Origin of the sequence: Roseovarius sp. MBR-6 (assembly GCF_040547525.1) — a bacterium.
Lineage (GTDB): Bacteria > Pseudomonadota > Alphaproteobacteria > Rhodobacterales > Rhodobacteraceae > Roseovarius.
In genome coordinates this window covers 112,048-167,368 of the sequence record NZ_JBEPPW010000003.1, presented here as the reverse complement: position 1 = coordinate 167,368, position 55,321 = coordinate 112,048, and the positions used below count along the sequence as shown (strand labels likewise).

The following is a 55,321-nucleotide window of genomic DNA, read 5'->3' as shown; positions in this document are numbered from 1 at the left end:
CGCACCGCCGGGTCATTGTCGTTCTGCACCGATTCGAGCACAAGGCGGACGGCATCGACGCGCAGGATATGGGCCACCTCGCCGTCGAGATCGCGCAGGAAAGTCTCGAACTCCACCGGGTCGAGCATCCGCAGGAGGGCGCGATGCACCTGATTGGTGCCGGCAAGGTTCTCATAGGCCGCCGCGATCACAGAGCGGTGCGTATCCTCGAGCCGGTCAAGCCGCGCCTCCAGCCGGTCCATGGCGATGCCGCGCAGATCGATGATATTGCCGCCCATGGCGCGCTCGTTCGCCGCGATGAGGGCGCGCATGAGATCGGTATCGTCGAGGATCACATCCGGCTCGGTGATGATACGCTCGCGCAGGGCGTCGTCGATGCGGGGCTTGGCGGTCATTGCGGCCTCAATATCCGTGTTTTGACGCAGGTTAGCAGATGCCGGCACGGAATGCCGCAAGAAAATGCGGGGCCTGTGTGAAACCGTTGGGGTGCTGCTGTCATCCCCGGCGCGGGGGGCTTGCGGCCGTCATCCTCTGGCTTGACCAGAGGATCGCTTGCGGCACACACCTGTCATCCTCTGGCTTGACCAGAGGATCTCTTGCCGCAAGAGACCCTCGGATCAAGTCCGAGGGTGACGGCGGCGGGGGCCTCAGAGGTCGAGCGCGCCTCGGGCGCGGGTATCGGCCTCACGCGCGGTGCACTTGTAGGGGCTGCCATGGCGCAGGGGCGTGTTGACGGCGCGGGGGCCGCTGGCCATCGCCTCTTCCACGGTGATGGTCTGAAGGCGTGGCTCATCGAAACGCACCGAGTAGACCCAGAATGAACAACAAAATTGGTCCGATCCCAATAGCCCATGCCAACCAGTTGTGTCCGGCGTCAGCAGCCTTTATTCCTGCCCAGAACCAAGCAGAAAAAAGTGCCAACCCAATTATCGCTCGGCCAAGCGAGAGAGCTTCCCTATCCAGAAAGCCCATTTCTTGAGCATACGCAGCATTTCCTGTCAGTCCCGCCAAAGCCACCAACCCGAGCTTCCATATCGTATAAAATTCTACGTTTTTCCATACGTCGGAGAGACGCCAGTTTTTCATCCTGTCTAAACCGATTTTCATCGCCTCTGCCTGTCCGTTTTGCCCCGCCATGATGGGCCGGGGCTGGTTAAGGCGGAGTATGGGCGCGCAGGCGGGCGGCTGTCCATCGGGTGTGGGTGGGGTGCGCCCCGTCATCCTCTGGCCTGACCAGAGGATCTCTTTCGGCAAGAGACCCTCGGATCAGGTCCGAGGGTGACGGAGAGAGACCCTCGGATCGAGTCCGAGGGTGACGGCGGGGGGGGAGACCCCCGGATCAGGTCCGAGGGTGACGGGGTATGCGCCCGAGGGTGACGGGGATCAGATGATCTTCTGCCCGGTCTTTTCCCAATCGGCCATGAAGGCGGCGAGGCCCTTGTCGGTGAGCGGGTGGGCGGCCATGGCCTTGATGACGGCGGGGGGCGCGGTCATCACGTCTGCGCCGATCATCGCCGATTGGTAGGCGTGGTTGACGGTGCGGATCGAGGCCGCGAGAATCTGCGTCTCGAAGCCGTAATTGTCGTAGATCTGGCGGATGTCGGAGATCACCTCCATCCCGTCGAGGTTGATGTCGTCGAGCCGTCCGATGAAGGGCGAGATGAAGGTCGCGCCCGCCTTGGCCGCGAGAAGCGCCTGATTGGCCGAGAAGCAGAGCGTGACATTGACCATGTTGCCCTCGCCCGAGAGCACCTTGCACGCCTTGAGCCCGTCCCATGTCAGCGGCACCTTGACGGCGATATTCTCGGCGATGGCGGCAAGCTTGCGGCCCTCGGCGATCATGTCCTCGGCGGTGAGCGCCACCACTTCGGCGCTCACGGGGCCTGCGACCATCGCGGCGATTTCGCGCGTGACCTCAACGATGTCACGCCCGGATTTCAGGATCAGCGACGGGTTGGTGGTGACGCCATCGACCATGCCGAGGTCATTCAACTCGGCGATCTGGTCAATCTCGGCGGTGTCGACGAAGAATTTCATGGCGTGGCCCTCTCTGGCGGGTTGGGTTGTCTCGGCACAGCCTTTACCGCATAGATCGGGGGTCTGAAACCCCGCAAAGGAGCGACAAGCGTGAGCCTGCCCGAGCATTTCGACGAGGGCGCGCTGGTGGCGGTGCTGACGGCGCAGCCGCTTGGCGGGACGCTCGATTATCTGGCACCCGAGGGCGGCGTGGGTCTGGGCGATTTCGTCGAGGTGCCGCTGGGGCCGCGCCGCATCATGGGGGTGGTCTGGGGGCCGGGCGCGGGTGGTTTTGATCTCAAGAAGGCGCGCAAGGTGGGCCAGGTGCTCGATCTGTCGCCTATGGATGCGGCGATGCGCGATTTTCTGGCGCGCGCGGCGGCGTATACGCTGACGCCGCTGCCCGCGATGCTGCGGTTGGCCACGCGCGCGCCGGGGCTGGCTGACCCGCCCGGCGCGCACAAGGTCTACCGGCTGGGCGAGAGCCTGCCCGCGCGACAGACCGAGGCGCGCGCGCGGGTGCTGGCGGTCTTGCGCGATCACGGCGGGCTGGGGTTTGGCCTGACGGATCTGTGCGATCTGGCGGGGGTCTCTGCCTCGGTGGTCAAGGGGCTGGTGGCGCAAGGCGCGCTGATCGAGGAGGCCGCGCCGCGCGACGCACCCTATCCAACGCTGGACCCCGATCTGCCCGCCAAGCGGCTTACCGAGGATCAGGCGGCAGCGGCGGCCACGCTCTGCGGTGCTGTGCGCGGTGGCGGCTATGGCACGACGCTGTTGCGCGGTGTCACCGGCTCGGGCAAGACCGAGGTCTATCTGGAGGCGGTGGCCGAATGTCTGCGCCAAGGGCGGCAGGCGCTGGTGCTTCTGCCCGAGATCGCGCTCACGGCGGAGTTTCTGACGAGGGTCGAGGCGCGCTTTGGTGCGCGGCCCGCCGAATGGCATTCGGGTGCCACCATGGCCGAGCGCCGCCGGGTCTGGAAGATGGCGGGCGAAGGCGACGTGCAGATGGTGGTGGGCGCGCGCTCGGCTCTGTTCCTGCCGTTCCGCGATCTGGGGTTGATCGTGGTGGATGAAGAGCATGACGGCTCCTACAAACAGGAGGATGGCGTGCTATATCATGCGCGGGATATGGCGGTGCTCCGGGCCTCGCTATGCGGCGCGCGGGTGGTGCTGGCCTCGGCCACGCCGAGCCTTGAGAGCTGGGCCAATGCGCAAGCGGGCAAATACGACCGGCTGGATCTGGCGGCGCGGTTTGGCGTGGCGGTGATGCCGGAACTGGCGGCGATAGACCTGCGTGCCGAGGCGGTGCCGGCGGGGCGGTGGGTGTCGCCGACGCTGCGGCAGGCGGTCAAGGCGCGGCTGGCCTTGGGCGAGCAGGCGATGCTGTTTCTCAACCGGCGCGGTTATGCGCCGGTGACGGTGTGCCGCGCCTGCGGTCATCAGATCGGTTGCGAGCACTGCGACGCGCGCATGGTCGAGCACCGCTTTCAGAATCGCCTTGTCTGCCACCAATGCGGCGCGAGCGCAGCGGTGCCGCTGGCCTGCCCCTCCTGCGGGGTCGAAGGGCGGATGGCCCCCGTCGGGCCGGGTGTGGAGCGGCTGGCCGAGGAGGCGGCGGCGCTCTTTCCCGAGGCGCGGATCGCGGTGCTGTCCTCGGACCTCTTCGCCTCGGCGCGCGCGTTGAAGGAGCAGATTGCCGAGATCGCGGCGGGCGGGGCCGATATCATCATCGGCACGCAACTTGTGGCCAAGGGGCATAATTTCCCGCTGCTCACGCTGGTGGGGGTGATCGACGCCGATCTGGGGCTTCAGGGGTCCGACCTGCGCGCCGCCGAGCGCACGTTTCAGCTCATGCGGCAGGTGGCGGGGCGGGCGGGGCGCGCCGAGCGGCCGGGACGCGCGCTCTTGCAGACCCATCAGCCCGAGCATCCGGTGATCCGCGCGATCCTTGGCGGCGACGAAGAGGGATTCTGGCGCGCCGAGGCGGCTGCGCGGCAGGCGGCGGGCGTGCCGCCCTATGGGCGCATGGCGGGGATCATCCTGTCGTCGCCCGACATGAAGGCCGTGTTCGATCTGGGCGGGTGGCTGGCGCGGCATTCGGGCCCCCTTGGCGCGGTGGGGGCCGAGGTCTTTGGCCCCGCGCCCGCGCCGATTGCCCGCATAAGGGGGAGGCACCGTGTGCGGCTTCTGGTCAAGGCACCCAAGGGGGCAGCCCTTCAGGCGGCGCTGGCGCAATGGCTCGGGCCGGTGAAACTGCCCGCGCAGATGCGGCTGGCGGTGGATATCGACCCGCAGAGTTTCTATTGAGCGACGCGGGCGGGGCGACGCGCCGCTTTCTTGGAAAGAAAGCGGTCCGAAATCTTTTGAAGATTTCGGCGGCGGGTCAGCGGGGCCTCTCGCCAATCCCGCGCCTCGGGCGTATGAGAATGGGCATGAGCCGTCAGTTTCCCCTTGCCGATGCCAAATCGCTGCCTTTCTGGCGGCGTCCGGTCACGCTTTTGTTCCTGATGGCCGCCGCGATGCCGGTGGCCTTTGCCACCTGGTCGGCGCTTCTGAACAATTTCGTGATCGAGGTGGCGGGGTTTGACGGCTCCGATATCGGCTGGCTGCACACGGTGCGGGAAATCCCCGGATTCCTTGCCATTGGGGTGATCGCGCTGATTATTCTGATGCATGAGCAGGTGCTGGCTCTGATCTCCCTGTTGTTGCTTGGCGTGGCGACGGCGCTCACGGCGCATTTCCCGACACTGGGCGGGATTTTGACGATCACCATGCTCAGTTCCATCGGCTTTCACTATTTCGAGACGGTAAATCAGTCGCTGCAACTGCAATGGCTCGACAAGCTGCGCGCGCCGCAGATGCTGGGCTGGCTTCTGGCCGCCGGGTCCGGCGCAACGCTTGTGGCCTATGCGCTCATCGTGGTGACATGGCGGGCCTTCGATCTGAGCTACAACCTTGTCTACATGGTGTCGGGCGGGTTTACCGCGCTGGTGGCGGTGTTCTGTTTCTTCGCCTATCCGCGGTTCGAGGCCCCCAATCCGCAGGTCAAGAAGATGGTGCTGCGGCGGCGCTACTGGCTTTATTACGCGCTGCAATTCATGTCCGGTGCGCGGCGGCAGATCTTCATCGTGTTCGCCGGCTTCATGATGGTCGAGAAATTCGGCTTTGACGTGCATGAGGTGACGGCGCTATTCATGATCAACCTCGTGATCAACATCGTGGCGGCCCCGCTGATGGGGCGCGCCGTGTTCCGTTTTGGCGAGCGCAACACCCTGACGGTCGAATATGTCGGGCTTATGCTGGTGTTTCTGGCCTATGGCGGGATTTACCTGTTTGGCTGGGGCGTGCTGATGGCGGCGACGCTTTATGTGGTGGATCACATCCTGTTCTCGCTGGCGCTGGCGCTGAAGACATATTTCCAGAAGATCGCCGATCCCGGTGACATCGCCCCCACCGCCGCCGTGGCCTTTACCATCAACCATATCGCGGCGGTGTTCCTGCCTGCGGCGCTGGGCTATGTCTGGCTTGTTGCGCCTGCGGGCGTGTTCCTGCTGGCGGCGGGCATGGCTTGCGTGTCGCTGGTTCTGGCGCTGATGATCCCGCGTCACCCGGAGCCGGGCAATGAGACGGTGTTCTCGCGCTTCGTTCCTGCCCCTGCCGAGTAATTCGAAGGACTGCACATGCCGACATGGACCGCGCTGACCACGCTTGACGACAAGACCCGTGCCGAGGCGCTGGCGCTGGCGCTGGAGGACATGGTGCCCGAGCCCACGGGCGTGGGCTGTTTCGAGATGGAGGACGGATCGGGCCTGTGGGAGATAGGGGGCTATTTCGAGGCCACACCCGATGCGGTCGCGCTCGACCTTCTGGCGGCGGCGCATGACGCGCGGCCCTTTACCGTATCGGAACTGCCGGAGGTGGACTGGGTGGCCAAGGTGCGGCGCGATCTCAGCCCGGTCGTGGCAGGGCGGTTCTTTGTCTATGGCAGTCACGATGCGGACCGTGTGCCGGAAGGGGTGGAGCCGCTCTTGATCGAGGCGTCGATGGCCTTTGGCACCGGGCATCACGGCACGACGCTGGGCTGTCTTCAGGCGCTCGACCGGCTGGCGAGCGCGGGCTTTGTCGGGCGCTCGGTGCTCGATCTGGGCTGTGGCACGGCCGTTCTGGCGATCGCTGCGGCGAAGATTTGGCCCGGTGAGATGCTGGCATCGGATATCGACGCGGTGGCGGTCGAGGTGGCGGAAGTGAATGTGGCGGCGAACGGGCTTGGCACCCGGGTGCGCGTGTTCGAGGCCGAGGGGCTGGCGCATCCCGCGTTGCGTGCCGGTGCGCCGTATGATCTGATCTTCGCCAATATCCTCAAGGGGCCCCTGATGGCGCTGGCACCGGGCATCACCGAGAGCCTGAGACTGGGTGGGAAGGTGATTCTGTCGGGCCTGCTGAACGAGCAGGCCGAAGAGGTGATCGGCGTTTATTCAGGGCTTGGAAACAGTCTTGACCATCACGCAAGAATTGGTGACTGGTCGACGCTGACTATGTCTAAAAACCATTGAAAATAAGTCGAAAACTGGCCTCAATCGCGCCGCTTGCCTTGATCATGCCACAATTCGACCTTATGACTGACGCATCACGGTGGGGGCTGCGATACAGGATTGTTGCCATGGCTGACATTCACCACGGTTTCGCCAAGCGGGTCCGCCGGATCGACCTCAAACGTGCCCGCCTCGCGCGTGGCTACATGGGCAAGGTGCGTGACGACGGGTTGATCGAGTTCAGGCCCAAGCGCCGCCTGCCCGCGATCCCCCTGCGTGGCCTTCTCTATCTCGTCCTCGGGTTTGCCTTCTTCAAGGCGGTGGTGCTGGCGCATCTGGGCGGGGCGACCTACGAAGAACGCATTGGCCTGCTGGCCGAGGGCAATGCGATGGAGCAGGTCGGTGCCTATGTCATGCGCCCCGACCCCTTGACCGGAATGATCGCCGGCTACCTTTCGCCTCTTTTGCGGTAACGTCGGCACGAGACAGGAAAAAGCCCTGCGCGGCCTTGGCCGGGCAGGGCTTTTGCGTGCCATGGAGCGCGGTTCAGAACCGGCGCGCGATGGCGTCGATATCGCCCCGGCAGAGGCCGATATCGTCAAGCTCGCGGTCGCTCAGACGGGCGAGCGCCTTGCGCGTGGCGCGGCGGTCGTTCCACGACAGAAACGTGCCGAGAAGGCGCGCGAAAAGGCCGGGGGTGGCAAGGCTGTGCGCAGGCGCGCGGGTGGTGTCAAGCAGGGCCATGGGTTTCGTTCCTTGGAATAACAGTATCGGAGATTTCCGTTGCTGCACGGGACCTAATGGGAGGATACCCGTTCCGCAAGCGGGCGTTCCTGCATAGTCCTTATGCGATTTTCGCAAGGCTCGAGGGCGGGTCCGCGCGCATTCCGCTTGGCGTTTGTTCCTGTTTCGTGCTAGTTGGGGAAAAACAGGGCAGGGCATGCGGTATGAGGGTATTGGGCATCGACCCCGGATTGCGCAATCTCGGCTGGGGCATGATCGAGGTGACGGGCAGCCGTCTGAGCCATATTGCCAATGGCGTGTGCCATTCCTCGGGCGACGATCTGGGCGCGCGGCTCCTGTCTCTCTATGAACAGTTGACGGATATCGTGCAGCGGTTTGCGCCAGAGGCGGCGGCGATCGAGCAGACGTTCGTCAACAAGGACGGGGCGGGCACGCTCAAGCTGGGGCAGGCGCGGGGCGTGGCGCTTCTGGTGCCCGCGCAATACGGGCTGACGGTGGGGGAATATTCGCCCAACCGGGTGAAAAAGACCGTGGTGGGCGTGGGTCACGCCGCCAAGGAGCAGGTGGCGCATATGGTCAAGGTGCAGCTTCCCGGCGTGGTGCTGGCAGGCCCCGACGCGGCGGATGCGCTGGCGGTGGCGATCTGCCATGCGCATTACGGGCGTCACACCGGGCGGGCGGTGGCATGATCGGGCGTATTGCCGGGCGGATCGACTGGCGCGGGGCGGATCATGTGCTGATCGACGTGCGCGGCGTGGGCTATATCGTGCATTGCTCGGAGCGCACGCTGGCAGCCCTTCCGGGCGTGGGCGGCATGGCGGCCCTTTATACCGATCTGCTGGTGCGCGAGGACCTGTTGCAGCTCTTCGGCTTTCCGACGCTGGTGGAAAAGGAATGGCACCGCCTGCTGATGAGCGTGCAAGGGGTGGGGGCCAAGGCCTCTCTCGCCATTCTGGGCGCGCTCGGCCCCGACGGTGTGAGCCGCGCGATCACGCTGGGGGACTGGCATTCGGTGACGGCGGCCAAGGGCATCGGTGCCAAGACCGCGCAGCGGGTGGTCAACGAGTTGAAGGACAAGGCCCCCGCGGTGATGGCGATGGGGGAGATGGCCCCCACGGCAGCGCCAGAGGCAGGCGTAGAGGATGCGGTGATCGAGACGGCCCCCGCGCCCACTATGGTGGCCCCGCCCAGCCCCGGCGCGCAGGCCGAGGCGCTCTCGGCCCTCACAAATCTGGGCTACGCCCCCGGCGAGGCGGCGGGTGCCGTGGCGCAAGCCGCGGGCGCGGACGGGCAGGCCGACACGACGGCGCTGATCCGCGCCGCGCTGCGGCTTCTGGCACCGAAAGGGTAGGACATGACCGAACCCGACCCGACCTTGCGCCCCGATCCCCTGCCCGAAGACCTTGACCGCAGCTTGCGGCCTCAGGCCCTGTCCGAATTCATCGGGCAGCGCGAGGCGCGGGCCAATCTGGCGGTCTTCATCCAATCGGCGCGGCAGCGCGGCGAGGCGATGGATCACACGCTCTTTCACGGCCCTCCCGGTCTGGGCAAGACGACGCTGGCGCAGATCATGGCGCGCGAACTGGGGGTGGGGTTTCGCATGACCTCGGGGCCGGTGCTGGCCAAGGCCGGCGATCTGGCGGCGATCCTCACCAATCTGGAGCGCAACGATGTGCTCTTCATTGATGAAATCCACCGCCTCAACCCGGCGGTGGAGGAGGTGCTTTACCCGGCGATGGAGGATTTCGAGCTTGATCTTGTGATCGGCTCCGGCCCCGCCGCGCGCACCGTGCGGATCGAGTTGCAGCCCTTCACGCTGGTGGGGGCGACGACGCGGCTGGGACTGCTCACGACGCCCTTGCGCGACCGGTTCGGCATCCCGACGCGGCTGCAATTCTACGAGATCGACGAGTTGCACGAGATCGTCACCCGCAACGCGCGGCTTCTGAACATTCCCACCGAGGATGACGGCGCGCGCGAGATTGCGCGCCGCGCGCGCGGCACGCCGCGCATCGCGGGCCGCCTCTTGCGCCGGGTGGTGGATTTCGCGGTGGTCGAGGGCGGCGGGCGGATCAGTCGCGCGCTGGCCGATAGCTCACTGACCCGGCTGGGGGTGGATCACCTGGGGCTGGATGGGGCCGACCGGCGCTATCTGCGCCTCATTGCCGAGGCTTATGGCGGCGGGCCGGTGGGGATCGAGACGCTGTCGGCGGCTTTGTCCGAAAGCCGCGACGCGCTGGAAGAGGTGATCGAGCCGTTCCTCTTGCAGCAGGGTCTCATCCAGCGCACCCCGCGCGGCCGGATGCTGACGCAGGCGACGTGGCGGCATCTGGGGCTGGAAGCGCCGGGGCCCAAGGGGCAGAGCGATCTTTTCGAGGCCTGAGCGACGGACACCCGGACAGAGGGCGGGTATGGATACCGGAAACAGAGGCAAAGAGAATACGCGCCGCTACCCCTTCCCCCGCCGCTTCACATTCCCGCCCCTTTGCCCCGGCCGTCCTGCCGTTGACCACCCGCGCGACCCTACGGCGGCGTCGCTCGCCTTCTCCACTGCCTGTTGCCGCGCCGCCGAATGATGGCACACAAAAGAAGAACAGGCTCTATTCATGAGTGGCCCTGAGAAAAGGGGCAGGTCACTCACCCTCGCCTCGCGTGCAAGACCTCGACGATTTCCACCCGCTTCCCGCGCACCCTGTAAATCACGCGGTAGCGGTAGCGCCCGGTCACATGGTAGCGCAGGCCGGTGCCGTCGATGCGGCGCCCCATTTGCGGGAACTCAACGATCAGGTGCGCAACCTCCTCGATCTCGGAGAGCACCGCGTCAGCGGCGACCGGGTTGAGGGGGCGCAGATAGTCGTCCTGCGCGGTCAGGCTGGCCAGCGCACGGGCTGACCAGAGCGGATCACCCACGCCGACCGAAAAGAGAGGTCAGCGCCTGCGGGTCGGCGGGCACGAAGGGCTCCGTGCCTATCTTTCGCACATGGGCAAGCTCTTGCGGGGTAAAATCCTGAGGGCCGGCGTGGGTAGCAATGAACCCGTCCACGATTTCGGCCAACGTCGCGCGCGAAGGCGCGTCGAGACAGGTCTCTGCCCGTTCCATCAGATTTTGAAGCCTTTCATCCATGCGCTGAATATAAGAAGCGCAGGGAAGTGGCGCTACCCTTTTTTCCGCCGCTTCACATTCCCACCGCGCTGTCCCGGTCGTCCTGCCGTGGAGCGTCCACGCGACCCAACGGCGGCGTCGCTCGCCTTTTCCACCGCCTGCTGGCGCGCCAACGGGTCGTCGGCCACGGCCAGTTCCACCGCCTCCAGCCGCTTGACCTCGTCGCGCAAACGCGCCGCCTCTTCGAATTCGAGGTTCTCGGCCGCCTTGCGCATATCGGTGCGCAGCCCATCCAGCACCGCTTGCAGGTTGGCCCCCACAAGCGGTTTGTCGACCTTTGCCGTCACGCGGTTCATGTCCACGTCGCCCTTGTAGAGCCCTTGCAGGATGTCATCGACATTCTTGCGGATGGTGGCGGGGGTGATGCCATGCGCCTCGTTATAGGCGATCTGCTTGGCGCGGCGGCGGTCGGTCTCGGCCAGGGCGCGCTCCATCGAGCCGGTGATGCGGTCGGCATACATGATCACGCGCCCCTCGGCGTTGCGCGCCGCCCGCCCGATGGTCTGGATCAGCGAGGTTTCGGAGCGCAGGAACCCCTCCTTGTCGGCGTCGAGAATGGCAACGAGGCCACATTCGGGGATATCCAGCCCCTCGCGCAAAAGGTTGATGCCGATCAGCACGTCGAAGGCACCAAGGCGCAGGTCGCGCAGGATCTCGATCCGCTCGATGGTGTCGATGTCACTATGCATGTAGCGCACGCGGATGCCCTGTTCATGCAGGTATTCGGTCAGGTCCTCGGCCATGCGCTTGGTCAGCGTGGTGACAAGAACCCGGTAGCCATCGGCCGCCACGCGGCGCACCTCGTCCAGAAGATCATCCACCTGCGTCTCCACGGGCCGGATCTCGACCTGCGGATCGAGAAGGCCGGTGGGGCGGATCACCTGTTCGGTAAAGACGCCCCCCGTTTGCTCGATCTCCCATTTGGCGGGGGTGGCGGAGACGAACACGCTTTGCGGGCGCATGGCGTCCCATTCCTCGAACTTGAGAGGGCGGTTGTCCATGCAGGAGGGCAGGCGAAAGCCGTGCTCGGCAAGGGTGAACTTGCGCCGGTAGTCGCCTTTGTACATGCCGCCGATCTGGGGCACCGAGACGTGGGATTCGTCCGCAAAGACGATGGCATTGTCGGGGATGAACTCAAAGAGGGTGGGGGGCGGCTCTCCGGGGGCGCGGCCCGTCAGATAACGCGAATAGTTCTCGATCCCGTTGCAGACACCGGTTGCCTCCAGCATCTCCAGATCGAAATTGGTGCGCTGTTCCAGCCGCTGCGCCTCCAGAAGCTTGCCCTCGTTCACCAACTGGTCAAGCCGCTGGCGAAGCTCGCGCTTGATGCCCTGAATGGCCTGCTGCATCGTGGGTTTGGGCGTCACGTAATGCGAATTGGCATAGACGCGGATTTTCTCGAAGCTGTCGGTCTTCTCGCCGGTCAGCGGATCAAACTCGGTGATGCTTTCCAACTCCTCGCCGAAGAAGCTGAGCCGCCAGGCGCGATCCTCGAGGTGGGCGGGGAAAATCTCGACGCTGTCACCGCGCACCCGGAAAGAGCCGCGCTGGAAAGCCTGATCGTTGCGGCGATATTGCTGCGCCACCAGATCGGCCATGATCTGGCGCTGGTCATAGCTGTCGCCAACCTTCAGATCCTGCGTCATCGCGCCGTAGGTCTCGACCGAGCCGATGCCGTAGATGCACGACACCGAGGCCACGATGATCACGTCATCGCGTTCCAGAAGCGCGCGCGTGGCCGAGTGGCGCATCCGGTCGATCTGTTCGTTGATCTGGGATTCCTTCTCGATATAGGTGTCGCTGCGGGCGACATAGGCCTCGGGCTGGTAATAGTCGTAATAGCTCACGAAATACTCGACCGCGTTTTCGGGAAAGAACCCCTTGAACTCGCCGTAAAGCTGCGCTGCCAGTGTCTTGTTGGGGGCAAGGATGATGGCGGGGCGCTGCGTCTCTTCGATCACCTTGGCCATGGTGAAGGTCTTGCCGGTGCCGGTGGCACCCAGAAGCACCTGATCGCGCTCGCCGTCCCGGATGCCCGTGCTCAGTTCCGCAATGGCGGTTGGCTGGTCGCCGGCGGGCTGAAATTCGGTATGCAGGACAAACCGCCGGCCACCTTCAAGCTTTTCGCGCGCGCGCAGATCGGGCGCGGGATTGTTCAGCACGGCCTCGGTCTTGTCGGAATGGGCGTAGGGCATCGGGCCTCCTTCTTGGCGAAAGGATGGGGCTTTTGCCGCTGCGTGCAAGGTCAATCTGCGCGTCTTCTTGCGGTGATCTCAGGCCCGAGTGGCGCAGAGGCGCCGCCGGTTGTCGCGCGCGATCCCCGTGAGCAGGGTGATGGCAGCAAGCAGGATCTCGTCAAGACGCTGCCCGCCAAGCGCGGCGGTCCCGGCTTCGGCTGCCGCATTCATCAGCGCCGGGCCTTTCTCGGCGATCATGCGGTGGGTTTCGTCGGTCCCGACGGGCCAGAGCCCCGCCAGGCCGGCCAGACGCATGGTGACGACCATCTGCGCCTCGGCGAAAAGCTCGAGGCTGGGGGCGATGATGTTGGTCAGGTGAAGGTGGGCCAGCGGATGCACGATGTGAGTCCTTTCAGGGGTCGCCCGCTCTATAGCACGGTTCATGCTGCGGTGCAGCATTTCTTTTCGGGGCATGGCCCGCGCCTGCCAGAGGTAGCGGCTGCGGTCGAAATGTTCTCCGGTGGGGGTCCGAATGAAGTGGCTTGCGTTCTGGAGAAATAGCAATGTAATATCATTACATAAAATCCCGCAAGCCGAGGCCGCCATGCAACCCACTGAGTCCCGCCTGCCCGTGACCGTGCTTTCGGGGTTTCTCGGGGCGGGAAAGACGACGCTGCTCAACCATGTGCTCAACAACCGCGAAGGCCGCCGCGTGGCGGTGATCGTGAATGACATGTCCGAGGTGAACATCGACGCCGATCTTGTGCGCGCCGGTGGTGCCGGTCTCAGCCACACCGACGAGACGCTGGTCGAGATGTCGAATGGCTGCATCTGCTGCACCCTGCGTGACGATCTGCTCAAGGAGGTGCGCCGCCTCGCGGGCGAGGGGCGGTTTGACTACCTGCTGATCGAATCCACCGGCGTGTCCGAGCCGATGCCCGTGGCCACCACATTCGAGTTCCGCGACGAGGCGGGCGAGAGCCTGTCCGATATCGCGCGGCTCGACACGATGGTGACGGTGGTCGATGCGGTCAACCTGCTCGAGAATTATTCCAGCCATGATTTCCTGTCGGATCGTGACGCGGTGGCGGAGGAGGGCGACACCCGCACGCTGGTCGATCTGCTGGTCGATCAGATCGAATTTGCCGATGTGATCGTGCTCAACAAGGTCAGCGATGCAGGCCCCGCCCGCCGCGATGTGGCGCGCGCGATCATCGCCGCGCTCAATCCCGACGCCCGCGTGATCGAGACCGATTTCGCCCGCGTCGATCAGGCCGCGATATTTGACACTGGCCTTTTCGATTTCGAGACCGCCCACGATCACCCGCTCTGGGCCAAGGAACTTTACGGTTTTGCCGACCACGTGCCCGAGACAGAGGAATATGGCATCACCTCGTTCGTCTATCGCGCGCGGCGGCCGTTCGATCCGGCGCGGGTTCATGCGGTGCTCAATGGCCCGCTGCCCGGCGTGATCCGCGCCAAGGGGCATTTCTGGCTGGCCACGCGCCCCGATTGGGTGGCCGAATTCAGCATGGCGGGCGTGCTGAGCAAGGTGGCCCCCATGGGCACCTGGTGGGCGGCGGTGCCCGAGGCGCGCTGGCCCGAACATCCGCAGGCGCGCGCCTATGTCAAACGCCACTGGGCCGAGCCCTTCGGCGACCGGCGGCAGGAACTGGTGTTCATCGGCTCGAACATGGACCGCGCGGCGATCACGGCGGCGCTTGATGCGGCGCTCACGGGATCCGATAGCCGGTTCGACCCCAAGGCCCTGCGCGGCCTGCCCGACCCGTTCCCGCGCTGGCAGCGGGCGGCAGCCTGAGCCCGTGGCGGGGCTGGCAGAGCCGCGCGCGACGGGCGTCGCCCTTGGCCGCACGGCAGAGGTTCTCGGGCACATTGCGGAGCCGGGACAGGCGGCGGCGATCTGGACGCGCGGACGCGATCCGGGCCTTGCGCGCTGGCTCGACGATCTGCCCGAGGCACAGCTTCCGGCAATCCGGCAGGCCTGCACGGTGCGGTGCGCGGGCATGGTTGCGGCAGCGGCCTGCGCGGCGGCGGGGCTGGCCAATGGCGCGGGGCGGCAGCTTCTGTGCGAGGATGTGGCGACGCTTGCGCGTCTTCTCGGTCGGATCGTGGCGGTCGAGGCGCTGCATCTGCGGCTTGAGGTGGTGCGCGACGACGCCTGCCGCAAATTCCATCTCGACCGGGTGACGGCGCGGCTTTTGTGCAGCTATCGCGGGGCGGGCACTGAATACGGGCGCGCCCCGGCGGGTGGGATGCCGACAGGGATCCGGCACATGGCGACCGGTGATGTGGGGATATTTCGAGGCTCGCTCTGGCCGGGGGATGCGCCTGCGGACCTTGTCCACCGCTCGCCGCCGCTCTCGGGCGGCGGCGGGGTGCGGCTCTTGCTTGTGCTCTATCCGCTGGCGGCGGGGCATGGCTAACCTGCGCAGTCCGTTGGCGCGGCGCGGTCCGGCGCGGGGGCTGGCAGAGTTCGACCGGCTGCCACCGCCCCTGCGGCGCTGGCTGGCGCAGGCCGCGCTGCCTTGGTCGGCGCGCTCGGCGCGGCGGCTCTGGGGGCGGGTGCTGCGCGAATCAGGCGGAGACGAGGCGCGCGCGCTGGCCCGGCTTGACGCCATCGAGGCGGGGCGGCTCAAGCGCGAAGCGGCGCTGGTCAGCGCCGGTGTCCGGCGCACGGGCCGAGTCGTGCCACGGATGCTGTTGTAAATATATTTACAATATACTCCACTTGTCCGTTTCAAATTTTCACAGGAATTACGCCAGCTAGCAGCAAGCTGTTAATTTTTCGTCCCGTTTGAAATAAAGTTGCTCTTGGGAGATGTTCGGAGATGCGGCTATGGTCGCACTCACACAAGGGATGGAGGATTTTCGGATATGGCCGATACTGTTGCTGCTGCGGGCACAAAAGGGTTTCACATCGACGCCGAGACCTATGCGCGCATGTATGCCGAATCGATTCGTGACCCCGAGGGGTTCTGGCGCGAGCAGGGAAAGCGGATCGATTGGATCAAGCCCTACACCAAGGTGAAAAACACCTCTTACGACTATGACAGCGTCTCGATCAAATGGTTCGAGGATGGCACGCTGAACGTGTCTGCCAACTGTATTGATCGGCATCTGGCCACGCGCGGCGATCAGACCGCGATCATCTGGGAACCTGACAGCCCCGAGGATGAGGCGCTGCACATCACCTATCGCGAGTTGCACGCCCAGACCTGCCGCATGGCCAATGTGCTCAAATCCATGGGCGTGGCCAAGGGCGACCGCGTCGTGATCTACATGCCGATGATCCCCGAGGCCGCCTATGCGATGCTGGCCTGCGCGCGGATCGGCGCGATCCATTCCATCGTTTTCGCGGGTTTCTCGCCCGACGCGCTTGGCGCGCGGATCAACGGCTGCGATGCCAAGGTGGTCATCACCGCCGATCACGCCCCGCGCGGGGGCCGCGCAACCAAGCTCAAGGACAATGTCAACCAGGCGCTGCTTCACGATACGCGGGATGTGAAATGCCTGGTGGTCAAGCGCACCGGCGGTCAGGTGGCGTGGCGGCGTGATCTGGATTTCTGGTGGCATGAAGAGGCCGAAAAGGTCAGCGCCGATTGCCCGCCCGAGGAAATGGGCGCCGAGGATCCGCTCTTCATCCTCTACACCTCCGGCTCCACCGGCATGCCCAAGGGCGTGGTGCACACCACCGGCGGGTATCTCGTCTATGCGTCGATGACGCATGAATACATCTTTGATTATCACGAGGGCGATATCTACTGGTGCACCGCCGATGTGGGCTGGGTCACGGGCCACAGCTATATCGTCTACGGCCCGCTGGCCAATGGCGCGACCACGCTGATGTTTGAAGGCGTGCCGACCTGGCCTGACGCGGGCCGTTTCTGGCAGGTCTGCGAGAAACACAAGGTGACGCAGTTCTACACCGCCCCCACCGCCATTCGCGCGCTGATGGGCAAGGGCACCGCGCCGGTCGAAGGGTCGGACCTGTCGAGCCTGCGCCTGCTCGGCTCGGTTGGCGAGCCGATCAACCCCGAGGCCTGGAACTGGTATAACGAAAACGTCGGCAAGGGCCGCTGCCCCATCGTTGATACATGGTGGCAGACCGAGACGGGCGGCATCCTGATCACCCCGTTGCCGGGTGTGGTGGACACGCCCAAGCCGGGTTCCGCCACCAAGCCGTTCTTCGGCGTGCAGCCCGTTGTGCTCGACGACAAGGGCAACGAGCTGGAGGGCGCGGTCGAGGGCGTTCTGGCGCTCAAGGATAGCTGGCCGGGGCAGATGCGCACCATCTGGGGCGATCACGACCGCTTCAAGCAGACCTATTTCGAGATGTTCAAGGGCTACTATTTCTCGGGCGATGGGTGCCGCCGCGACGCGGATGGCGATTACTGGATCACTGGCCGCGTCGATGACGTGATCAACGTCTCCGGGCACCGGATGGGCACGGCAGAAGTTGAATCGGCGCTTGTTGCCCATGCCACCGTGTCCGAGGCCGCCGTTGTCGGCTATCCGCATGACATCAAGGGGCAGGGCATCTATTGCTATGTCACGCTCATGGACGGGGTCGAGGCCACCGATGCGCTGCGCACCGAATTGCAGAACTGGGTGCGCCAGGAAATCGGCCCCATCGCCAAGCCGGACGTGATCCAATGGGCGCCGGGCCTGCCGAAAACCCGCTCGGGCAAGATCATGCGCCGCATCCTGCGCAAGATCGCCGAGAACGATTACGGCGCTCTGGGCGATACCTCGACGCTGGCTGATCCGTCGGTTGTCGATGACCTCATCGCCAATCGCGCGAACGCCTGAGGGGGATCGTGGATATGGACGGAACCGACACCGCACAGGGCACCGTGAACCTTGTCCTGCTCGGGCCTCCGGGCGCGGGCAAGGGCACGCAGGCGCGGATGCTGGAAGACGGCTTCGGCCTTGTGCAGCTTTCGACCGGTGACCTGCTGCGCGCCGCTGTGGCGGCGGGCACCGAGGCCGGCAATGAGGCCAAAGCGGTGATGGAGGCGGGCGATCTGGTCTCCGACGAGATCGTCATCGCCATCCTGCGCGACCGCCTGGCCGAACCCGATTGCGCCAGGGGCGTCATCCTTGACGGCTTTCCGCGCACCACGGTGCAGGCGGCGGCGCTTGATACGCTGATGGCCGAGACCGGGCAGAGCATCGGCGCGGCGATCAGCCTCGAGGTGGATGACGCGGCAATGGTGGCACGCATTGCGGGCCGCTACACCTGCGCCGGGTGTGGTGAGGGGTATCACGACACGTTCAAGACGCCTGCCGTTGCGGGGGTCTGCGACAAATGCGGGGCGACCGAGATGACACGGCGCGCCGATGACAATGCCGAGACAGTGGAGCAACGCCTGCGCGCCTATCACGCGCAGACAGCACCCCTGATCGACTATTACGACGCGAAGGGTGTGCTTGCCCGCGTCGATGCGATGGCCGAGATCGAGGCCGTTTCGCAAGCGCTGAACGTGATCGTCCGCAAGACGGTCGCGTAAGGGAAAGCCCGTTCCGGCATGTGCCGGTGCGGGCCAGGAGGAAACCATGACAAAGGGAGGACATGCCTTGTCCGATCAAGACTCTGCTAATGCATATTGGAAAGCCAATCTGCGTCTCATCACATGGAGCCTGGTGGTCTGGGCCCTCGCATCATTCGGGTTCGGCATCCTGCTGCGCCCGCTGGTCTCGGGGATCGCTGTTGGCGGCACCGATCTGGGCTTCTGGTTCGCCCAGCAAGGTTCGATCATCGTATTTCTGATACTGATCTTCAACTACGCGTGGCGCATGAACAAGCTTGATGCCGAACACGGCGTTGAAGAGTAAGGGGGGCAAGACATGGATCAAACGACACTCAACATCATCGTCGTGGGCCTGAGCTTCGCGCTCTATTTCGGCATCGCGATCTGGGCCCGCGCGGGATCGACCGCCGAATTCTACGCTGCGGGTCGCGGCGTGAATCCGGTGATCAACGGCATGGCCACGGCGGCCGACTGGATGTCGGCGGCCTCGTTCATCTCGATGGCGGGTCTCATCGCCTTCGTGGGCTACAACAACTCCACCTTCCTGATGGGCTGGACGGGCGGCTATGTTCTCATGGCCATGCTGCTTGCGCCCTACCTGCGCAAGTTCGGCAAATACACCGTGCCGGAATTCGTGGGTGATCGCTTCTACAGCAACACCGCCCGCGTGGTGGCCGTTGTCGCGCTCATCACCATGTCGGTCACCTATGTGATCGGTCAGATGGCCGGTGCCGGTGTGGCGTTCTCGCGCTTTCTGGAGGTGGACAACACCACGGGCCTCTTGATCGCGTCGGCGGTGGTTTTCGTCTACGCCGTGCTTGGCGGGATGAAGGGCATCACCTACACGCAGGTGGCGCAATACTGCGTGCTGATCGTCGCCTATACCATCCCGGCGATCTTCATCTCGCTGCAACTGACCGGCGTGTTCCTGCCGCAGATTGGCATGTTCTCCGAGCATACCGCTTCCGGGCAGCACCTTCTGGTGACGCTTGACGGGCTGCTCAACGATCTGGGCTTCAACGAGTACACCTCCGGTTCCAGCCCCTGGCTGATGGCGCTCTTCACCCTGTCGCTGATGATCGGCACCGCGGGCCTTCCGCACGTGATCATCCGCTTCTTCACCGTGCCGCGCGTGGCTGATGCGCGCTGGTCGGCGGGTTGGGCGCTGGTGTTCATCGCGCTTCTGTATCTCACCGCTCCGGCAGTGGGTGCGATGGCGCGCCTGAACATCATGACCACCATGTGGCCGCAGGGCGTGCAGGGCGAGGCCGTTGCGGTCGAAGACCTGCCCGACTGGTTCGAGACCTGGAGCGTGACCGGTCTGCTGGGTGTCGAGGACAAGAACGGCGACGGCAAGATCCAGTACTACAACGAAAAGTCCGAAGCCATGGTGGCGCTTGCCGCCGAGCGTGGCTGGGAGGGCAACGAGCTTGTCACCTTCAACCGTGACATCCTCGTGCTGGCCAACCCCGAAATTGCCGGGCTTCCGGGCTGGGTGATCGCGCTGATCGCCGCCGGTGGTATTGCCGCGGCGCTTTCGACGGCTGCCGGTCTTCTGCTGGCCATCTCCTCGGCCATCAGCCACGACCTGATCAAATCGACGATCAATCCCGGTATTTCGGAAAAAGGCGAGCTTCTGGCCGCCCGTATCTCGATGTCGGTGGCGATCGTGGTGGCGACCTATCTGGGTCTGAACCCGCCGGGCTTTGCCGCCCAGGTGGTGGCGCTGGCCTTCGGTCTGGCGGCGGCCTCGCTCTTCCCGACGCTGATGATGGGCATCTTCTCCAAGCGCATCAACTCGGCGGGCGCGACGGCCGGTATGCTGGCCGGTCTGATCTCGACGACGCTTTACCTGTTCCTCTTCCTGGGCTGGTTCTTCGTCCCCGGAACGAACATGCTGACGCCGGATCAATACCTCTTCGGTATCCCGCCGACGCATTTCGGCCCGATCGGTGCGCTCTTGAACTTTGGCGTGGCCTATCTGGTGTCGAGCATGACGGCAGAACCGCCGAAGGAAATCCAGGACCTTGTCGAAAGCGTGCGTATCCCGCGCGGTGCCGGTGCGGCCACGGGTCACTGAACCAAATGGCGGGGGCGGCATCTGTCGCCCCTGCTTTTCTCAGCCCGCCGATATTTCCGGTAAGACCGGGCGCTTTTAGGTCCTTTTCCAAAACCCGCAGGAGGGAGCCACCCGCGATGGCCAAACCCGAGCCGACGCCCATTACCGCGCTGTGCCGCAACGTGCCGTTCGATGCGCTCTCCGAAGGACTGCGCGCCGGGTTGGCCCCGGAGCTGACCCGTGTCCGGCTTGCGGCGGGCGAGGTGCTGTTTGCTACCGGCGACGTGCTGAAGGGGTTCTATCTGGTCGAGAGCGGCGCGCTTGATATCGTCACCAGCGGCAGCGAGCCGGTTTCCCGGCGCGGACCCGGCGACATGATGGGGGAGCGCGGATTGCTGCGCGACGGCAGGGCGCAACTCACCGCGCGCGCGGTCGAGGCGACGCAGGTCATCATGGTGCCCGCGGACTGGTTCCTGCGGCTGATCGATGAGGTGCCGGCGCTCGAGCAATGGTTCGCCCGCGCGCGCCCGCTCCGCCATACCGATGACGGGCCTTATGCCACCGGGCTGACGGCGCTTCAGGTCTCGGACCTGATGGCCAAGACGCCCATTACCTGCGCGCCCGAGGCCACCATCACCGATGTGGCGCGCCTGATGCGCGCGCATGTCATCTCCTCCGTGGTGGTGATGGAGGGGACGCGACTGGCGGGCATCATCACCAGCCACGATCTCACCAACAAGGTGCTGGCCGAGGGGCTGTCGGGCGAGATCCCCGTGGCGCAGGTGATGACGCCGGACCCGGTGACCATCGCGCCGACGCAACTGGGTCTCGATGCGCTGATGAAACTTGCCGAACTGGGCGTCAATCACCTGCCGGTGGCGCAGGGCGGGCGTGTGGTGGGGATGATCGGCAAGACCGATCTCTTCCGTCAGCAGGCCGCGACCGCAAGCCATATGGTTGCCGATATCGCCGGGGCCGGATCGGCCGAGGACATGGCGCATGTCATGGACCGCGTGCCCGGCCTTCTGGCGCAACTCGTGCGGGCGGGGGTGAAGCCCGCCTCGATCACCCGCCGCATCACCGATATCACCGATGCGATCACACGGCGGCTTTTGCGGTTGGCCGAGACCGAACTGGGCCCCGCGCCGGTGCCCTGGCTCTGGGCCGCGTGTGGCTCTCAGGGGCGGCGCGAGCAGACCGGCATCAGCGATCAGGACAATTGCCTGATCCTTGACGACGCCTTTGACGCGGACAGGCATGACGGCTATTTCGCCGCGCTGGCGAAATATGTCAGCGACGGGCTGGATACCTGCGGCTTTTTCTACTGCCCCGGCGACATGATGGCCACCAACCCGCGCTGGCGACAGCCGCGCCGGGTGTGGCGCAAATATTTCGCGGGCTGGATTGCGCAGCCCGACAATCAGGCGCAGATGCTGGCGTCGGTCATGTTCGACCTGCGTCCCATCTCGGGCGAGACGGCGCTGTTCGAGAACCTCCAGACCGAGGTGCTCACGGCGGCGCGCAGGAATTCGATCTTCGTCGCCCACATGATCGCCAATTCGCTCAAGCATACGGTGCCTCTGGGCCTCTTCCGGGGCTTTGCGCTGATCCGCTCGGGTGAGCACAAGAACACCATCGACCTCAAGCATTCCGGCGTCGTGCCGGTGGTCGATCTGGGGCGCATCTACGCGCTTCTGGGTGCGATCGAGGCGGCGGGCACGCGCGACCGGATCGAGGCGGGGCGCGCGGCGGGGGTCGTCTCGGAAAGCGGCGCGCATGATCTGCTTGACGCCTACGACCTCATTGCCGAAACCCGGCTACGCCATCAGGCGGCGCAGATCCTGCGCGGCGACGCGCCTGACAATTTCATGAACCCCGCCGACATGTCGGATCTGGAGCGCAATCACCTGCGCGACGCCTTCATGGTCATCAAGACGATGCAATCGGCCGTGGGACAATCCCGAGGGGTGCTGAGCTGACATGTTTTTCGAACTGATCGCGACCTTTGCCGCGGGCATCGGGGCTGCCGCTGCGATTGTTGCCCTGGCGCATCTGACCGGGGGCAGGCTGCCGCGCTATACCGCGCCGGCGGCGGCCGGTCTGGCCATGCTCGCCTATGCGATCTGGTCGGAATACAGCTGGGCCGCGCGGACCGCAGGCGCCTTGCCCGAGGGGGTGGAGGTGCTGGTGGAAATCCCCGAGACCCGCCCGTGGAAGCCCTGGACCCTTGTCGTGCCGCAGGTCACGCGCTTCATGGCGCTTGACCGCGCGGGGGTGCAGAGCAACCCGGAGGCACCCGGCGTGCTTCTGGCCGATGTCTATCTGTTCGCGCGCTGGAACCCGCCCGCGCGACTGCCGCAACTTGTCGATTGCCCCAACCGGGCGCGCGCCGAGGTCTCCGAGGCCGCGCTTGCCGATCTGTCTCAGGCCGCTTGGAGGAGCGCGCCGGAGGATGATCCGCTTTTGGAGGCACTGTGCACATCCTGACCGGGAGAGGAGGCCCGCGATGCCGCAAAAGACCGTTCTGCTCGTCGAGGACGAGGACAATATCGCCCTTGCGCTCACCCATCTGATCGGGCGCGCGGGCTATGCCCTGCGCCGCGTGGCCAGCGGCACCGACGCGATGACAGCACTGGCCGAGGAACGCCCGGATCTGGTTGTGCTGGACGTGATGCTGCCCGGCAAATCGGGTTACGAGGTCTGCCAGCTCATCCGCCGCGATGCGGGATTGCAAGGCGTCAAGGTTCTGATGATCACGGCCGGCGGCGGCGAGATGGAGCGGCGCAAGGGCATGGCCGTGGGGGCCGACGCGTTCATGACCAAGCCGTTCTCGACCGCTGATCTCACGCAAAAGGTCTGTGCGCTTCTGGATGACGGTGCATGATCGAGCGGTTGACAAAGCGCCTCGGCCTACGGCTGCGCTTCGCGCTTTTCTTCGCGGCGCTTGGTCTGGGCGGGGCGGTGCTGATCGGTGCGGCGCTCTGGTTCGGGCATCAGCGCGGTGGCGGGCCTGTCGACGGTTTCGTGATTGGCGGTATGATCGCCGGTCTGGGCGTGCTGGGTCTGTCGGCCTGGATCGGGCTTCTTTTTGATGAGAACGTGGCCAAGCCCATTCTGGCGCTGGCCTCGGATCTGACCACCCGCGCGCGCGCCGATGTGGATTTGCAGATCGACGAAAGCCAGGCCAGGCATCTCAGCACGCTGGCCCCCGCCGCCAATGCGATCAACGCCGCACTTGCGGAGGCGCGCGCCGCGCGGCAACGCGCGGTCGAGCGCGAGACCGCCCGCATCGCCCGCGAGAAGGCGCTGTTCGAGGCGCTCTTCCGCGATCTGGGCGAAGGTGCCGTGGTGGCCACGCCCGACAACCGGGTGATGCTCTACAACCGCATGGCGCAGGAGCTTTTGCCGCAGATCGGGCTTGACCGGCCGCTTGACGCGGTGCTGCGTCCCGAGCCGGTGACCGACGCGCTGCGCCGGCTGGAAGAGGCGCGCATTGCGGGCCGCGCCAGTGCCGAGACGTTTCTCGCCGCCTCCACCGATGGCAAGCGGTTCCTTCAGGGCCGTGTCACCCCGATCCTGTCGGATGAGGAACTGTCGGGCCATGTGCTGATCTTCCGGGACGCCACCGACGATCTGCGCGCCCATGCCGAGCAGGCGCATCTTTTCAACACCCTGCTCGAAGGTGTGCGGCGCCCCTCGGGCACCATCGCGGCACTGCTCGATGTGCTGGAAACCGGCGCGGACCTGCCCCCCGAGGCGCGTGCGGGCTTTCGCAAGGGCATCTCCGAGGAGGTCACACGGCTCTTCAAGGTCATCGACAGCATGGCGAACGAACAGGCCGCCGCCACCTCGCGTCGCTGGCCGGTCTCTGCCGTGGCGGCCAGCCATATCTTTGACGCGGTGCGCGCGCGCGAGGCGCTGAGCGTCTCCGCCATGGCCACCGATGCCATGGTGGCCTGCGACGGCTTTGCCATGGCGACGCTGTTCGCGCGGTTGATCGAACGGCTGGGCGAAAGCGGCACGCGCGCGGGCTTCACCCTCGCCGCCGAAACGGACGGCACCGAAACGCGGCTCATCCTTGGCTGGCAGGGCGAGGTTGCCACCGATGGCGAGATCATGGGCTGGCTGTCTGCGCCGCTCTCGCCCGCCTACGGGCATTACTCGGGCCGCGACGCGCTCGACGCGCATCAGACCACGATCTGGGCCGAGGGACAGGGCACCGCGCACCGGATCGTGCTGCCGCTGCCCACGGCCAGCGCGCCGCTTGCCCCCGGTGACGCGCGGCCCGAATTCTACGATTTCAACCTGCCCGCCGCCCCGAGCGCCGAGATGGCCGCGCGCGCCCTGTCCGACCTGAGCTTTGTCGTCTTTGACACCGAGACCACGGGCCTGTCGCCGCGCGGCGGCGACGAGATCGTGCAGATCGCCGGACTGCGCATCGTCAACGGGCGCATCCTGCGCGGCGAAACCTTCGATGCGCTGGTCAATCCGGGCCGCCCGATCCCGCCCGCCTCGACCCGCGTGCACCACATTACCGATGCCATGGTCGAGGGCGCGCCCGATATCCGCGACGTGGGCCAGCGGTTCCACGATTTCTGTCAGGGCGCGGTTCTGGTCGCGCATAACGCGCCCTTCGATCTGGCCTTTCTGCGCCTAAAGGAGCCGGTAATCGGGCGTCGCTTCGACAATCCGGTGCTCTGCACCGTTCTGATGTCGGCGGGGCTGTTTGACCACACCGGACAACACACGCTCGATGCGCTGTGCGCGCGCTTCGGCATCACCATTCCGCCGGAGGCGCGCCATACCGCCATGGGCGACACGGTGGCCACGGCAGAGGTATTCGTGCGGATGCTGGGGCTTCTGCGCGACAAGGGGGTGACAACCCTCGGCGGTGCCATTGCCGAAGAGGGGCGGATGACCAGGATCCGCAAGACGCAGGCCTATTGATCCGGTCGGATTGCCGCGTATCGCCATCGGTCCCGGTTTGGGAATACGCGTCCGGGCTGTTGCGCCGACGCCTCTTTGCCTCGCCGCCTTGCGGCATGGATGGGGGCCGAGCAGGAAGGGGCTTGACCGAATCTCTCTCGCACCGTTTTAGTGACCGCATTATCTGGGGGTATGTACGATGCGAAGCTCTATTTGTGGGGGTCTTTTGGCCCTCTCTGTCTTTTTTTGGCGGGGCTGTTTTCGGCGGGGCGGTGCAGGCGCAGACCTGCGGGGGCGAGTATACCGTGCAACGTGGCGACAGCCTGTCGCTGATCGCGGACAGCCAATACAAGGATGCGGGCAAGTGGACCGCGATCCATTCGGCCAATATCGACGCCATCGGTCCGAACCCGAACAATATCCGCGTGGGGATGCGGCTTCGGTTGCGTTGCATCGACGGGCTGCCCTCGGGCCTTGCGGGGGGCGCACCGCTGCCTGCGGCGGCGACACAGGCACAGGTCCCCGCGCCGCTGGTCGTGGCGGCCGGGAATGCCGCCACCCGGCGCAAGATCAACATTTTGACAGGTGGTGATTTCTGGCCCTTCACCGACAAGGCCATGCCCAATGGCGGCATTCTGGCCGAGGTGGTTCAGGCCGCGATGGAGGCCGCCAACCCGCCGCAGGGTTTTGCGATCCACTGGGTCGATGACTGGGCCGCGCATCACGAGCCGCTCTTGTCCAATGCGCTGCTCGATATCGGCTTTCCGTGGTTCAAGCCCGATTGCGCCGCCGACCCCGAGACCTATCGCTGTGCCAACCTGCTCTTCTCGGACTCGATGTTCGAGGTGCTGATGCTGCTCTTTGTCGACAAGAGCCGCCCGTTTGCCTTCAACACCGATGCCGATCTGGCGGGCAAGGTGCTCTGCCGTCCGGCGGGCTATTCCACCTATATCTTCGATCAGCAGGGGCGCAACTGGCTCAAATCCGGGGCGATCACCCTCAAACAGCCCGCCTCGCCCGGAGACTGCCTGCGGCTTCTGACGGAGGGCGCGGTGGATGGCGTCGTGCTCAACGAATTCCTCGGGCGCGGCAAGATCAAGGAAATGGGACTTCAGGATCGTGTGGTGGTGGCACAAGGGCAGCCCATCTCGATCGACGGCAATCACATGGTGGTGCACAAGTCGCACCCCGATGGCCCCGCGCTTCTGGCGGTATTCGAAGAGGGGCTGGCGAAGATCAAGACCGACGGCACCTACCGGCAGATCATCGACGCGCATATGAGCCGCGTCTGGGCGGAGTTCTGAGGTGAGGCGCGCGGACAGGTTTGCGGCGCTTGGTGCCCTCATCTTGCTGGCGCTGCCGGGGGCGGCGCTGGCGCTCTGCGACGTGACCTATCGTGTGCAGCCGGGCGACACGCTGCGTTCGGTCGCGGCGGCGCATTACGAGAACGACGACCTGTGGACGCTGATCTACTATGCCAATCAGCGCGCGCTTGTCGGGCAGGTCGAGACACTGGCGCCCGGCACCGAGATCGAGATCCCCTGTCCGGCCGAGGAGACGCGCCCCGACCCCACGCCGCTGGTGCAGAAGGGCGCGGAGATGACCCTGTTGACGGGTGGCAATTTCGCGCCTTTCACCGACCGCACCTGGCCCGGCGGCGGGCTGGTGACGGAACTGGTCAACGCGGCGCTGGAAATGGCCCCGTCGCCCGTGCCCTACGAGATTGTGTGGGAGGATGACCGGTCTCGGCACCTTAGCCCGATCCTGTCGGAGAAACGTCATGACATGGGGTTTCCCTGGCTCAAGCCCGATTGCGCCAGCAGCCCCGATGATCTCCGCTGCTCCGGGTTTCATTTTTCCGAGCCGCTGATCGACCTGCCGATCATGCTGTTCAAGCGCGCGGACAGCCCGCTCACATACGAGAGCGATGCCGATGTGTCAGGCGTGCGGCTCTGCCGACCGGCGGGCGAGGCGACGCATGATCTGGATCGTGCCGACCGGCGCTGGCTGTCGCAGGGGGTGGTGACGCTGGTGCAGCCCGAGGGCCCCGAGGCCTGTTTCGCGGCGCTGATGGCGGGGGATGTGGACGCGGTGGCCGTTGACGTGTTTCTGGGCGCGTCAAAGGTGGTCTCGATGGGGCTGCGCGGGCAGGTTGTGCCGCTTGAGCGGCCGCTCTCGCGCGACACGCTGCATGTGGTGATTTCCAAGAGCCACTGGCGCGGCACGACCCATCTCTACCGGATCAACGCGGGGCTGGCCCGGTTGCGCGAGAGCGGGCGCCATGCCGAGATCGTGCAGCGGCATCTGGCGATCTTCTGGGAGCGGTTGAACGAGGGGTAGGGGGCGTTGCAAGCTCGAATGCCGTCGCCCAAAGACGCTACGAACTGGGCGTCAGCGTGGTTGCTGCCTTTGGCCTGAAGGGGACATTGGTGGAGCCGCGCATCGACGGGCCGCGGTGCGGCGATCCAACGTTCGTTTGGCAGCGCTTTATCTCGCCAAATCCGAAAAACCTCTTGGCATGGCGCAAGCGGCAGCCAAATCGCCGTGCCGGGGGGCGGCCCGGCGATGCGCGGCGGCGTGCAAGCACGCCTTGATTCCGCGCAGGGGACAGACGGCCAATGTCAGCAACAGGCCAAACCGGCCCCGTCACAGCCCCTCGAACGCGCAGAGCGTGTGCACGTCCATCCCCATCCCGGCAAGCCGCGCGTGCCCGCCAAGCCCGGGCAGGTCGACGATGAAGGCGCAGCCGATGATCTCTCCGCCCAGCCGCTCGATCAGGCGGATAGCCGCCGCCGCCGTGCCGCCGGTGGCCAGCAGGTCATCGACCAGAAGCACCCGTTCGCCCGCCGCGATGGCATCGTCGTGGATTTCGACCACCGCCTCGCCGTATTCGAGGTGATACTCCTCCGAGATCACCGCGCCGGGCAGCTTGCCCTTCTTGCGGATGGGAACGAACCCGACCGAGAGCTGATGCGCGATGGCCCCGCCAAGGATGAAGCCGCGCGCCTCGAGCCCCGCCACCTTGTCGATGCGCACCCCCGCCCATGGGTGGAGCATCTGGTCGATCGCCATGCGAAAGCCGCGCGGATCGGCAAAAAGCGTGGTCACGTCCCGAAAGAGGATCCCCTCATGCGGGAAATCGACGATGGTGCGGATATAGTCCTGAACGGTCTTGTGCCTCGTCATGGGCGGTCTCCGGCAAGGGTCGTGCCGCTTCTGCCGCAGGGCGGGGCCGCGCGCAAGGGTCTCAGAGCGCGCCGCGATATTCGGCGATGGCCCCGGTCAAGGTACTCACTGCGTAGAGCGTTGCGCCAAAGACCACCACGCAAAGCAGGAAATTGAGCGCCGATTGCACAAGTCGGCCCGCGTGCCCCTGCGGGTTGCCGAGAAAGGCGATCTCGGGACGCAAAAGGAAGCGCGACGCGATATAGCCGAAGAGCAGCACCGACAGCACCCAGTAGGTGACATGCAGGATGAGGATGTCATGCGCGCGCGCGAGATAGCTGGCGAAGCCCACCACCAGAACCCAGCGTATGACCTGAAAAATCTCGTCTGCCACCGCCTCGAACTGGCGGCCCATGGCGTAGCGCCATGTCTGGTCGGTGAGTTTGTCGGTAAGCCTGGACATACCTACTTGATGGGGCCTCTTCGCGCGCGCGTCCAGTGATGTGACAGGGCGCGCGCGCGAGTGTGAAGGCGCGTGCGCTTAGTTCGCGCGGGCGCGCGTCGGGTCCCAGGCGGCGAGCACGCCGGAATTGTCGTCGCTGTCGTATTCGTAGAGGGTTTCCTCGGTCACGCCGGGGATGCGCGCAAAGGCGTCGGCGGTCTTTTTGGGGAACCAGGATGTGCTGACCTTGCCGGGGAAAAGCTCGGCCATGATCTTCGATGTGGCCAATGAGCAGGCGGCATTGGGCACCGGCCCCGCCGCCTCGGCCAGCCGGATCGCCTTGGCGGCCAGTTCCGGCGTGACATCGAGCCGCTGGATGCGGACATGGAAGGTCTTGCGCGCGTGGTAGCGGGTATAGACATCCGCGACATGGGGTGTGATGCCGTAGAGCACATCGTTGCGCTCGGGCAGGGTGCGCAGGCTGTTGAACGAGCCTGCGGGGTCGAAGATCACCCGCTGCGCGCCGTTTATCATCAATGCGGTATGCGCGCCCGATCCGTTGTTGTTGTTTATCATGGTGAAGAGCGTGAGGTTGGGCGGCCCGTCATGACGATAGGCGGCGCGCGTCACCTCCTCGTCGGTCGACCAGACCGATTCGGCGGCGCAGCCTGCAAGGGCAAGAACGGCGCAGAGCGCCAGCAAGAACGACCGCATGGCTGCCTCCGGTTCGGGACTTCAGCCGTTGACCAGCGCGAGAAAGATCAGGAAACCGATGATGCCCACCACCGACCACATGGTCCACTTGATGAAGCCCTCAAAGGTCTTTTCCTGAACGGTAATGTCCATTTCGCCATGCTTGTGTTCGGCCATGTCGCGCGGTCCTTCTGTTCGTCCGGTATGAGTTGGAGCCGTGATTACCGTATTTGTCGGGCCCTGTCACGGCCCAACCTGACGCAGCTTCACCCCCGTTCGAGATCCTGCGCGAGGCGAAAGCCGATCCGCGTGGGCGGGGCCTCTTCGGCCTGTTTGGGCAGGGCGCGCAGCATCACCGAGAGCTGGCTCACATGCTGCACAAGCTGGGTGCGCATCCCCATCTGGTCCTGGCCGTAGAAGGTCACGATATCGGGGTCGAAATACCCCATGCCCTCGATGCGCAGCGTCCCCGCGTCCGATCCGGCAAAGCCCATGGCCACCTCGTGCGCCTCGTCGAGGGTTTTCTCGAAGTTGCCGATATAGAGGATGAGCCGCTCATAGGCCCATTGCGCGGGGCTTTTCTGATCGACCGGGGTTTGGGGCAGCGATTTTGCCGCCTCCTCCATACAGGGCTGGCCGGGGGTTGCGTGAACCTCGTGGCAGCGGGGCATGGCCGCGTTTTCGGCCAGTTCCGCCGATGTCTGGATCTGGTCACTCATGCGCGCCCCTCCCGTTACCGCACCTGCCAGAGCCACGCGCCATCCTCGCGCCGCCAGCGCCTGACCGCGCCAGCGTGCAGGAGGTGGTTGAGATGCGCAACCGATTCCACCAGAGCGAGCCCGTAGGTGCCCGCATCGATCCTGCGCCGGAACAGCAGCGGAAAGCAGTCGGCGGCGGTGTGCGGCTCCTTGAGGAACGCGCGCAGCCGCCCGAGCGCCGCCTCGTGATTCTCCCGGAGTTGCCGCATCCGTAGCGGCAGGCCGGTAAAGGGCAGCTTGTGCCCCGGCAGGACAAGGTGATCCTCGCGCGCATGCGGAGCAAGCCGGTCGCAGGCGGCGAACCACTCGGCCAGCGGATCGGCCTCGGGCTCGGTCGGATAGACGCCGATATTGGGGCTGATGCCGGGCAGGATCTGGTCGCCCGCGATCACGAGCCGATCCTCGCGCGACCAGAGCGTGAGGTGGTCGGGCGCGTGCCCGCCGCCCAGCCGCACGTCCCAGTCGCGCCCGCCCGCGCGGATCACCTCGCCGTCAACAATCCGGCGATAGCCCACGGGGATGGGCGCGCAGGTATCGGCAAAATTATAGGGCCGCTCGCGGCGTCGCGCCTCGAATATCTCGGGGTCCATGCCGCCCGCGCGGGAAAAGTCGAGCGCCTGCGCCGTCGGTGCCTCCTCGACATCGAGGATGAGCATCCGCGCCAGAAGCCAGCTTGTCCGCGTGGCCCAGAGCGCGGCCCCGAACCGCGCCATGAACCAGCCCGCCATGCCGACGTGGTCGGGGTGGTGATGGGTGAGGATGACGCGCCCCACGGGCTTGCCGCGCAGGGGACCCGCGAGGATCGTCTCCCAGAGCGCGACCGCGCGCCGCGAATGGATGCCGGTATCCACGATGGTCCAGCTCTCGCCCTCGTCGAGCGCGTAGACATTGACGTGATCGAGCACCATCGGCAGCGGCAGGCGCAGCCAGAGCAGGCCGGGGGCCACTTCGGTGGCCTCGCCCTCGGGCGGCGGGGCCTCCCACGGGTGATGGATGAGCGCGCCGCCGTCCATCATCAGGCGGCGAAATCCGCGTCGTCCAGCGCGTAGAGATCGCCCGCGCCGCCCGTGGCATGGGCAAAATGGCCGATATGCTCGGGCAGAAGCCGGGTGATGTAGAACCGCGCCAGCCGCGTGCGCGGTCCGGTGCCGCCCTCGGCCAGCGCGGCCTTGAGGTGGAAATGCGCGCCCAGAACGCGGGCAAAGCCGCGCAGATAGGGGATGGCACCCGCGAAACGCTCGGTCATGTCGGTCTGTGCAAGCATCCAGTCGGTCGTCTCGCGCAGGGTTTCCGCGGCCTGCCAGAGCTTGCCCGCCAGATCGGGCAGGGCCGCGCGCGCACCCTCGGCCACGGCCTCGATCTCGTCGATCAGGGCAAAGGCCGCGTCGCCCCCGTCCATGAGCTTGCGACCGACAAGATCCATCGCCTGAATCCCGCTCGTGCCCTCGTAGATCGCGGTCACGCGCACGTCGCGCAGATACTGCGCCGCGCCGGTCTCTTCGATAAAGCCCATGCCGCCATGCACCTGAACGCCGATATCCGCAACCGCGATGCCGGTCTCGGTGCCGAACACCTTGGCCAGTGGCGTGAGCAGCGCCGCGCGCGCGCGCCAGCGCGGCGCGCCGGTGGCGGTCTGCATGTCGATGGCCTGCGCGCAGGCAAGGGCGATGGCGCGCGCGGCAAAGGTCTCGGCGCGCATGGTGGCGAGCATCCGGCGCACATCGGCATGACCAAGGATTGCGCCGCCGCTTGCCCCGTTCGCCGTGCGTCCCTGACGGCGCTCGCGCGCATAGGCCAGCGCGTGCTGCGTCGCCCCCTCGGCCACACCCACGCCCTGACCGCCGACGCCGAGGCGGGCGTTGTTCATCATGGTGAACATGGCGCGCATCCCGTCATGTTCGTGCCCCACCAGCCAGCCGGTGGCCCCGTCATATTGCATCACCGCCGTGGGGCTGCCGTGCAGGCCCATCTTGTGCTCGAGGCTGACCACGCTGAGCGCATTGCGCGTGCCGGGATTGCCGTTTTCGTCGGGGATGAATTTCGGCACCAGAAAGAGGCTGATCCCCTTGGTGCCCGCCACGCCATCGGGCAGCCGCGCCAGCACGAGATGGCAGACGTTTTCGGTGAAATCGTTGTCGCCCCACGAGATATAGATTTTCTGCCCGGTGATGGCATAGGTCCCATCGCCGTTCGGCTCGGCCTTGCTGCGCAGCGCGCCGACATCCGATCCCGCCTGCGGCTCGGTCAGGTTCATCGTGCCGGCCCAGTCGCCGCTCACCAGTTTGGGCAGGTAGAGCGCCTTCAGGGCGTCGCTGGCGTGATGCTCGAGCGCCTCGATCTGGCCTTGCGTCATCAAGGGGGCCAATTGCAGCGACAGGCATGCGGCCGACATCATCTCGTTGACGGCGGTGGTCAGAACCATCGGCAGGCCCATGCCGCCATGCTCGGGGCTGGCCGCGATCGAGACCCAGCCGCCCGTCGCGATGGCGCGGTAGCCCTCGGCGAAACCGGGAGAGGTGCGCACAACGCCGTTTTCCAACCGCGCGGGGTGCAGATCGCCGCTGCGTTGCAAGGGTGCCATGACCTCTTCGCACAGGCGCGCGGCCTCATGCAGGATGGCGGCCGTCATGTCGGGCGTGGCCTCGGCAAAACGCTCGGTGGCGGCGACCTCGGGCAGGCCGACGATGTGATCGAAGAGGAAGAGATACTCGTCCACCGGGGCACGATAGGGCATGGATACCTCCTATGGGGCAGGCGCGGCTTGGCAGGCGGGCCGCGTCACGTTATGGGCTTAACCCTCGGGACAAGGGTAATCAACCGCCGCGCACAGGCAACCGGAACGCCGCGTCAGGTCAGGGGTCGTAAATGCCGATTGCAACCGAATTATTGCAGGCCGACCCGGCGGGGCTTGTGGCGGCGGCCGCGATCTGGCGCGCGGGCGGGCTGGTCGCGCTGCCGACCGAGACGGTCTACGGCCTTGGGGCCGATGCGCGCGACGATCTGGCGGTGGCGCGGATTTTCGAGGCCAAGGGGCGGCCCCGGTTCAACCCGCTCATCGTCCATCTGGCCGATGTGGCGGCGGCGCAGGACCTGGTGCAGTGGTCGGATGCCGCCGAGCGGCTTGCCTCGGCCTTCTGGCCGGGGCCGCTGACACTGGTGCTGCCGTTGCGGGGCGGCGCGGGGATTTCGCCACTGGTGACGGCGGGTCTCGGGACCCTGGCGCTGCGGGTGCCCGCGCATCCGGTGGCGCGGGGCGCGCTCTCGGCCTTTGGCGGGCCGATCGCGGCCCCCTCTGCCAACCCCTCGGGGCGAATCAGCCCGACCACGGCAGACCATGTGCTGGCAGGGCTCGGGGGCCGGATCGAGGCGGTGATCGACGGCGGGCCTTGCGCCGTGGGGGTTGAATCGAGCATCGTTGGCCTCTCGGGCGCGCCCGTGCTCTTGCGACCCGGTGGCGTGTCGCTCGAGGCGCTGGAGGCCAGATTGGGCGCGCCGCTGGCGCGGCATCAGGCGGGCGATCCGCTCACCGCGCCGGGGCAGATGGCCTCGCATTACGCGCCGGGGGCACGGGTGCGGCTCGGGGTCCTGGCGGCGGGTGCGGGTGAGGTGATGCTGGGGTTCGGCCCGGTGGCGGGGGATCTCAACCTCTCGGTTGCGGGTGATCTGCGCGAGGCGGCGGCCAATCTCTTTCACCACCTGCACGCGCTCGATGCCATGGGGGCGACGGGGATCGCCGTGGCGCCGATCCCGGAAGCGGGGCTGGGGCGCGCGATCAACGACCGGCTGCGGCGCGCCGCCGCGCCGCGATAGGGGGCGCTGCCCCCGTCGCGCATCCGCGCGACTCCCCCGGGATATTTCAGGCCAGAAGAAGCGCGGGGCTAGCCGAGAAGGGCGAGGCCGCCGAAAAGCGTGAGCGCGCCGGACGCGATGGCCAGCACAACGTTGCGCGTGGCATAACCGATCACCAGCGTCACCCCCGCCGCGACAAGGCGCGCGGGATCGGGCGCGCCGTCGGTGGCCGCAGGCCAGAGCGTGAGCGGTGCAACGAGCGCCGGGATGAGTGCCACCGCCGTGTAGCGCAAATGCCGCAAGAGCCAGGCGGGCATGGGCCGGTCACCCACCAGCCCCAGAAACACGAAGCGCAGGGCGAAGGTGCCGATCCCGAGTGCTGCGATGAAAAGCCAGAGATCGCGCCCCTCGATCATGGCTGGCGCGCCGCCTTGCGCCGCTCGAGCATCACCTCGGCCTGCGCGCCGGTCATCATCCCCGCAAGCCCCGCGATCAGCAGCCCGACATTATAGGGCAGCCCGGCGGCGAGCAGCGCCACCGCCACCGACACAAGCGCCGCCGCGACATGGGCGGGCGTGCGCAGCATCGGCCCGATCATCGCCAGAAAGGTGATGGGCAGTGCGAAGTCGAGCGCCATCGCCTCGGGGATCCGGTCGCCGATCAGCGCGCCCAGAAGGGTGAAGAGATACCAGAGCGGACAGATCGGCGTGACCACGCCGAAATAATAGGTCATCCGCTCGGGCACGGACCAGCGCGGATGGTTCTCATAGGCGAAATAGGAAACAGTGTAACTCTGATCGACCATGAAATAGGCGGCGAACGCGCGTTGCCAGAGCGGGGCCGCGCCGAGGTAAGGCGTGAGAGAGGCCGAATACATCGCCATGCGCAGGTTGACCGCCAGCGCCGAGACGAGCGCGACCAGCGCGGGCGCGCCGTCGCTCAGGAGTTGCACGGCGGTGAATTGCGCGGCCCCCGCGATCACGAGGACCGAAAACCCCATGACCTCGGAGAGGTTCAACCCCGCCTCGGTGCCGACCACGCCGAAAAGGAGCGAGAAGGGCACCACCACCAGCACGAAGGGTGCGCCGTCGCGCACGCCTTGCCAATAGAGGGATTTGGTGGTTTGCCTTGACACGATTTTCCGCCCCGGTCGCAGTCTCCGGGGACGGGGTAGCCGAGAGCGGGAGGAGATGCAATTGGCCCAGCAGAGCGACACGGGCGATTATCTGATCGCGCCTGACCCTGCCGCCGTGCGGCTGACACGCGCGGTGGAGGGGGTGGATCACGACGGGAACCGCACCGAGATCCGGGTCGTGGAGGAGCGCCCGCTGACGATCTTTCTCAACGGGCAGGAGATCGTGACGGCGATGACCATCGGCGATTATCCCGAATATCTCGCACTCGGGTTCCTGCGCAATCAGGGGATGCTGGCCGAGGGCGAGGCGGTGCTGGGCGTCGACTATGACGAGGAGTTGGAGACCGTCGTGGTGCGCACCGACGGGCAGACCAGTTACGAGGAGAAGCTGAAGAAGAAGACCCGCACCAGCGGCTGCGCCGTGGGCACGGTATTCGGTGACATGATGGAGGGGCTGGAGGGGGTGCGCCTGCCGGAGGTGGAGGTGCGCACCTCGGACCTCTACGCGCTGGCCGCGCAGGTCAACCGCACGCCCTCGCTTTATCTGGAGGCGGGGGCGATCCATGGCACGGTGCTGTGCCAGGGCGCGCGTGCGCTCGTCTATATGGAGGATGTGGGCCGACATAATGCTGTGGACAAGATCGCGGGCTGGATGCTGAGCGAAGGCGTCAGCGCCGGTGACAAGCTGCTTTACACCACCGGGCGGCTCACGTCGGAGATGGTGATCAAGACCGCTATGATGGGGATTCCGGTGCTGGCCTCGCGTTCGGGCTTTACCGCCTGGGGGGTGGAGATCGCGCGCGAGGTGGGGCTCACGCTGATCGGCCGGATGCGGGGCAAGCGGTTCGTGTGCCTGGCTGGCGAAGAGCGGCTTTTGCGCGATGCCGATCCCGCCAGCGTCGAGGAGGAAAGCCCCAAACACCGCCGCAAGAGTGCCGACGCATGAGCGCGCCACTTGGGGTGATCCTCGCCGGGGGGCAGGCGACAAGGATGGGTGGGGGCGACAAGGGGCTATTGGCGCTGGGCGAGGGGGTCATCCTCGATCACATCATCGCCCGGCTGGGGCCGCAGATGGGGGCGATGGCGCTCAATGCCAATGGCGATGCGGCGCGGTTTGCGCGCTTTGGCCTGCCTGTGCTGCCCGATCCGATCTCCGGTTTCGCCGGGCCTTTGGTGGGGGTTCTCGCCGGGCTGGACTGGGCCGCCGGGCTGGGGGCCGGGGCCATCGTGACGGTGGCCGCCGATACGCCCTTTTTCCCGCGCGATCTGGTGGCGCGCCTGCAAGCGGAGGCCGAGGGCATGGCGCATCCGCTGGTGCTGGCGGCGACGCCGCGCGGCGATGAGGAGACCAAATCCATGAGCCGGGGCGGGCAGGTGCGCCACCCCACGTTCGGCCTCTGGCCGGTGGCGCTGCGCGATGATCTGCGCGCGGCACTCGAGGGGGGGTTGCGCAAGGTGGTGATCTGGACCGAGAAACATGGCGGGCGCGAGGCGCTCTTTGACAATGAGGATGCCTTTTTCAACGTCAACACGCCCGAAGATCTGGCCCTTGCGCGGCGGAGGGTCGGGGCATGAAATTATACGGTGTGACCGGTTGGAAGAATGCCGGCAAGACCGGGCTGATGGAGCGGCTGGTGGCCGAGATGGTGGCGCGGGGCCTCAAGGTCTCGACCGTCAAGCACGCGCATCACAGCTTTGACGTCGATCATCCGGGGCGCGACAGTTACCGGCATCGACAGGCGGGGGCGGGCGAGGTGCTGCTCGCCTCGCGTCACCGGGTGGCGCTGATGCGCGAATTGCGTGGGCAGGATGAGCCGGTGCTCGACGATCTGCTGGCGATGCTCGCGCCCTGCGACCTGGTGCTGATCGAGGGCTACAAGCGCGACCGTCACCCCAAGGTGGAGGCTTACCGCGCCGAGACCGGTCATGCGCTGATTGCGCCCGGTGATTCTACGATCCGCGCGGTGGCAAGCGATGTGGCGCTTGATCTGGATCGGCCGGTGTTCGATCTGAACCACACAGGCACGATTGCGGATTTCATTTTGGCAGAGGTGGGGCTGTGACCCCCTTCGACAGCTTTGCCATGCTGGATTGGTCGAGCGGCAACGATACCGGGCCGCGCCCGCGCCGCGATGCGATCTGGCTGGGATGCGTGCGCGGCGGGGTGGAAGAGGCCCCGCGTTACTTTCGCAACCGGGTGGAGGCCGAGGCGACGCTTGTCGATCTCATCGAGACCGAGCGCGCGGCGGGGCGCCGCCTGTTCATCGGGTGCGATTTTCCGTTCGGCTTTCCGACGGGGTTCGCGCGGGCGCTGACCGGGTGCGATGACCCCTTTGCCGTCTGGGACTGGCTGGAGGCGCGGATCGAGGATGCCCCGCGCGCCAATAACCGTTTTGACGTGGCGGGCGAGATCAACGCGCGGTTTCCCGGCGTGGGGCCGTTCTGGTTCAACGGGTTGAAACGCGAGATAGCGGGGCTGCCGCGTCGCGACACGCGGGCGGGCCATGGCCTGCCCGACCGGCGGTGCGCGGATGCGGGCGCGCCGGGGGCGTTCAGCGCCTGGCAGATGGGCGGTGCGGGGGCGGTGGGCGGGCAGGTGCTGATCGGGCTGCCGGTGCTGAACCGGCTGCGGCGCCGCTTTGCGGGGCAGGTGGCGGTCTGGCCGTTCGAGGGGATGGACGCGCCGGTGGCGTTGGTCGAGGTCTGGCCGGGGCTGATCAACAGGGCCGTCAAGCGCGCCGAGGCGGCGGGCGGCATCCGCGACGCGCATCAGGTGCGGCTCATGGCGCGGGGGCTTGCACGCTTGCCTCGGGACCGTCTCGCCGCCATGCTGGCGGTGGACGCCCCCGAGGAGGGATGGATTTTCGGCCTCGGGCATGAGGAGGAGTTGATGCGCGCCTGTGACGATCCGCTGAAACCGCCGCCGCTGCGGAACGACTGTTTCGCGTTGCCTGCTGGCGTGGACTGGACGCCGGTGGACGACGCGCTCGACCTGCTGCGCGCGCGGTTGCGTGCGGTGGTGGGGCAGGAGGTCGTGCCGCTGACCCAAGCGGCGGGGCGGGTTCTGGCCGCTCCGGCGATGGCGCGGCGCGCCAACCCGCCGGAGGCCAATACGGCGGTGGATGGCTATGGCTTTGCCTTTGACAGTCTCGGGCCGGGCGATCAGGTCTTGCCGCTGGTCGAGGGCCGCGCGGCGGCGGGGGTGCCCTATCCCGGCGCGGTGCCGCAGGGATATGCGGTGCGGGTGCTGACCGGGGCGGCGCTGCCCGAGGGGGTGGATACGGTGATCCTGCAAGAGGATGTGACGCTCGGGCAGGGCCGTATCGCCTTTCGCGGCGGGCTGAAGCGGGGCGCGAATACCCGACGCGCGGGCGAGGATGTGGCAGCGGGGGCAACCGTGCTGGAGGCGGGCCGCGTTCTGACGCCCGCCGATCTGGCGCTGTGCGCCGCGGTGGGGCTGGCCGATCTGCCGGTCTTCGCGCGGTTGCGCGTGGCGGTGATTTCCACCGGAGACGAATTGGTGGAGCCGGGGGAGGCCGCATGCGCGGGACAGATTTATGACGCCAACCGCCCCATGCTGACAGCCCTCGCGCGGCAGATGGGCCATGATGTGCTGGACCTTGGCCGGGTGGCCGATGATCGCGCCGCCCTGCGCGCGGCGCTTGACCGGGGCGCGGCGGAGGCGGATGTGATCCTGACCTCGGGGGGGGCCTCTTCGGGGGATGAGGATCACGTCTCGGCCCTTTTGAACGAGGCGGGGGCAATGGCCGAATGGCGCATCGCGCTCAAGCCCGGGCGCCCTCTGGCGCTGGGTATGTGGGGCGGCGTGCCGGTCTTTGGCCTGCCGGGCAACCCGGTGGCGGCGCTGGTCTGCACGCTGATTTTCGCGCGGCCCGCGATGGCGGTGCTGTCAGGGGCCGAATGGCGCGAACCGCAGGGGTTCGAGGTGCCCGCCGCCTTCGAGAAGCGCAAGAAGCCGGGGCGACGCGAATATCTGCGCGCGCGTATCCGCGAGGGCCGCGTGGAGGTGTTCAAGTCTGAGGGTTCGGGCCGGATCAGCGGGTTGAGCTGGGCCGAGGGGCTGGTGGAATTGCCCGATGCTGCTGCGGAAATCGCGCCGGGGGATGCGGTGCGCTATCTCCCCTATGCGAGTTTCCTCACGGGATGACGGCGCGGGTTCTGGTTCTGGGGCCCACGGGCACCAGCGGGCGCGCGGTGGTGGCGGCGGCGCTGGCCGAGGGGCGGGGCGTCGATTGCCTGTTGCGCCCGCATCACGCGGGCGGCGGGCATGGGTTGCCCGAGGGCGTAGGGCTGCATTTCGGCACGGTGGCCGACGCGCTCAAGACAGGCGGCGCGGGGGCGGTGATCTGCTGCATGGCCTCGCGCAGCGGCGCGCCGGCGGATGCCTGGGCGGTGGATCACGCGGCGACCGTCGCGGCCATCGCGGCGGCGCAAGAGCACGGCGCGCAATTCGTTCTGCTGTCTGCGATCTGCGTGCAGCGGCCCCTGCTGGCGTTTCAACACGCCAAGCTTGCGGCGGAGGCAGCGCTTGCGGCCTCGGGCCTGCGCTACTCCATCGTGCGCCCGACCGCCTATTTCAAGTCGCTCTCGGGGCAGCTTGGCCGCCTGCGGGCGGGCAAGCCGTTCCTTTTGTTCGGCGACGGGAGGCTGACGGCGTGCAAGCCGATTTCCGACGGCGATCTCGCGCGGTACCTTGTGGAGTGCCTCGACGATCCGGGGCGCTGGAACCGGGTGCTGCCCATCGGCGGGCCGGGACCGGCGATCACGCCCATCGAGCAGGGCGGGATGCTCTTTGCCGCGCTTGGCCTTGCGCCGCGCTATGCCCGCGTGCCGGTGCGGCTGATGGACGGGGTCGTGGGCGCGCTGGCGCTTGGCGGGCGGGTGAGCGCGCGGCTCGCGGGCAAGGCGGAGCTGGCGCGGATCGGGCGGTATTACGCGACCGAGTCGATGCTGGTGCTCGACCCCGTGACCGGGCGCTATGACGCGGCTGCCACACCCGAGACCGGGGCCGAGACGCTGGGGGATTTCTATGCGCGCCTCGCGCGCGGCGAGGTCAGCGTCGCGCGCGGGGATCATGCGGTGTTCTAGCGGGGGCGCTGCCCCCGTCGCGCATCCGCGCGACTCCCCCGGGATATTTCAGGCCAGAAGAAGCGGCGGGTCAGGCGTCTTCCCGGCAGACATGGATCTGGGTGTTCCATGTCGCGCAAGCCTCGGTCAGGGCGGGCGGCAGAGGGGCGTCGGTGAAGACGCGGTCCACGTCGCGCAGCGAGCCGATGCGCACCGGCGCGCTGCGCTGGAACTTGGAGGTGTCGGCCACCAGCATCACCTCGCGCGAGCGTTTGAGCAGGGTCTGGCCCACAAGCACCTCCTGGATGTCGAAATCGAGCATGTCGCCGTCCTCGTCGAGCGCCGAGCAGCCGAGAATGGCGTGGTCGAACTTGAAATTCTCGATGGCGCGCGCGGTCAGGTGGCCGACCAGCCCGTTATCGGAGCGCCGGAGCGCGCCGCCCGCCAGCACGATCTCGCAATCGGGATTGGCCGAGAGGATGCGCGCCACGTTCATGTTGTTGGTCACCACCATCAGGTTGCGGTGGTCGATGAGCGCCTGCGCCACTGCCTCGGTCGTGGTGCCGATATCCAGGAATATCGAGCAATCCTCGGGGATGGCCGCCGCGCAGGCGCGCCCGATCGCCAGTTTTGCGGGCTCGTTGAGGCGGCGGCGCTCCTCGTAGAGGATGTTGGTGACGCCCGAAGGCAGGATCGCGCCGCCATGCACGCGCTCGAGCTTGCCCGCGTTGGCCAGTTCCGTGAGGTCGCGGCGGATGGTCTGGACGGTGACGCTGAAGCGTTCGGCGAGGTCCTCGACCATGACCTTGCCCTCGGTGCGGGCGATCTCGAGGATATCGGGTTGGCGAAAGGTCTGGGACATGGCGGGCCTGATTTGGTGTGTTGTTCGATTATGTTCGGTTTCGTGCCGCGTGCAAGCGCACGCGCGCGATTCGGGACATTTTCTGTCGTTTGACGTGACATTGCCTTTCCGATGCTTGCCGAGCGGGGTGCCGGAGGGCATCAGCATGTTGCGAAAGCCTATTCATCTGTGATTTTCATGCGGAAAGGAAATAAAACGAACTTTCGTTCTTGACTGTAATGTCTGAAAGGTGCTTCGTTTGCTTTCAAAGCAGCCGGGAAGAAGGATCGAACCTTGGAGCGTGTCGAGAGCGATACCCTTGATCTCTTCGTGATCGGCGGCGGCATCAACGGATGCGGTATCGCGCGCGACGCGGCGGGGCGGGGCCTGTCGGTGATGCTCGCCGAAAGGAACGATCTGGCGTCGGCCACCTCATCGGCCTCGACCAAGCTTTTTCATGGCGGGTTGCGTTACCTCGAATATTTCGAATTCCGCCTCGTGCGTGAGGCGTTGGTGGAGCGCGAAGTGCTCTTGCGCGCCATGCCGCATATCTCCTGGCCGATGCGCTTCGTGCTGCCCTATCACCGCGACATGCGCTTCGAGGCGGAGACGCCCACATCGCGCCTGCTGTCGATGGTCATGCCCTGGATGCGCGGGCGCAGGCCCGCCTGGCTGATCCGGCTGGGGCTTTGGCTTTATGACAGCATGGGCGGGCGCAAGATCCTGCCCGCGACGCGCACGCTCGATCTGAAGGGCGGCCCCGAGGGCGCGCCGCTCAAGGACAAGTTCGCGCGCGCGTTCGAGTATTCCGATTGCTGGATCGAGGACAGCCGTCTTGTCGTGCTCAACGCGCGCGATGCCGAGGCGCGGGGTGCGACGGTTCGCACCCGCACCCGTGTGATCGCCGCCGAGCGCGCAGGCGATGTCTGGCGGATCACGCTGGAGGCGGGTGGCGCGCGCGAGGTGGTGCAGGCGCGCGCGTTGGTGAACGCGGCGGGTCCCTGGGTGCGCGATGTGATCGGTGGGGTGCTGCGGCTCAATTCCACCGAAGGCGTGCGGCTGGTGCGCGGCAGCCACATCGTCACCCGCAAGCTTTATGACCATGACAAATGCTATTTCTTTCAGGGCTCTGACGGGCGCATCATTTTCGCCATTCCCTATGAGGGCGAGTTTACCCTCATTGGCACCACCGATGCCGAGCATGAGAATGCCGAGACGCGCCCGGACTGCACCCCCGAGGAGGCGGCCTATCTGTGCCGCTTCGCCAGCGAGTATTTCAAGCGTCCCGTCACCGAGGCCGATATCGTCTGGACCTATTCCGGCGTGCGCCCGCTCTATGATGACGGGGCGAAATCGGCGACGGCGGCGACGCGGGACTACGTGCTGTCGCTTGACGAGACGGCAGGCGCGCCGCTGCTCAATGTATTCGGCGGCAAGATCACGACCTACCGGCGGCTGGCCGAGGCGGCGCTGGCGCGGCTTGCGCCGCATTTTCCGCGGGCGGGCGGGGACTGGACGGCCGGGGTGGCGCTGCCGGGGGGGGATTTCGCCGTTGACGGGTTCGGGGCGCTGGTGGACAGTCTGGCACAGGCCTATCCGTTCCTGTCGGCGGATCATGCGCGGCGGCTGGTGCGGGCCTATGGGACGGAGGCGGCGGAGATTCTGGGGGCGGCGAAGGTGCCCGCCGATCTGGGCCACGACTTCGGCGCCACGCTGACCGAGGCGGAGGTGCGCTGGCAGATGCGCCACGAATACGCGCGCGAGGCGGCGGATGTGGTCTGGCGGCGCACGCGGCTGGGGCTGAAGATGACCAAGGCCCAGATTGCTGCGCTTGACGACTGGATGCTGGCGGACGCGGGACAAACAGGGAGGGCGCGGGCGTGACGCTGACGCTTCAAGGGGTTTCCAAGGTCGTGAACGGGCAGGTGCATGTCCACCCGACCGACCTCACGCTGGCGCCCGGCACGATGAACGTGCTTCTGGGGCCGACGCTCTCGGGCAAGACCTCGCTCATGCGGCTGATGGCGGGGCTGGATGTGCCCGCCTCGGGGCGTATCCTGTGGCAGGGCAAGGATGTCACGGGCATGCGCGTGCAGGATCGCGCGGTGGCGATGGTCTATCAGCAATTCATCAACTACCCCTCGATGACGGTCTACGAGAACATCGCGTCGCCGCTGCGCCTGCAAGGCAAGTCGAAGGCCGAGATCGACGTGGGCGTGAGGCAGACCGCCGAGATGCTGAAGCTCACGCCCATGCTGGAGCGCAAGCCGCTGGAATTGTCGGGCGGGCAGCAGCAGCGGTGTGCGCTGGCGCGGGCGCTGGTGAAGGGGGCGGGGCTGGTGCTGCTCGATGAGCCTCTGGCCAATCTCGATTACAAGCTGCGTGAGGAATTGCGGCTGGAGATTCCGCGCATCTTCGAGGAATCGGGCGCGATCTTTGTCTATGCCACGACCGAGCCGGAGGAGGCGCTTTTGCTGGGCGGCAACACGGCGACGCTCTGGGAGGGGCGGATCACGCAGTTCGGGCCGACGCCCGAGGTCTATCGCCAACCGCGCGACGCCACCACCGCGCGCGTGTTCAGCGATCCGCCGATGAATTTCCTCTCGGTGACCAAGCTGGGCGACCGGATCGGCTTTGGCGACGGGCAGGAGGTGGCGGCACTCGGCACGCTGGCGGGGCTGGCCGATGGCGATTATCTGGCCGGGTTCCGCCCCAACCATCTGGCGATCGACCGCCCCGAGGGCCACGCGATGGAATTCGAGGCGCGGCTCAATGTGACCGAGATCACCGGCTCGGAGACCTTCGTGCATCTCGACCATCACGGCCAACGCTGGGTGGGCCTTATCCACGGGGTGCGCGATCTGGAACTGGGGGCAATGCTGCGGGTCTGGCTCGATCCGGCGCATGTTTACGTGTTCGGGCCGGATGGCGCGCTGGTGGCACCGGCTGCCTATGCGCAGGCGGCCTGAGGGGGGACGATGGCAAAGATCACGCTTGATAATCTGGCGCATAGCTACCTGCCCAAGCCCGCGACCGACGAGGATTGGGCGCTCAAGCAGCTTGACCATGTCTGGGGTGACGGCGAGGCCTATGCCCTTCTGGGTGCGTCGGGCTGCGGCAAGTCCACGCTTCTCAATATCATTTCCGGCCTCTTGCGGCCCTCGCGCGGGCGCATCCTCTTTGGCGATCAGGATGTGACCGATCAGCCCACGGCGGCGCGCAATATCGCGCAGGTGTTCCAGTTTCCGGTGGTCTACGACACCATGACGGTGCGTGAGAACCTCGCCTTTCCGCTGCGAAATCGCGGGGCCGAGCCGGGCTATATCGCCGCGCGGGTGCAGGCGATTGCCGCGATGATCGGCATGGAGGCCGAGCTTGACCACAAGGCGCGGGGGCTGACGGCGGACGCGAAGCAGAAGATCAGTCTTGGCCGGGGCATGGTGCGCGAGGATGTGAACGCGCTTCTCTTCGATGAGCCGCTGACGGTGATCGACCCGCATATGAAATGGGAGTTGCGCACGCAGTTGAAGGCGCTGCACCACGAGTTCGGCCACACGATGATCTATGTGACGCATGACCAGACCGAGGCGCTGACATTCGCCGACAAGGTGGTGGTGATGCACGAGGGCCGCGTGGTGCAGGTGGGCACGCCAGAGGAGCTGTTCGAGCGGCCCGCGCATACCTTCGTGGGCTATTTCATCGGCTCTCCGGGCATGAACCTTCTGCCCGCGCAGGTCGAGGGAACGCGCGCGCGGGTGGCGGGGCACGCGGTGGCGCTCGGCGGGGATTATGGACGGCCCGAAGGCCGGGTGGAAATCGGCGTGCGCCCCGAATTCGTTTCGCTTGGCGGCGAGGGGCTGCCGGTCCGCGTGAGGCGGATCGAGGATGTGGGCCGACACCGCATCGCGCGGCTCGATTTCGACGGGCTGCCGATCAACGCCATCCTGCCCGAAGGGGCCGCCCTGCCCGCCCATGGCCTGCGCGCGCGCCTCGCCCCGGAGGCCGTCAATGTCTATGTCGATGACTGGCGCATCGCGCCTGAACAGGTCCTGGAGGCGGCATCATGATGGCACGGGTTTCGGACGTCATCCTCGGGCTTGACCCGAGGATCACTTCGGGCGGAGATCCTCGGGTCAAGCCCGAGGATGACGGAATTAATCGTGATGTCATCATCCGGCTTGACCGGATGATCTCTTGGCGGAGGGATCCTCGGGTCAGGCCCGAGGATGACGGATACCGTTGTCAAAGGAATAAGGGAAAGGCCGCCTGATGGAAAAGACCACCAATCAGAAGGCGTGGTTCCTTGTGCTGCCGGTGCTGGTTCTGGTGGCGTTTTCCGCCGTGATCCCGCTCATGACCGTGGTCAACTATTCGGTGCAGGACACGTTCGGCAATAACCAGTTCTTCTGGGCGGGGCTGGAATGGTTCGAGGAAATGCTCGCCTCGGAACGGATGTGGGCGGCACTGCAACGGCAGGTGATCTTTTCGGCCATCATCCTTGCCATCGAGGTGCCGCTTGGCGTGCTCATCGCGCTCAACATGCCCAAGCGCGGCGTCTGGGTTTCGGTCTGTCTCGTGCTCATGTCGCTGCCGCTGCTGATTCCGTGGAACGTGGTGGGCACCATCTGGCAGATCTTTGGCCGCGTCGATATCGGCCTTCTGGGGCATACCCTGGCCGCTTTGGGCATCGACTACAACTATACGCAGAACACGTTTGACGCCTGGGTGACGGTGATCGTCATGGATGTCTGGCACTGGACCTCGCTGGTGGCGCTGCTGGCCTATGCCGGCCTCAAATCCATCCCCGACGCGTATTATCAGGCCGCGCGCATAGATCAGGCGAGCCGCTGGGCGGTGTTCCGCTTTATCGAACTGCCCAAGATGATGGGCGTGCTGATGATCGCTATTCTCCTGCGCTTCATGGATAGTTTCATGATCTATACCGAGCCTTTCGTCGTCACCGGCGGCGGGCCCGGCAATGCCACCACGTTCCTCTCCATCGACCTTGTGAAGATGGCGCTGGGGCAGTTCGACCTTGGCCCGGCGGCGGCCTTCTCGATCATGTATTTTCTGGTGATCCTGCTGGTCAGCTGGGTGTTCTACACGGTGATGACCAATCTCGACAAGCGGGAGGGCAAGTGATGGCACATCGTCCCCGCATCAACTGGGTGATGACCCTTTACCTTTTGTTCCTCATGCTGCCGATCTACTGGCTGCTGAACATGAGCCTCAAGACCAATACCGAGATCCTCAATACCTTCACCCTCTGGCCCGAGACCCTCACGCTTGACAATTACCGCACCATTCTGGGCGATCCGGCCTGGTATATGGGCTATGTCAACTCGATCATCTACGTGACGATGAACACGGTGCTGTCGGTGGCCGTCGCGCTGCCTGCGGCCTATGCGTTCAGCCGCTACAATTTCATGGGCGACAAGCACCTGTTCTTCTGGCTGCTGACCAACCGCATGGCCCCTCCGGCCGTTTTCGCGCTGCCGTTCTTTCAGCTTTATTCCTCGGTGGGGTTGTTTGACACCCATATCGCGGTGGCGCTGGCGCATACGCTTTTCAACGTGCCGCTGGCGGTGTGGATTCTGGAGGGGTTCATGCGCGGGGTGCCCAAGGAAATCGACGAGACCGCCTATATCGACGGCTATTCCTTCGGGCATTTCTTCGTCAAGATTTTCACGCCGCTGATCGCGAGCGGAATCGGCGTGGCGGCGTTCTTCTGCTTCATGTTTTCATGGGTCGAACTGTTGCTGTCGCGCACCCTGACCACCGTCGACGCCAAGCCGATTGCCGCGATCATGACCCGCACCCAAGGGGCGGCGGGCATCGACTGGGGGGTGCTCGCGGCGGCGGGGGTGCTGACGATCCTGCCGGGGGCCTTGGTGATCTGGTTCGTGCGCAATTATATTGCCAAGGGTTTCGCGTTGGGGAGGGTGTGATGGAACGGGTTGTTAACCAATTCAATGTCATCCTCGGGCTCGACCCGAGGATCTCCGGCCGTCGAGATCGTCCGGTCAGGCCGGACGATGACGGTGCCCCCCGTGGCGATGTCATCCTCGGGCTTGCCCCGAGGATCTCTTGCCAAACGCGCTTTGACCCATGCCATGACACGAACACCAGCCGTCTATATCGTCACCAACAAGCCGCGCGGCACGCTCTATATCGGCATGACAGGCCATCTTGTGCACCGCATCTGGCAGCATCGCACCCACGCGTTGCCGGGATTTACCGACCGATACAATCTTACGCGCCTTGTTTGGTTCGAGCCGCATTGCGAGCCATGCGAGGCGATACGCCGGGAAAAGGCGCTCAAGCGCTGGTATCGCGACTGGAAGATCGCGCTTGTGGAGACGGGCAATCCCGGCTGGCGGGACTTGTGGGAGGATATAGGCGGCGCGTAGATATGGTTTGTGCGATTGCACGAGATCCTCGGGTCAAGCCCGAGGATGACGTGGAAACCACTTGGCCGTCATCCTCGGGCTTGACCCGAGGATCTCTGACCAAAGAGACCGTCCGGTCAAGCCGGACGATGACGGTTTGCACAAGAGGGAGGGCCTGACTGATGGACCTGTCATGGATGGCATGGACATGGCCCACGGCGATCTTCTTCATGGTGATCGCGGCCCTGCTCATCACCTTCACGGTGCTGGCGATAAAATTCCCCGAGACCCCGCGCATGGGCGTGCTACGCATCGAGACGACGCGGGGGGATCGGCTCTTCATCACGCTTCTGGGTTCGGCCTTCATCAACCTGGCCTGGCTCGGGCTTGTCGGCGCAAATCAACCCTATGCGCTGATCGTCTGCCTTCTCTATGCTGCGGCGGTGTTCCGCTGGGTGTGAGGGGCCAATACCACCGGACTATGAGTTCATAAGGGAGGACAACATGAACTTGAGATTGACAACCACCACGGCGATGGTCTCGCTCGGCCTGATGGCCGCGCCCGCCTTCGCCGATATGGAGGCCGCCCGCGCCTTCCTCGACAACGAGATCGCGGGGCTGTCGGTGCTGAGCCGCGCCGAGCAGGAAGCGGAGATGCAATTCTTCGTCGATGCGGCCCAGCCGTTCCAGGGCATGGAGATCAAGGTCGTCTCCGAGACCATCGCCACCCATGAATACGAATCCCAGGTGCTTGCCCCTGCCTTTACGGCGATCACCGGCATCAAGGTCACCCATGACCTGATCGGCGAGGGGGACGTGGTCGAGAAACTGCAAACGCAGATGCAGTCGGGCGAAAACATCTATGACGGCTATGTCAACGACTCTGACCTCATCGGCACCCACTGGCGCTATCAGCAGGTGCGCAACCTGACCGACTGGATCGCCGGGGAAGGCGCGGACGTGACCAGCCCGACGCTCGATCTGGACGATTTCATCGGCCTGTCGTTCACCACCGGGCCGGATGGCAAGGTCTACCAGATGCCGACCCAGCAATTCGCCAACCTCTACTGGTTCCGCTACGACTGGTTCAACGACGACAAGAACAAGGCGGATTTCAAGGCTACATACGGCTATGACCTTGGCGTGCCGGTCAACTGGTCGGCCTATGAGGATATCGCCGAATTCTTCACCGGGCGCGATCTGTCGCATCTGGGCGTCGAGGGTGCCGTCTTTGGCAACATGGATTACGGCAAGAAGGACCCGAGCCTTGGCTGGCGCTACACCGACGCGTGGATGTCGATGGCAGGGATGGGAGACGTGGGCGAGCCCAACGGGTTGCCGGTCGATGAATGGGGCATCCGCGTCAACGAGAACTCGCAGCCCGTAGGCTCCTGCGTGGCGCGGGGCGGGGCAACCAACGCGCCTGCCGCCGTCTATGCCGTCACCAAGGCGATCGAGTGGCTTCAGAAATACTCGCCTCCCGCTGCTGCCGGCATGACCTTCTCCGAGGCGGGGCCGATCCCGGCGCAGGGCAATATCGCCCAGCAGATGTTCTGGTATACGGCCTTTACCGCAGCGACCGTGCAGCCTGACCTGCCGGTGATGAACGAGGACGGCACGCCCAAATGGCGCATGGCCCCCTCGCCGCACGGTGTCTACTGGAAAGAGGGCCAGAAGATCGGCTATCAGGATGCGGGCTCCTGGACGCTGATGAAATCCACCCCGGTGGACCGCGCAAAGGCCGCGTGGCTTTATGCGCAGTTCGTGACCTCCAAGACGGTCGATCTCAAGAAATCGGATGTGGGCCTGACCTTCATCCGTGAATCGACCATCAACTCGGATCACTTCACCGACCGCGCGCCGCGGCTTGGCGGGCTGATCGAGTTCTACCGCTCGCCCGCGCGGGTGGCCTGGTCGCCGACGGGGACCAACGTGCCGGATTACCCGAAGCTGGCGCAGCTCTGGTGGCAGAATATCGGTGACGCCATGTCGGGGGCCAAGACCCCGCAAGAGGCGCTCGATGCGCTCTGCGCCGATCAGGAGCGGGTGCTGGAGCGGCTGGAGCGCGCGGGCGTTCAGGGCGATATCGGCCCGAAGATGAACGAGGTGCGGGATGCCGAATACTGGTTCAGCCAGCCGGGTGCGCCCTATGCCAAGCTCGACAACGAGGACGAGGCTCCGGTCACCGTCTCCTATGACGAGCTGATCAAGTCCTGGCAGTAACGAGAGGTTCCGGGGCGCGCGCGTCCTGCGCGCCCCGGTGACAGGTGCCTGCGTCATCATCCGGCTTGACCGGATGGTCTATTGGTCGGGAGATCCTCGGGTCAAGCCCGAGGATGACGGCGACGAGAGATACTCGGGTCACGCCCGAGGATGACGGCGACATCGGAAACCCTCGGGGCACGCCCGGGAATGACGTGTGAATAAGACGGACCCCCCATGACCCATATCCTCGCCATCGACCAGGGCACCACGTCGAGCCGCGCGATCCTCTTTGACGCCGCCATGCGGCCTGTCACGTCCGCGCAGGAGGAATTCCCGCAGCATTACCCCGATAGCGGCTGGGTCGAGCATGAGGCCGATGACCTCTGGTCCACCACCGCCGCCACCTGTCGCGCGGCCATCGAGAAGGCCGGGATCACCGGCGCGGACGTGGCCGCCATCGGCATCACCAACCAGCGCGAGACCACGGTGGTCTGGGACCGTCACACCGGCCGCGCCATTCATCGCGCGATCGTCTGGCAGGACCGGCGCACGGCCGATTTCTGCAAATCCCTGCGTGACGCGGGCCACGAAGCGATGGTGAACGCCCGCACCGGCCTGTTGCTCGATCCCTATTTCTCGGGCACGAAACTGCGCTGGATCCTCGATCATGTGGACGGCGCGCGCGAACGGGCGCGCGCGGGCGATCTGCTCTTCGGCACGGTGGACAGTTTCCTCATCTGGAAGCTGACCGGCGGGCGCGTTCACGCCACCGACGCCACCAATGCCGCGCGCACGCTGCTTTATGACATCCGCAAGGGGCGCTGGAGCGCGACGATCTGCGACCTGCTGGATATCCCCACGCAGATGCTGCCGGAGGTGCGCGACAGCGCCGCCGAATTCGGGGTGACCCGCGCCGATCTCTTTGGCCGCGAAATCCCCATTCTCGGCGTTGCAGGCGATCAGCAGGCGGCGACCGTGGGGCAGGCGTGTTTTCAGCCCGGCATGCTCAAATCCACCTATGGCACGGGCTGTTTCGCGCTTCTGAATACCGGCACGGTGCCGGTCACCTCGCAAAACCGGCTGCTGACCACCATCGCCTATCAGCTTGACGGCCAGCCCACCTATGCGCTCGAGGGCTCGATCTTTGTCGCGGGGGCGGTGGTGCAGTGGCTGCGCGACGGGCTCAAGATCATCCGCGAGGCGCGCGAGACGCAGCCGCTGGCGGATGCCGCCGACCCGCATCAGGAGGTGGTGCTGGTGCCCGCCTTTACCGGGCTTGGCGCGCCCTATTGGCGGCCCGATTGCCGGGGCGCGATCTTTGGCCTCACGCGGGGCACGGGGCCTGCGGAACTGGCGCGCGCGGCGCTGGAAAGCGTGGGCTTCCAGACCCGCGACCTGCTCGAGGCAATGCGCGCCGATTGGGCGGGGCAGGGGGCCGATGCGGTGCTACGGGTAGACGGCGGCATGAGCGCGAGCGACTGGACCATGCAGTTTCTCGCCGACATTCTCGATGCGCCGGTGGATCGTCCGCAAGTGCTCGAGACCACGGCGCTTGGCGCGGCCTGGCTGGCGGGGATGCGCGCGGGGATCTATCCGGGGCAGGCGGAGTTCGCCAAGGGCTGGGCACTTGAGCGGCAATTCCTGCCCCGGATGCCCGCCGAGACCCGCGCGCGCAAATGCGCGGCCTGGTCGCGCGCGATCACGGCAACGCTATCGGTGTGACTGCGCCCGTTGTGGCGGCTGGCGCTTCGGCTTAGGGTCGGACCCAACCCGAGGAGCCGCCATGCAAGAGCCGATCAGCGTGATCATTCCCGCCCGAAACGAGGCCGCGACCATCACGCAAGTCGTTGCCACCATGCGCGCCATGGCCCATGTCTCCGAGGTGGTGGTGATCGACAATGCCTCGGACGATGGCACGGCAGAGGCAGCGCGCGGCGCGGGTGCTGTCGTGGTGCAGGAGGCACGGCGCGGCATGGGGCACGCGGTGAGGCGCGGCGTGGCGGCGGCGCGGCATGACTGGGTGATGAAGGTCGATGCCGATCTGGGCCGGTTCGACACGGCGCTTTTTGCCCGCATGATCGAGGCGCGCGCGCCCGGCGTGGGGCTGGTCAAGGGGGCGTGGAACGATCCGCAAGACACCATGCCGATGACCCGGCTTCTGGTGGCCCCCGCGCTGCGGCTGATGTTTCCGGGGCTGGGGGGGCTGTGCGCGCCCAATACCGGGATTTATCTCTTTGACCGGTCGCTGATCGCGCACCCGCACCTGACCGGCGATTATGCCGTCGATCTCGACGTGATGTTGCGGGTTCACGCGGCAGGTGCCGAGGTGGCCGAGGTCGATATCGGGCGGATCGAGCACGATGCGCGCGACGTGACGCATTACAATGCCATGGCCGAGGAAATCCTCGCCTTCTTTCTCTCGCGGCAGCCGCTGGCGCTGTTGGAGGAGCTTGTGGTTTTGGCCGGGACCGAGTCCGAGGCGGTCCGCCATGCCGGTGCCCTGATCGCGGCGCGGCTCATCTCGGGCGCGCGGGTGAGCGTCTATCTGGCGACGGGCGGGGATACGCTCGATGCTGTTTTCGCGGGCTTTCCGACCTATCGCCGTGGAACTCTGGCCGAGGCACCGGATCACGCGCCCCATGCCAATGCCGCGCGGCTGCGCGTGATCGTGTCGCCCGGCAACTCGCATTGCGGCGTCGCCACCTCTATGCCGGTCGAGGTCTGGGAAATGCCCGGCGCGGCGGATTTCGAGGCGGATACCGGGGTTGATACCGGCGCAGGGGGCACCCTCAAGCGGGAAGCGCTGGAGCGGTTGGGACTAACCGGCGCGCATCCCCCGCGCGAGGTGTTCCGCGTTTTGTGCTGCGGCAAGACCGGGTGAACCGTGGCCGGGAGATCATTCGGTCAGGCCGGAGGATGACGGGCCCCGCCCCTCACGCGCCCTTGAAATTCACCTCGCCCTCATGTTCGAGCGCGCGCTCGACGGCCTGACGCCTGGTCACGCAATCCTCGCGTATCCGGCGCGAGCGGAGGCGCCCATACTGGCCGATGCCGATGGCCAGAAGGATGATCGCGCCGCCCGGCAGCAGGCCCTGCCCCGGATCCTCGCCCAGAAGCACCATGGCGATGAGGATGCCCGCCACCGGGGAAAACGAGGTGGCCAGCGACACATCGCCAGAGCGCGCGTGCTTGAGCGCCAGCGCCCAGGCGAATTGCCCGCCCAGCACGACGATGACCGCATAGATCCACACCCATTCCCAGACCAGCGGGTGAAACACGTCCTGAAAATGGTCCTGGCCGAACAGGTAGATGGCAAGGAAGAAGTAGAAGATCGTACCGAGCACCGTGCGATAGATTGCGTAAATCCCGAGCGGGATGCCGCGCAGCCCGGTGCGCGCGACCAGTGTCGAGGCGATATAGGAGAGCGTGGCCAGAAAAGCGCCGATCTCGCCCTTGCCGATCTCGATCCCGCCACCGCCATTCATCCACAGCATCACCACCGCCCCGCTGAGCGCGATGAGACCGGCAACAAAGGCCCATGGCTCGAACTCCTCGCGCAGAAACAGCCAGGTGGCGAGCAGGAAAAGAGGCGGCTCTATCCGGCCCACGAGAACCACATTCGTCACCGTGGTCTTTTCCAGCGCGTAGAAGAAGAGGCCGGGCGTCAGCGCCGAGGACAGGAAGGCCGAGAGCGTGAGAATCATCCAGTGCTTGCGCCTGAGCTTGCGCAGGTTCTCGAGCGTCCAGTCGCGCCAGAACATGAAGCTCATGGGCACGATGGACAGAAGCGAGCCGACGAAGAGCAGGTTGCAATAGGTGATGACATTGCGCCCCATGACGCGGTTCTGCATCCCGATCTCGGCCAGCAGCGAGACGATGGAATTACCGGCGGCAAAGATCACCACCGCAAGCCAAGCAAGCCCCGCGCCCATCATCACGCGCGACGTGTCGGGCAGGGTGTGTGCGCTGACTTGGGCCATGGCGGCGGATCCTCGCGGCTTGGGAATATGTCAGCCGAGTATGCGGCCCACACACCTTGCGTGCAAATGACGTTGCCGCACGGGTCTTCACATTCCGTAAATCGGCGCGCAACAATGTTTCACGGCGGGGCCGCATCTGTGCCCGAGCATCACGCGCGCGTGCGCTGCGTGACAGAAAATCCCCTCGCTGCTTGTATTTGCCCGGTCTGGCGCGCAGCTTGGCCCAAGCCCATTCCGTCATGAGGACGCCGCACCATGCCAGACGAGCCGCAAGCCGAAGCCTTTGTCACGATCTTCGACGACACCTATGACCAGCCCGATTGCCGCGCCTATTTCCGCATGATGGAGGCGCTCGGCTATCGCAATCAGCATCATGCGGTGACAGCGTTCAGGGCGGGGCTGGTGGCGCTTGCCCGTGCGCGGGGCCTGAGCACGCCGCGCCTGCTCGATTTCGCGTCGAGCTACGGCATCGTGACGCTGCTGATGCGCCACGACGTCACGCTGGCGCAGGTGCTGGCCCGCTACCGCGCGCCCGCTTTCGACGGCGCTCTGCCCGACGAGGTCATCGCGCGGGATCGGACCTGGCTGGCAGAATTGCCCCGCCATGCGCCGCCCCTGCATGTGACCGGGCTCGACATCATGCCCAATGCGGTGGCTTACGGGCGCGCGGTCGGGCTCTTTGACGAAGGCTATGCCGAGGATCTGGAGGCGGGCGCGCCCTCTCCCGGCCTTGCGGCCGCGCTCGGGCAGGTGGACATGATCGTGGAATGCGGCTCGGTGGCGCAGCTCATGCCGCGCGCGCTCGACCGGGTGCTGGGCGCTTGCGGGCCGCGCAAGCCCTGGGTCATGACCTCTCCCATTCGCGGCAACGAGCGCGCGGCGGCGGCCGAGGTGCTGGCGCGGCACGGGCTGGTGCAGGAGGTGCTCCCCGTCGCGCCCTTTGTCCATCGCCGTTTCGAGGGGCCCGAGGAGCAGGCCCGCGCCATCCTGAACGCCCGCGCGGCGGGGCATGAAACCGACGGCGTCGAGACCACCGGACATTTTCACGCGCAGGTGCTGCTCGCCCGCCCCGAGGGCGAGGGCGGCGATCCGCGCGACTGGGAGATGCCCCTGAGCGTGGCACCGCTGCCGTGAGGCGGGGGGGGGCCGCGGTTCTGCTCTTGCGCGGAGGCGGGGCCATGTCGGAAAGCAAGATGGATATCGAGCGCGCGGTCCGGGCGGGCGTAACGGATGCGCGCGCGTCACCCCGGCCTATCGCAGCAAAACGACGCGCGTGGCCCCGAACGGGATCTTTGGGCCATCCCTCGATGCCGTCCGCGCCCGCCTGGCCGAGGCGCGCCTGCCGGAGCGCATCCTTGAGCCCGCCACCGTGCGCCGGATTCGCGCTGAGGGGCGCTTGCCGCCGCCGGGCCATCGCCGAGCGGGGTGATCGAGTGCTTGCGGGGCGGTGCGGCGTCACGATAGGATGTGCCCGTTCCTTCAGGCTGTTTCGCATGATCCGGGTTTTTACATTCGCGATGTCATACACCGCCCTCCCGGGCGCGCAGGAGCGGCCCCATGCGCGCTAGCAGCCTCGTGATCCTGCTGGCTGCGGGGGGGCTGGGCTATGGCGGCTGGCATCTCGGGCAGACGCTTTTTGCCGCGCGGGCCGCGCCGCCCCCCCCGGT

At 66.1% G+C, this 55,321-nt stretch carries 58 protein-coding genes (2 of these 58 running past the window's edge); 38 read left to right on the top strand and 20 right to left on the bottom strand.

Annotation, left to right across the window (positions count from 1 at the left end; all coding sequences use genetic code 11):
• The 4 genes from ABIE57_RS05365 to fsa all read right to left on the bottom strand — a co-directional run.
• Nucleotides 1-395, bottom strand: the 5' portion of a protein-coding gene (locus ABIE57_RS05365; RefSeq protein ID WP_354537982.1) for a DUF484 family protein. 313 nt of this gene lie to the left of the window's left edge; the window shows 395 of its 708 coding nt (coding positions 1-395); its start codon is at nt 393-395; the stop codon falls past the left edge of the window.
• A 252-nt stretch (nt 396-647) separates the two neighbouring features.
• On the bottom strand, nt 648-803 hold the full coding sequence (locus ABIE57_RS05360) for a hypothetical protein (protein WP_354537981.1): 156 nt from the start codon (nt 801-803) through the stop codon (nt 648-650).
• Nucleotides 790-1,137, bottom strand: coding sequence for a hypothetical protein (locus tag ABIE57_RS05355; protein WP_354537980.1), 348 nt, complete (start codon nt 1,135-1,137; stop codon nt 790-792). Before ABIE57_RS05355 ends, ABIE57_RS05360 begins: the two co-directional genes overlap by 14 nt.
• 246 nt (nt 1,138-1,383) lie before the next feature.
• A complete protein-coding gene (fsa, locus tag ABIE57_RS05350; RefSeq protein ID WP_354537979.1) occupies nt 1,384-2,037 on the bottom strand; it encodes a fructose-6-phosphate aldolase in 654 nt (217 codons plus the stop codon).
• 90 nt (nt 2,038-2,127) lie between these two features.
• On the opposite strand from fsa, the gene ABIE57_RS05345 reads away from it, so the two are divergent.
• From ABIE57_RS05345 to ABIE57_RS05330, 4 genes are all read left to right on the top strand, one after another.
• Nucleotides 2,128-4,323: a primosomal protein N' gene (locus tag ABIE57_RS05345; RefSeq protein WP_354537978.1), complete on the top strand. Its 2,196-nt coding sequence runs from the start codon at nt 2,128-2,130 to the stop codon at nt 4,321-4,323.
• Nucleotides 4,324-4,448: 125 nt separating this feature from the next.
• The gene (locus ABIE57_RS05340) at nt 4,449-5,681 is read left to right on the top strand and encodes an MFS transporter (RefSeq protein WP_354537977.1); all 1,233 of its coding nucleotides are present in this window, start codon (nt 4,449-4,451) and stop codon (nt 5,679-5,681) included.
• Nucleotides 5,682-5,696: 15 nt separating this feature from the next.
• A complete protein-coding gene (locus tag ABIE57_RS05335; protein WP_354537976.1) occupies nt 5,697-6,569 on the top strand; it encodes a 50S ribosomal protein L11 methyltransferase in 873 nt (290 codons plus the stop codon).
• A gap of 107 nt (nt 6,570-6,676) precedes the next feature.
• Entirely contained in the window at nt 6,677-7,021 is a 345-nt protein-coding gene (locus ABIE57_RS05330) for a hypothetical protein (protein ID WP_354537975.1), read from the top strand.
• 73 nt (nt 7,022-7,094) lie between these two features.
• Here ABIE57_RS05330 and ABIE57_RS05325 read toward each other — a convergent pair whose 3' ends face one another.
• Nucleotides 7,095-7,292, bottom strand: coding sequence for a DUF1127 domain-containing protein (locus ABIE57_RS05325; protein ID WP_354537974.1), 198 nt, complete (start codon nt 7,290-7,292; stop codon nt 7,095-7,097).
• A gap of 203 nt (nt 7,293-7,495) precedes the next feature.
• Here ABIE57_RS05325 and ruvC point away from each other — a divergent pair, with 203 nt between their 5' ends.
• From ruvC to ruvB, 3 genes are read left to right on the top strand one after another with little or no spacing between them, the layout of a single operon-like run.
• Complete coding sequence (gene ruvC, locus ABIE57_RS05320; protein ID WP_354537973.1) at nt 7,496-7,981, top strand: crossover junction endodeoxyribonuclease RuvC; 486 nt, start codon at nt 7,496-7,498, stop codon at nt 7,979-7,981.
• The gene (gene ruvA / locus ABIE57_RS05315) at nt 7,978-8,643 is read left to right on the top strand and encodes a Holliday junction branch migration protein RuvA (protein ID WP_354537972.1); all 666 of its coding nucleotides are present in this window, start codon (nt 7,978-7,980) and stop codon (nt 8,641-8,643) included. The genes ruvC and ruvA overlap by 4 nt, the downstream gene beginning before the upstream one ends.
• 3 nt (nt 8,644-8,646) lie before the next feature.
• Nucleotides 8,647-9,675, top strand: a complete 1,029-nt coding sequence (gene ruvB, locus ABIE57_RS05310; protein ID WP_354537971.1) for a Holliday junction branch migration DNA helicase RuvB — start codon at nt 8,647-8,649, stop codon at nt 9,673-9,675.
• Between the two features lie 254 nt (nt 9,676-9,929).
• Here the strand turns inward: ruvB and ABIE57_RS05305 are convergent, their stop codons facing one another.
• The 4 genes from ABIE57_RS05305 to ABIE57_RS05290 all read right to left on the bottom strand — a co-directional run bounded on the left by ABIE57_RS05305 (nt 9,930) and on the right by ABIE57_RS05290 (nt 13,196).
• Nucleotides 9,930-10,202 (bottom strand): type II toxin-antitoxin system RelE/ParE family toxin, encoded by a 273-nt coding sequence (locus ABIE57_RS05305; protein WP_354537970.1) that lies wholly within the window; start codon nt 10,200-10,202, stop codon nt 9,930-9,932.
• Nucleotides 10,195-10,392, bottom strand: coding sequence for a hypothetical protein (locus ABIE57_RS05300; protein ID WP_354537969.1), 198 nt, complete (start codon nt 10,390-10,392; stop codon nt 10,195-10,197). The genes ABIE57_RS05305 and ABIE57_RS05300 overlap by 8 nt, the downstream gene beginning before the upstream one ends.
• 56 nt (nt 10,393-10,448) lie before the next feature.
• Nucleotides 10,449-12,650: an excinuclease ABC subunit UvrB gene (gene uvrB, locus ABIE57_RS05295; RefSeq protein ID WP_354537968.1), complete on the bottom strand. Its 2,202-nt coding sequence runs from the start codon at nt 12,648-12,650 to the stop codon at nt 10,449-10,451.
• Nucleotides 12,651-12,728: 78 nt separating this feature from the next.
• The gene (locus ABIE57_RS05290; RefSeq protein ID WP_354537967.1) at nt 12,729-13,196 is read right to left on the bottom strand and encodes a hypothetical protein; all 468 of its coding nucleotides are present in this window, start codon (nt 13,194-13,196) and stop codon (nt 12,729-12,731) included.
• A 40-nt stretch (nt 13,197-13,236) separates the two neighbouring features.
• Here ABIE57_RS05290 and ABIE57_RS05285 point away from each other — a divergent pair, with 40 nt between their 5' ends.
• From ABIE57_RS05285 to ABIE57_RS05225, 13 genes are all read left to right on the top strand, one after another.
• Entirely contained in the window at nt 13,237-14,451 is a 1,215-nt protein-coding gene (locus ABIE57_RS05285; RefSeq protein WP_354537966.1) for a GTP-binding protein, read from the top strand.
• A gap of 4 nt (nt 14,452-14,455) precedes the next feature.
• The gene (locus ABIE57_RS05280) at nt 14,456-15,076 is read left to right on the top strand and encodes a DUF1826 domain-containing protein (RefSeq protein ID WP_354537965.1); all 621 of its coding nucleotides are present in this window, start codon (nt 14,456-14,458) and stop codon (nt 15,074-15,076) included.
• On the top strand, nt 15,069-15,359 hold the full coding sequence (locus tag ABIE57_RS05275) for a DUF6525 family protein (RefSeq protein WP_354537964.1): 291 nt from the start codon (nt 15,069-15,071) through the stop codon (nt 15,357-15,359). The genes ABIE57_RS05280 and ABIE57_RS05275 overlap by 8 nt, the downstream gene beginning before the upstream one ends.
• A gap of 168 nt (nt 15,360-15,527) precedes the next feature.
• Nucleotides 15,528-17,462, top strand: coding sequence for an acetate--CoA ligase (gene acs, locus ABIE57_RS05270; protein WP_354537963.1), 1,935 nt, complete (start codon nt 15,528-15,530; stop codon nt 17,460-17,462).
• Between the two features lie 14 nt (nt 17,463-17,476).
• Entirely contained in the window at nt 17,477-18,163 is a 687-nt protein-coding gene (locus ABIE57_RS05265) for an adenylate kinase (RefSeq protein WP_354537962.1), read from the top strand.
• Between the two features lie 46 nt (nt 18,164-18,209).
• Complete coding sequence (locus ABIE57_RS05260) at nt 18,210-18,488, top strand: DUF4212 domain-containing protein (protein ID WP_354537961.1); 279 nt, start codon at nt 18,210-18,212, stop codon at nt 18,486-18,488.
• A gap of 12 nt (nt 18,489-18,500) precedes the next feature.
• Entirely contained in the window at nt 18,501-20,264 is a 1,764-nt protein-coding gene (locus ABIE57_RS05255) for a sodium:solute symporter family protein (protein WP_354537960.1), read from the top strand.
• A 116-nt stretch (nt 20,265-20,380) separates the two neighbouring features.
• Complete coding sequence (locus ABIE57_RS05250; RefSeq protein ID WP_354537959.1) at nt 20,381-22,222, top strand: DUF294 nucleotidyltransferase-like domain-containing protein; 1,842 nt, start codon at nt 20,381-20,383, stop codon at nt 22,220-22,222.
• A 1-nt stretch (nt 22,223) separates the two neighbouring features.
• Nucleotides 22,224-22,730 carry a hypothetical protein gene (locus ABIE57_RS05245; protein ID WP_354537958.1) on the top strand — a complete coding sequence of 169 codons (507 nt, stop codon included), beginning with the start codon at nt 22,224-22,226 and terminating at the stop codon, nt 22,728-22,730.
• A gap of 19 nt (nt 22,731-22,749) precedes the next feature.
• Entirely contained in the window at nt 22,750-23,127 is a 378-nt protein-coding gene (locus ABIE57_RS05240; protein WP_354537957.1) for a response regulator transcription factor, read from the top strand.
• A complete protein-coding gene (locus ABIE57_RS05235) occupies nt 23,124-25,190 on the top strand; it encodes an exonuclease domain-containing protein (protein WP_354537956.1) in 2,067 nt (688 codons plus the stop codon). Before ABIE57_RS05240 ends, ABIE57_RS05235 begins: the two co-directional genes overlap by 4 nt.
• Nucleotides 25,191-25,441: 251 nt before the next feature.
• The gene (locus ABIE57_RS05230; protein WP_354537955.1) at nt 25,442-26,473 is read left to right on the top strand and encodes a LysM peptidoglycan-binding domain-containing protein; all 1,032 of its coding nucleotides are present in this window, start codon (nt 25,442-25,444) and stop codon (nt 26,471-26,473) included.
• 1 nt (nt 26,474) lies between these two features.
• A complete protein-coding gene (locus tag ABIE57_RS05225; RefSeq protein ID WP_354537954.1) occupies nt 26,475-27,509 on the top strand; it encodes a transporter substrate-binding domain-containing protein in 1,035 nt (344 codons plus the stop codon).
• A 306-nt stretch (nt 27,510-27,815) separates the two neighbouring features.
• Here the strand turns inward: ABIE57_RS05225 and ABIE57_RS05220 are convergent, their stop codons facing one another.
• From ABIE57_RS05220 to ABIE57_RS05190, 7 genes are all read right to left on the bottom strand, one after another.
• Nucleotides 27,816-28,355: an adenine phosphoribosyltransferase gene (locus tag ABIE57_RS05220; protein WP_354537953.1), complete on the bottom strand. Its 540-nt coding sequence runs from the start codon at nt 28,353-28,355 to the stop codon at nt 27,816-27,818.
• A 61-nt stretch (nt 28,356-28,416) separates the two neighbouring features.
• Nucleotides 28,417-28,797, bottom strand: coding sequence for a hypothetical protein (locus ABIE57_RS05215; RefSeq protein WP_354537952.1), 381 nt, complete (start codon nt 28,795-28,797; stop codon nt 28,417-28,419).
• 78 nt (nt 28,798-28,875) lie between these two features.
• The gene (locus ABIE57_RS05210; protein WP_354537951.1) at nt 28,876-29,490 is read right to left on the bottom strand and encodes a hypothetical protein; all 615 of its coding nucleotides are present in this window, start codon (nt 29,488-29,490) and stop codon (nt 28,876-28,878) included.
• Between the two features lie 21 nt (nt 29,491-29,511).
• Entirely contained in the window at nt 29,512-29,646 is a 135-nt protein-coding gene (locus tag ABIE57_RS05205) for an aa3-type cytochrome c oxidase subunit IV (RefSeq protein WP_354537950.1), read from the bottom strand.
• Nucleotides 29,647-29,735: 89 nt separating this feature from the next.
• A complete protein-coding gene (locus ABIE57_RS05200; protein ID WP_354537949.1) occupies nt 29,736-30,188 on the bottom strand; it encodes a DUF6173 family protein in 453 nt (150 codons plus the stop codon).
• 14 nt (nt 30,189-30,202) lie between these two features.
• Nucleotides 30,203-31,240 carry an MBL fold metallo-hydrolase gene (locus tag ABIE57_RS05195; protein ID WP_354538188.1) on the bottom strand — a complete coding sequence of 346 codons (1,038 nt, stop codon included), beginning with the start codon at nt 31,238-31,240 and terminating at the stop codon, nt 30,203-30,205.
• Nucleotides 31,241-31,242: 2 nt separating this feature from the next.
• Complete coding sequence (locus ABIE57_RS05190) at nt 31,243-32,961, bottom strand: acyl-CoA dehydrogenase (protein ID WP_354537948.1); 1,719 nt, start codon at nt 32,959-32,961, stop codon at nt 31,243-31,245.
• A 131-nt stretch (nt 32,962-33,092) separates the two neighbouring features.
• On the opposite strand from ABIE57_RS05190, the gene ABIE57_RS05185 reads away from it, so the two are divergent.
• On the top strand, nt 33,093-34,037 hold the full coding sequence (locus tag ABIE57_RS05185; RefSeq protein WP_354537947.1) for an L-threonylcarbamoyladenylate synthase: 945 nt from the start codon (nt 33,093-33,095) through the stop codon (nt 34,035-34,037).
• 68 nt (nt 34,038-34,105) lie between these two features.
• Here ABIE57_RS05185 and ABIE57_RS05180 read toward each other — a convergent pair whose 3' ends face one another.
• Together ABIE57_RS05180 and ABIE57_RS05175 are read right to left on the bottom strand one after the other, a co-directional pair.
• Nucleotides 34,106-34,432: an AzlD domain-containing protein gene (locus tag ABIE57_RS05180; RefSeq protein ID WP_354537946.1), complete on the bottom strand. Its 327-nt coding sequence runs from the start codon at nt 34,430-34,432 to the stop codon at nt 34,106-34,108.
• Nucleotides 34,429-35,151 (bottom strand): AzlC family ABC transporter permease, encoded by a 723-nt coding sequence (locus tag ABIE57_RS05175; RefSeq protein WP_354537945.1) that lies wholly within the window; start codon nt 35,149-35,151, stop codon nt 34,429-34,431. Before ABIE57_RS05175 ends, ABIE57_RS05180 begins: the two co-directional genes overlap by 4 nt.
• A 55-nt stretch (nt 35,152-35,206) precedes the next feature.
• Here ABIE57_RS05175 and fdhD point away from each other — a divergent pair, with 55 nt between their 5' ends.
• Genes fdhD through ABIE57_RS05150 form a run of 5 tightly spaced genes read left to right on the top strand, consistent with a single transcriptional unit; the run spans nt 35,207 to nt 40,260 of the window.
• A complete protein-coding gene (fdhD, locus tag ABIE57_RS05170; protein ID WP_354537944.1) occupies nt 35,207-36,097 on the top strand; it encodes a formate dehydrogenase accessory sulfurtransferase FdhD in 891 nt (296 codons plus the stop codon).
• Nucleotides 36,094-36,726, top strand: coding sequence for a molybdenum cofactor guanylyltransferase MobA (mobA, locus tag ABIE57_RS05165; RefSeq protein WP_354537943.1), 633 nt, complete (start codon nt 36,094-36,096; stop codon nt 36,724-36,726). The genes fdhD and mobA overlap by 4 nt, the downstream gene beginning before the upstream one ends.
• Nucleotides 36,723-37,214 carry a molybdopterin-guanine dinucleotide biosynthesis protein B gene (gene mobB / locus ABIE57_RS05160; RefSeq protein ID WP_354537942.1) on the top strand — a complete coding sequence of 164 codons (492 nt, stop codon included), beginning with the start codon at nt 36,723-36,725 and terminating at the stop codon, nt 37,212-37,214. Before mobA ends, mobB begins: the two co-directional genes overlap by 4 nt.
• Nucleotides 37,211-39,319, top strand: coding sequence for a molybdopterin-binding protein (locus ABIE57_RS05155; protein ID WP_354537941.1), 2,109 nt, complete (start codon nt 37,211-37,213; stop codon nt 39,317-39,319). The genes mobB and ABIE57_RS05155 overlap by 4 nt, the downstream gene beginning before the upstream one ends.
• Entirely contained in the window at nt 39,316-40,260 is a 945-nt protein-coding gene (locus tag ABIE57_RS05150) for an NAD(P)H-binding protein (RefSeq protein ID WP_354537940.1), read from the top strand. Before ABIE57_RS05155 ends, ABIE57_RS05150 begins: the two co-directional genes overlap by 4 nt.
• A gap of 70 nt (nt 40,261-40,330) precedes the next feature.
• Here ABIE57_RS05150 and ABIE57_RS05145 read toward each other — a convergent pair whose 3' ends face one another.
• Nucleotides 40,331-41,101: a DeoR/GlpR family DNA-binding transcription regulator gene (locus tag ABIE57_RS05145; protein WP_354537939.1), complete on the bottom strand. Its 771-nt coding sequence runs from the start codon at nt 41,099-41,101 to the stop codon at nt 40,331-40,333.
• 273 nt (nt 41,102-41,374) lie between these two features.
• Between ABIE57_RS05145 and glpD the strand changes: the two genes are divergently transcribed.
• The 10 genes from glpD to ABIE57_RS05095 all read left to right on the top strand — a co-directional run bounded on the left by glpD (nt 41,375) and on the right by ABIE57_RS05095 (nt 52,555).
• Nucleotides 41,375-42,964: a glycerol-3-phosphate dehydrogenase gene (glpD, locus tag ABIE57_RS05140; protein WP_354537938.1), complete on the top strand. Its 1,590-nt coding sequence runs from the start codon at nt 41,375-41,377 to the stop codon at nt 42,962-42,964.
• Nucleotides 42,961-44,049 carry an ABC transporter ATP-binding protein gene (locus ABIE57_RS05135; RefSeq protein WP_354537937.1) on the top strand — a complete coding sequence of 363 codons (1,089 nt, stop codon included), beginning with the start codon at nt 42,961-42,963 and terminating at the stop codon, nt 44,047-44,049. Before glpD ends, ABIE57_RS05135 begins: the two co-directional genes overlap by 4 nt.
• Before the next feature lie 9 nt (nt 44,050-44,058).
• Entirely contained in the window at nt 44,059-45,147 is a 1,089-nt protein-coding gene (locus ABIE57_RS05130) for an ABC transporter ATP-binding protein (RefSeq protein WP_354537936.1), read from the top strand.
• Nucleotides 45,148-45,349: 202 nt separating this feature from the next.
• On the top strand, nt 45,350-46,222 hold the full coding sequence (locus tag ABIE57_RS05125; protein WP_354537935.1) for a carbohydrate ABC transporter permease: 873 nt from the start codon (nt 45,350-45,352) through the stop codon (nt 46,220-46,222).
• Nucleotides 46,222-47,028, top strand: coding sequence for a carbohydrate ABC transporter permease (locus ABIE57_RS05120; protein WP_354537934.1), 807 nt, complete (start codon nt 46,222-46,224; stop codon nt 47,026-47,028). Before ABIE57_RS05125 ends, ABIE57_RS05120 begins: the two co-directional genes overlap by 1 nt.
• Nucleotides 47,029-47,193: 165 nt before the next feature.
• Nucleotides 47,194-47,490: a GIY-YIG nuclease family protein gene (locus ABIE57_RS05115; protein ID WP_354537933.1), complete on the top strand. Its 297-nt coding sequence runs from the start codon at nt 47,194-47,196 to the stop codon at nt 47,488-47,490.
• A 167-nt stretch (nt 47,491-47,657) separates the two neighbouring features.
• Nucleotides 47,658-47,930, top strand: coding sequence for a DUF2160 domain-containing protein (locus ABIE57_RS05110; RefSeq protein WP_354538187.1), 273 nt, complete (start codon nt 47,658-47,660; stop codon nt 47,928-47,930).
• 43 nt (nt 47,931-47,973) lie between these two features.
• A complete protein-coding gene (locus tag ABIE57_RS05105; RefSeq protein ID WP_354537932.1) occupies nt 47,974-49,692 on the top strand; it encodes an ABC transporter substrate-binding protein in 1,719 nt (572 codons plus the stop codon).
• A 216-nt stretch (nt 49,693-49,908) separates the two neighbouring features.
• Nucleotides 49,909-51,396, top strand: a complete 1,488-nt coding sequence (gene glpK, locus ABIE57_RS05100; protein ID WP_354537931.1) for a glycerol kinase GlpK — start codon at nt 49,909-49,911, stop codon at nt 51,394-51,396.
• 61 nt (nt 51,397-51,457) lie between these two features.
• A complete protein-coding gene (locus ABIE57_RS05095) occupies nt 51,458-52,555 on the top strand; it encodes a glycosyltransferase (protein ID WP_354537930.1) in 1,098 nt (365 codons plus the stop codon).
• 52 nt (nt 52,556-52,607) lie between these two features.
• Here ABIE57_RS05095 and ABIE57_RS05090 read toward each other — a convergent pair whose 3' ends face one another.
• Nucleotides 52,608-53,654 carry a DMT family transporter gene (locus tag ABIE57_RS05090; RefSeq protein ID WP_354537929.1) on the bottom strand — a complete coding sequence of 349 codons (1,047 nt, stop codon included), beginning with the start codon at nt 53,652-53,654 and terminating at the stop codon, nt 52,608-52,610.
• Nucleotides 53,655-53,909: 255 nt separating this feature from the next.
• Between ABIE57_RS05090 and ABIE57_RS05085 the strand changes: the two genes are divergently transcribed.
• Nucleotides 53,910-54,788 carry a hypothetical protein gene (locus tag ABIE57_RS05085; protein WP_354537928.1) on the top strand — a complete coding sequence of 293 codons (879 nt, stop codon included), beginning with the start codon at nt 53,910-53,912 and terminating at the stop codon, nt 54,786-54,788.
• 423 nt (nt 54,789-55,211) lie between these two features.
• A protein-coding gene (locus ABIE57_RS05080; protein ID WP_354537927.1) for a PDZ domain-containing protein crosses the window boundary here: on the top strand, nt 55,212-55,321 show its 5' portion. 697 nt of this gene lie beyond the right edge of the window; 110 of the gene's 807 nt are visible here — the first part of the coding sequence; it begins with the start codon at nt 55,212-55,214; its stop codon lies off the right edge, out of view.

What these genes read in the sequence shown, in the direction of transcription:
- ABIE57_RS05235 (WP_354537956.1), top strand. Translation starts at nt 23,124, where the DNA reads ATGATCGAGCGGTTGACAAAGCGCCTCGGCCTACGGCTGCGCTTCGCG.
- ABIE57_RS05185 (WP_354537947.1), top strand. Translation starts at nt 33,093, where the DNA reads ATGCCGATTGCAACCGAATTATTGCAGGCCGACCCGGCGGGGCTTGTG.
- ABIE57_RS05260 (WP_354537961.1), top strand. Translation starts at nt 18,210, where the DNA reads ATGACAAAGGGAGGACATGCCTTGTCCGATCAAGACTCTGCTAATGCA.
- ABIE57_RS05125 (WP_354537935.1), top strand. Translation starts at nt 45,350, where the DNA reads ATGGAAAAGACCACCAATCAGAAGGCGTGGTTCCTTGTGCTGCCGGTG.
- acs (WP_354537963.1), top strand. Translation starts at nt 15,528, where the DNA reads ATGGCCGATACTGTTGCTGCTGCGGGCACAAAAGGGTTTCACATCGAC.
- ABIE57_RS05095 (WP_354537930.1), top strand. Translation starts at nt 51,458, where the DNA reads ATGCAAGAGCCGATCAGCGTGATCATTCCCGCCCGAAACGAGGCCGCG.
- ABIE57_RS05285 (WP_354537966.1), top strand. Translation starts at nt 13,237, where the DNA reads ATGCAACCCACTGAGTCCCGCCTGCCCGTGACCGTGCTTTCGGGGTTT.
- ABIE57_RS05200 (WP_354537949.1), bottom strand. Translation starts at nt 30,188, where the DNA reads ATGAGTGACCAGATCCAGACATCGGCGGAACTGGCCGAAAACGCGGCC.
- ABIE57_RS05115 (WP_354537933.1), top strand. Translation starts at nt 47,194, where the DNA reads ATGACACGAACACCAGCCGTCTATATCGTCACCAACAAGCCGCGCGGC.
- ABIE57_RS05215 (WP_354537952.1), bottom strand. Translation starts at nt 28,797, where the DNA reads ATGTCCAGGCTTACCGACAAACTCACCGACCAGACATGGCGCTACGCC.
- ABIE57_RS05240 (WP_354537957.1), top strand. Translation starts at nt 22,750, where the DNA reads ATGCCGCAAAAGACCGTTCTGCTCGTCGAGGACGAGGACAATATCGCC.
- ABIE57_RS05335 (WP_354537976.1), top strand. Translation starts at nt 5,697, where the DNA reads ATGCCGACATGGACCGCGCTGACCACGCTTGACGACAAGACCCGTGCC.
- ABIE57_RS05105 (WP_354537932.1), top strand. Translation starts at nt 47,974, where the DNA reads ATGAACTTGAGATTGACAACCACCACGGCGATGGTCTCGCTCGGCCTG.
- ABIE57_RS05205 (WP_354537950.1), bottom strand. Translation starts at nt 29,646, where the DNA reads ATGGCCGAACACAAGCATGGCGAAATGGACATTACCGTTCAGGAAAAG.
- ruvA (WP_354537972.1), top strand. Translation starts at nt 7,978, where the DNA reads ATGATCGGGCGTATTGCCGGGCGGATCGACTGGCGCGGGGCGGATCAT.
- ABIE57_RS05275 (WP_354537964.1), top strand. Translation starts at nt 15,069, where the DNA reads ATGGCTAACCTGCGCAGTCCGTTGGCGCGGCGCGGTCCGGCGCGGGGG.
- ABIE57_RS05265 (WP_354537962.1), top strand. Translation starts at nt 17,477, where the DNA reads ATGGACGGAACCGACACCGCACAGGGCACCGTGAACCTTGTCCTGCTC.
- ABIE57_RS05210 (WP_354537951.1), bottom strand. Translation starts at nt 29,490, where the DNA reads ATGCGGTCGTTCTTGCTGGCGCTCTGCGCCGTTCTTGCCCTTGCAGGC.
- ABIE57_RS05340 (WP_354537977.1), top strand. Translation starts at nt 4,449, where the DNA reads ATGAGCCGTCAGTTTCCCCTTGCCGATGCCAAATCGCTGCCTTTCTGG.
- ABIE57_RS05130 (WP_354537936.1), top strand. Translation starts at nt 44,059, where the DNA reads ATGGCAAAGATCACGCTTGATAATCTGGCGCATAGCTACCTGCCCAAG.
- ABIE57_RS05325 (WP_354537974.1), bottom strand. Translation starts at nt 7,292, where the DNA reads ATGGCCCTGCTTGACACCACCCGCGCGCCTGCGCACAGCCTTGCCACC.
- ABIE57_RS05085 (WP_354537928.1), top strand. Translation starts at nt 53,910, where the DNA reads ATGCCAGACGAGCCGCAAGCCGAAGCCTTTGTCACGATCTTCGACGAC.
- ABIE57_RS05120 (WP_354537934.1), top strand. Translation starts at nt 46,222, where the DNA reads ATGGCACATCGTCCCCGCATCAACTGGGTGATGACCCTTTACCTTTTG.
- ABIE57_RS05330 (WP_354537975.1), top strand. Translation starts at nt 6,677, where the DNA reads ATGGCTGACATTCACCACGGTTTCGCCAAGCGGGTCCGCCGGATCGAC.
- ABIE57_RS05220 (WP_354537953.1), bottom strand. Translation starts at nt 28,355, where the DNA reads ATGACGAGGCACAAGACCGTTCAGGACTATATCCGCACCATCGTCGAT.
- ruvB (WP_354537971.1), top strand. Translation starts at nt 8,647, where the DNA reads ATGACCGAACCCGACCCGACCTTGCGCCCCGATCCCCTGCCCGAAGAC.
- ABIE57_RS05190 (WP_354537948.1), bottom strand. Translation starts at nt 32,961, where the DNA reads ATGCCCTATCGTGCCCCGGTGGACGAGTATCTCTTCCTCTTCGATCAC.
- ABIE57_RS05195 (WP_354538188.1), bottom strand. Translation starts at nt 31,240, where the DNA reads ATGGACGGCGGCGCGCTCATCCATCACCCGTGGGAGGCCCCGCCGCCC.
- ABIE57_RS05355 (WP_354537980.1), bottom strand. Translation starts at nt 1,137, where the DNA reads ATGGCGGGGCAAAACGGACAGGCAGAGGCGATGAAAATCGGTTTAGAC.
- fsa (WP_354537979.1), bottom strand. Translation starts at nt 2,037, where the DNA reads ATGAAATTCTTCGTCGACACCGCCGAGATTGACCAGATCGCCGAGTTG.
- ABIE57_RS05245 (WP_354537958.1), top strand. Translation starts at nt 22,224, where the DNA reads ATGTTTTTCGAACTGATCGCGACCTTTGCCGCGGGCATCGGGGCTGCC.
- ABIE57_RS05255 (WP_354537960.1), top strand. Translation starts at nt 18,501, where the DNA reads ATGGATCAAACGACACTCAACATCATCGTCGTGGGCCTGAGCTTCGCG.
- mobB (WP_354537942.1), top strand. Translation starts at nt 36,723, where the DNA reads ATGAAATTATACGGTGTGACCGGTTGGAAGAATGCCGGCAAGACCGGG.
- ABIE57_RS05180 (WP_354537946.1), bottom strand. Translation starts at nt 34,432, where the DNA reads ATGATCGAGGGGCGCGATCTCTGGCTTTTCATCGCAGCACTCGGGATC.
- mobA (WP_354537943.1), top strand. Translation starts at nt 36,094, where the DNA reads ATGAGCGCGCCACTTGGGGTGATCCTCGCCGGGGGGCAGGCGACAAGG.
- ABIE57_RS05250 (WP_354537959.1), top strand. Translation starts at nt 20,381, where the DNA reads ATGGCCAAACCCGAGCCGACGCCCATTACCGCGCTGTGCCGCAACGTG.
- ABIE57_RS05300 (WP_354537969.1), bottom strand. Translation starts at nt 10,392, where the DNA reads ATGGAACGGGCAGAGACCTGTCTCGACGCGCCTTCGCGCGCGACGTTG.
- ABIE57_RS05090 (WP_354537929.1), bottom strand. Translation starts at nt 53,654, where the DNA reads ATGGCCCAAGTCAGCGCACACACCCTGCCCGACACGTCGCGCGTGATG.
- uvrB (WP_354537968.1), bottom strand. Translation starts at nt 12,650, where the DNA reads ATGCCCTACGCCCATTCCGACAAGACCGAGGCCGTGCTGAACAATCCC.
- ABIE57_RS05150 (WP_354537940.1), top strand. Translation starts at nt 39,316, where the DNA reads ATGACGGCGCGGGTTCTGGTTCTGGGGCCCACGGGCACCAGCGGGCGC.
- glpK (WP_354537931.1), top strand. Translation starts at nt 49,909, where the DNA reads ATGACCCATATCCTCGCCATCGACCAGGGCACCACGTCGAGCCGCGCG.
- ABIE57_RS05145 (WP_354537939.1), bottom strand. Translation starts at nt 41,101, where the DNA reads ATGTCCCAGACCTTTCGCCAACCCGATATCCTCGAGATCGCCCGCACC.
- fdhD (WP_354537944.1), top strand. Translation starts at nt 35,207, where the DNA reads ATGCAATTGGCCCAGCAGAGCGACACGGGCGATTATCTGATCGCGCCT.
- ruvC (WP_354537973.1), top strand. Translation starts at nt 7,496, where the DNA reads ATGAGGGTATTGGGCATCGACCCCGGATTGCGCAATCTCGGCTGGGGC.